Origin of the sequence: Pseudoalteromonas sp. S1650 (assembly GCF_005887195.1) — a bacterium.
In the GTDB taxonomy this organism is placed as follows: domain Bacteria; phylum Pseudomonadota; class Gammaproteobacteria; order Enterobacterales; family Alteromonadaceae; genus Pseudoalteromonas; species Pseudoalteromonas simplex.
The window spans coordinates 1-57671 of the sequence record NZ_PNDF01000042.1 but is presented as its reverse complement, the minus strand read 5'-3'; the positions used below and the strand labels follow the sequence as shown (position 1 = coordinate 57671).

Sequence of the window (57671 nt, the reverse complement as noted above, 5' to 3'; positions counted from 1 at the left end):
TTGAGATGTCTTCGACAACCAATTTTTCATAGTAATTATGAATGTCGTCATGCAATTTCATACAAAGTTAGCCTTATTTAAAAGTCACTTTTAGTGTATACCAAGCTTTAAAATAAATCGACAGCTGCCCTATAAAGCTGGCTATGAACTTCAACCAAACGGCTTACATTTCGTTGGTAGCCACCGCCCATGGCTGCAAACACTGGGATTTTTGCTTCCTTGGCTTGGTTTAATACAAAATGGTCACGCTGATACACGCCTTCTAAGCTCACTTGAAAGTGTCCTAATTCGTCATCTGTTGCGATGTCTGCGCCGGCGTTATACAAAATGATATCTGGCTGGTGGAGTCTAATTGTTAAGGCTAAAGCTTGTTTGACTGTCTCTAGGTATTCAGCATCTGTAGTGCCATGCTCTAACGCAAAATCGTAGTTTGATTGCTGTTTAATACGCGGGAAGTTTTGCTGACAATGAATTGAGCAGCTAATGATTTGAGGATGTGCTTGTGTAACTTCGGCTGTGCCATCCCCTTGGTGGACGTCACAGTCAAAAATTAATACGGTGTCGGCTTGCTCGGTATTAATTAAGTGTGCTGCGGCTATCGCTAAGTCATTAAAAATACAAAAACCACTACCATAGCTCGTAAAAGCATGATGATAACCACCACTTAGGTTAAAAGCAGCACCCTGTTGCAAAGCAAACTCAGCGCCTTGAATACTTGCGCCAACAGAGTAAAGTGTTCGCTCAACCAACTCAGTGGACCAAGGAAAGCCCATTTTTTTAATTGCTTTGCTATCAAGGCTACCAGTTAAAAAAGCGTCGATATACTCGGGGTTATGGCACAGAGCAAGCTGCGCTCTAGTGGCTTGTTGTGGGGTAATAAAATGCTGCTCATCAATAAAGTTGCTAACAAGCTGTTTTAACATGCGGTATTTATCAATGGGAAAGCGGTGACGCTCGGGTAAAGTTAACGCTGAATAATTTGGATGATAGTAAAACATTATCTCAGCTGTTGCTTTTCGACTTGCTGAATTTTGTCTTCAGTGGCTGAAATAGCCTTTCGACAACGGCCAAGTCTTGCATGTAAAGCTAATATTTCTTTATTAATTTCGGCTGCTTGCTGTGCATTTGCAGCGTCGAGCTTAAGTTTTCGCTCTTCGATCATCAAAACTAAGCGGCGTTCAAACTCATGGGTTTGTTTTAGTTCGTCATACAGTTCATGGGATGACTGCATGATTTTTTTAACTGCTTGCTTATAAACTTGTGGCTTAGCTTTCGGCTTAAAGCTGTATTTATTTTCTTTAGCCCATACCGGGGTTGATTTGATTACATTGAATACCGCTTCGACTTGAATGGCAATACGCTCAAGCGCATATTGATAAGCATGGCGATGCTCAGCTGGCGGCAGGCTGTTAAGCTCATCTTCGATTTCGGTTACATAGTCAGCCAGCATCATACTTTTCGTACTAAACACGGCTTTATCAAACAAACTTGGCTGGGCTTGCATATAGCGATTTTTAGCAAATAAATTACCCTTATCAAATTGTGTGGCTAATTGTTTGAGTCTTTCAATTTGTGAACGTAGTTTATCAAAAGCAGTCGATTGCATTTATAAATAAGCCTCATAGATTAACTTTAATGCTAACACTATAACCACAGTGTTAAACACTGGGCGGATCATTTTACTACCAAACTTTATTGCAGAATGTGCTCCTAACCATGCTCCAAGCATCAAGAAAAAACCCATTGTGATACCAAGTAGAAAGTTTACATGGCCAAGTGCAACGAAAGTGATCAATGAAATAAAGTTTGAAACAAAATTCATTGAGCGGGCAAGACCACAGTTAAGCAATAAGCTCATTTTATATAAAAGGCTATTTGATGCGGTCCAAAATGTGCCAGTGCCGGGGCCTGCTAAACCATCAAAAAACCCAAGTCCAAGCCCTTGCAGCCACTGTTTAACTTTAGTTTTACTATCAAGCTCTGGTAACTCGTTATGCTCAGTTGTACTTAAACTGCCAAATAAGCTGTAACAAGCGACTAAAATAATCACCACCGGTAGTAATTTATTTAAAAATTCAATACTTAAGTAATCTACCACTAAAGTACCTACGAGCGCCCCAATGGCTGTTGCTAAAATGGACGCAGCCCAAAACCGTGGGTTGAACAACTTTTTACGAAAATACGTTACGCTGGCTGTCAATGAACCAAAACTTGCTGCAAGTTTATTGGTACCTAATGTGAGGTGAGGCGGCAAACCTGCGGTTAATAGTGCAGGTACCGTTAACATGCCACCGCCGCCTGCAATTGCGTCAATAAAGCCGGCTGCTAGTGCAACTGCACATAATAGTGCCCAGGTTGTTGGGTCTAAAGCTAATTCAAACATTAATAATCAATTTGTCTTTTAAAAGGTGGCAAGGTATCGAGCATGGCTTTGCCATATCGCTTGGTCACTAGTCGGCGATCAAGGATAGTAATGCGACCCTGATCATTTTCTTTGCGCAGCAGTCTACCACAGCTTTGTACTAATTTCTTTGCCGCATCAGGTACGGTTATCGAAAGAAACGGGTTGCCACCTTTACTTTGCACAAACTCGGCCTGCGCTTCTTCTATTGGTGAGGTAGGCACCGCAAATGGAATTTTTGTAATTACTAGGTTTTCTAAGTATTTACCTGGTAAATCAAGACCCTCAGATAAACTTTGAGTGCCAAATAAATAGCTAGCACGGCCTAAATCCACATTGGCTTTATGTTTTTTAAGCAGGGCTTCACGAGACATTTCTCCTTGCACTAAGACCTCAATTCCTTTGCTACGTAATGCTTTAACAACATGATCCATCTGCCAATAAGAGGCAAATAACACTAAATTTGCTTTTTTATCATCAAGGAATTTGGGCAATTGCTCAGCTAAGTGATCACTAAACGCTTTATCGGTTGGCTCAATATGACTTGCAGGAATATGCAGCGTCGCTTGTTTAGGGTAATCAAATGGAGAAGGGACTTTTATGTATTTTACACCTTCTTCTTTGGCAAGACCGCATTCATAAGCAAAGTGATCAAATGAACCCAATGCAGTTAAGGTGGCTGAACAAAGCACGGCACCTGCACATTGATTCCATAATTTATCTTTAAGGTAATAGCCAACCTCAATAGGGCAATCACTAAGTAAATGGTCGTGATGGTTCTTATATTCTAAGCGTTTGATCCAGCGCGCATGGGGAATACCTTCGCCTTTTGTGGCGTAACTAAACCACAGCTTGTTTAATAACTCTAGACGATTAATGTACTGACCACTTTCAGCCAAGATTGGATCGGCCACATAAGGTTTTACATCGCCATCACTTACGTCTTGCACTAAGGTATCGTGCATCTTGTTGAGTGCTCTTAGGGCATCAAGGGTGGCATCGCTAATATCTTTTGCTTTGGCATGTAAAGATGCTGGGATTTCACCATGTTCAAAACGATAGGTGTCATCACTGTTATAATTAAAGTCTGCGTTATCAAGAATATCACGCACTACTTTTAAGTTTTTACCGGCATCATTGATACTGTCACTGAGCTTAAAATTTTGCCCAATCGCTTTTTGACCTACGAGCACATTGGCCATTTTGCCGGCAAATTTAACCAGCTTGTCGAGCCAGTCTATGGTGCCTTTAATGGTTGCTGCGGCAGAAGAGAAGTCGCGGGTGATGTGCGCTAAATGGTGTGCTTCATCGATAACATAAATCGTATCGTCAGGTTCAGGTAGAATCTTACCGCCACCCAAATCAAGATCAGCCAGTAATAGAGAATGGTTGATCACTAGCACATCCATTTGCATCAGACGCTGACGTGCCATATGAAAAGGGCAGAGCTGATGAGCGCGCATTTGTCGTTGGCATGAATGCTTATCACAAGCAATTAAATTCCACACTTTATCAGGAATTGTATCAGCCCAGCTATCGCGGTCGCCTTGCCATTGCTTTTTTGAATAAGCATTATAAAGTTGCTTTAAGCATTTGGTTTCCATATCTGAAAGGGGCGATGATAGGGTCGGCATAAACTCCATTTGCGTTTGACTGTCGCCATTGACGGCGGCACTCAGTTTTTGTGCACAGATATAACGCTGTCGACCTTTCACTAAATCAAACTTGATGTCGAGGCCAGAGTGCTCTTTGAAAAAAGGCAGCTCCTTACTAATTAACTGTTCTTGTAGAGCAACGGTTGCCGTCGAAATCACTAATTTCTTTTTCTTGGCCATCGCTAAAGGCAATGCCCCTAAACAATACGCTAGCGACTTACCGGTCCCGGTGCCTGCCTCAATAACGCAAATTCGTTGGCTCTTGTGATATTCGCCAGCTAGAGTTTTTGCTATTTCGGCAACTAAATAGTTTTGACTGCTTCGAGGGCGATAATCGGTGAGGTTATCAGCAACATGCTTATGAATTTGCCGAATTGTTTTTTTTAAAGAGTCAGAAAGCATGCCCAGAAAACCTAAAGTATGTATATAATTACAGTAATGAATTTTAGAGATTTAACTGGGCAACTACAAGCGACTTGTTACTTTAATTAGTTAATCAACTTAGCTTTGCTTAACTGATCTGCCTAAATTATATTAAAAAGGTTTAATTACATGCAGTTAGCCTCCGGCTTTATTCTCTCCACGCAATGCTACGATAGTGCTAAGGGTATTTCGATTGTGGTGTGGATTTTATCTAAGCAAGGGCCAGTTAAATTAATAAGCACGCCACAAAAAGCAGTGTTCTTTATTGATGAATCACAAATAGACGCTGCGAATAGAGTATTTTCAGAGCATGGTATTTTTTGTGAAATGAAACCTGTGGCACTGAAGAGCTTTATGCAGGAACAAGTTGTTTCTTGTTATTTTTCTTCTTTAAAGCACTATTACAATGCTGCGAAACGACTCAAAGCACAGCATATAAAAGTATATGAAGATGATATTCGTCCTATAGATAGATTTTTAATGGAACGTTTCATTAAAGGGGCAGTTTGGGCTCAAGGAAGACAAATAAAAAGCCACCCATATCCTGTTTTAACGGATACTAAGTTCAAAAAAAATAGCGATTTTACACCGCAGTTTTCAAGTTTGTCACTCGATATAGAATGTAATGGTGAAGGAGTGCTATTTTCAATAGGTCTAGTTGGGGCAAATATAGATACCGTATTGATGATAGGCCAGCCACAAGATACCAGTGAACTTGAATTTAATCTTCATTGGTGTGTAGATGAAATTGATTTACTCAATCAGCTTTGTATACATATTGAAACTGTCGACCCTGATGTGATTATTGGCTGGAATGTGATTGAGTTTGACTTCAGCGTGTTACATGCCCGTGCTGAAGCACTCGGTGTCGAATTGCCGCTTGGCCGCAATAAAGAAAAAATGCATCTGAGGCAAGGTAATTTTACCCGTATTACAATACCAGGACGCGTAGTTGTTGATGGTATTGATACCTTAAAAAACGCTACTTATCATTACGATAGTTTTAGTCTTGCCAATGTAGCGAGTATTGAGCTTGGCGAAGAGAAGCTAATAAATACAGATAATCGTCTTGAAGAAATTATTCGCCAGTTTAATGAAGACAAACTGTCTCTTGCTAACTACAACAGGCAAGATTGTATTTTAGTGATGAGGATCTTTGAGAAACTTAAGTTACTTGATTTTGCAGTTGTAAGAAGCCAGCTTACAGGGCTTGAATTAGAACGAATGGGCGGCTCAGTTGCAGCCTTCACTAACCTTTATCTGCCGTTACTGCATAGAAGTGGCTATGTAGCCCCTAATTTAGGCGATCATGGCTTAAGTTTTGATAGCCCTGGTGGTTATGTCATGTCATCGCAGCCTGGCCTATATAAGAATATCTTGGTGCTTGATTACAAAAGTCTCTATCCGTCAATAATGCGAACATTTTGCATAGACCCTCTCGGTCTTATTGAAGGTTTAAAAAGTCCAGATAATGCAATCGAAGGATTTAATCAGGCGCACTTTTCACGCACTGCTCATCATTTACCTGAGCTTATTCGTGAGCTGTCAGTGACCAGACAAATAGCAAAAGACAAAAAACAACCTATGCTCTCTCAAGCAATCAAAATCATCATGAATAGTTTATATGGTGTACTTGGCTCGAAAGGTTGTCGCTTTTATGACCCGCGATTGTCGAGTTCAATTACTTTGCGCGGCCATGAAATTATGCAAACAACCAAGCAATGGATTGAAGAGTGGGGTTATGAAGTCATTTATGGTGATACAGATTCGACTTTTGTTAAGCTTGATGATGATCTAAATTCACTAAACTGTAATGAAATTGGTACGGTACTGGCAAGAAAAATTAACAAACGCTGGCAGCGTGTATTACAGCAAGATTATAGAATAGACAGTTTCTTAGAGATCGAGTACGAAACCCATTATAGCCCATTTTTTATGCCCACAATTAGAGGAAAAACAACAGGGTCTAAAAAGCGCTATGTAGGAAAAGTCGAAAAAGATGGCACCTCAAAATTAGTCTTCAAAGGTATGGAAACCGTTAGGAGTGATTGGACAGAGCTTGCCCACAAGTTTCAAATAGAATTATTTGAGATTTTATTCTCCGAAAATTACAGTCAAGAATTAATAATACAAGCCTTTGATAGGTACGTTAAAAAACTCTATGCGGGAGAGTTTGACTCATTACTCGTGTATCGCAAACGATTAGGCCGGCACCTAGCTGATTATCAAAAAAACATCCCTCCTCATGCAAAAGCAGCTAAGCAGTATTTAGCTGAAAACCCACATTTTGCATTTCAGCGTGGTCAAATAATTGAATATGTTTATACAACTCAGGGTGTCGAGTACTACATGGGTAAACATAATTATGACTATTTAGTTTATGTCAATAAGCAGTTGTTACCAATTGTGAGGGTAATTGTTAATGATTTAGTTTGTAACAATCCCTTTCAGCCCAATGGTCAGATAATTCTCATTTGATATTCTTTTTGTATATTCTTCCTTAACCTCATGTTTATGTTGTAGTTGTTTTAGTTTAGCAAATTCTTTTTTGTTAATTTTTGGGTTTTTGTTGTGTTTTTTGTTGTGTTTTTATTAATAAAACTCTGGAAATTTATTTTGATTTGTTTATTATTTGTTGGCCGCAGCGCAGTTGCGGTAACAAATAATAAACAAGCTTATGCTAAAAAAAGCCACATTATGTGGCCCAGGGAGAATCAAATGTTAAATAATAAAGTTTCTAAGGCTGTTCGCTTAGCGATTGCTTTTAGTGCTGCATCGACAGCTGCATTTTCTGCATCATCTGTTGCTGCTGATGAAAATGAGGTTGAAAAGGTTGAGCGAATTGAAGTTACTGGCTCACGTATCAAAAGAACAGACCTTGAGGGCGCTAGCCCAGTTGAAGTGATTACAACAGCTCAATTTGAAGAGCAGGGGCGTATCTCAGTTGCGGATGCTCTACGCAGTGTAACTTCTAACAGCTTCGGCTCATTTGTTCCAAGCTCAGGCTCTTCAGCTCAGTCGCAATCAACAGTTAGTCTATTAGGTGCTGGTAGTGATCGTACTCTTGTACTTGTTGATGGTAAACGTGTTGCCGGTTCACCTTCTCTAGGTGGTTCAGCAGCTAACTTGAGCTCGATTCCAATGGCTGCAGTTGAACGCATCGAAATTCTAAAAGATGGTGCTTCTGCTATTTATGGTTCAGACGCAATTGCGGGTGTTATCAACATCATTCTTAAAAAAGACTTTGAAGGTGCATCTTTTGATGTTCAATTCGGTCGTCCATCAAATGAAGGTGCCGATACTAAACAAATGTCAGTTTCGTTTGGTGTAAGCTCTGAAAAGGGTAACATTACATTTGTCTATGACCATCAAGAGCAAGGCGCAATATTCGATAAAGATCGTGAGTATACAGCTGCTTCTTGGGAAGATACTAATGGTGATGGTCTAGTTTCAATTTATGATGAAACAGTTGGTGTAAGTTATTATGGCGCAACTATTTTAGGCCCTGACGGCTTTGTTGCTTCAGCGAAATGTGATGAGTTAGCAAGTTCTGTACCTGGTTTTGTTGGGGTATTAGACCAAGGCTCACTTCTTGGTGGTGTTGGTGGCGGTGAGGTGTGTGGCTATGCATACGCTAATGTGTCAGCTAACATGGCCTCGACTAACAAAGACTCAATTATGGTTAGCTCAAACTATAATATAACGGACGATATTGAGTTATATGCGCGTGCTATGCTTAGCCGAAATGACTCATTTGGTCGTTACGCTCCGCCTGCAGCTAAATGGAATAATATGGCTGCTGGAAATGAGCACAATCCATATGATGAAGAAGTAACTGGCTACTTCCGCTGGTACGGTATCGGTAATCGCGATGGTCTTGTTACAGATTACCAGCAAGACTATATGATTGGTTTAAAAGGTATCGCAGGTGACTCAATAGATTGGGAATTCGCATATCATAAAGCTAAATTAGACTACCGTTCAGTAGGTCGTTACTACTTGAGCTATTCAGGTTTAGCTTACAATGAGAAATATGGCATTGATTTAGGTTCTGAAGAAGGTATTAATAATCTTCGTTCAACAACTTATACAGAAAACCAAAACGAAATGGATCATTACTTCTTTGGTGTTGGTTTTGCTTTAGGTGAATTAGCAGGCGGTGAGATCCAGCACTACTTTGGTGGTGAGTATTTCGATCAACAGTTTGATTCGCAGTATGATGCACAATCTGAAGCTGGTCTTATAGGTGGTTCAGCAGGTAACTCAGCAATGGGTGAGCGTGACACAACAGCTTTCTTCTATGAAATTTCAATGCCGTTCACTGATAATTTAATCGTTAGCGCAGCTTTGCGTCGCGATGACTACAGCGATTTTGGTTCAGTAACTAATCCAAGCGTTAAGTTAGAGTATCGCCCAACAGATGACATCTTATTACGTGCTTCATATTCAGAAGGTTTCCGCGCTCCATCTCTTGATGAATTGCTAGCCGCAACTTCGTTTAGTGCAACAAGTGCTACAGATTATGTAGCTTGTGAAGCTCAAGGAATTTCTGCCTCAGAATGTAAATCTCGTCAGTTTGATAACTTAATTCAAAGTAATGACGAGTTAGGTCCTGAAGAATCAGAATATATCAATGCGGGTATTGTTTATTCAGGTATTGAGAACTTTGCAGTAAAACTAGATTACTTCTCTTTAGAGGTTGAAAACGTAATCTCATCTATTACTGTACAGTCTTTAATTAATGCTGAAGTTGGGGGTCAACTTGATGACCTGATGGCTAAATACCCAGGTGTTAAGTTAGAGCGTGACGAAAATGGTGCTGTTTTAGGTGACGTGATTACACGTTCTGAAAATGGCGCATATATGTCTAGAAAAGGTTTAGACTTAAATTTAGAGTATAAACTTGAAACAGGTTTTGGTGACTTTACCTTCGGAAATACAACAACTTACTTGCTTGAATCTGCTGGGGATGTTTACTTTTCAGGACCTTCTCAAGACTTCATAGGTATGCCAGGTACACCTGATTGGCGCTCGCAGTTTAACATTAATTATTCGATGGATAACTTATCTGTTGCATGGACAACTGACCTGATTTCATCGGTATATGAAGATCAGTATCTTGACCTAGGTGACGGTAACCCTGAAAACTTCCGTTACAAAGGTGAGAATCACGATCCAACATATGTAACACATAATATCAATATTAAGTATTACACAGAATCATTTGGCACATTTACTTTAGGCGCACGTAATTTGTTCGACAAAGGTGTTGTTAAAGATGATGACGGGTTTTGGAATGACGATACTTTATATTATGCAGGTCATATTGGTCGTGAAGTATTTGCTGGTTATAGCATAAGCTTCTAATACTAATCACTTTAAATTTTAAGCCCCGTTAGGGGCTTTTTAAGTACCCTAAGGCCTTTATTAGTAAGTTTATAAAATGACCATATATAAAAAATTACAGCTAAAGTTGGGTGAATAATGAGTAGTCATTGGTCCGAGTATTGGAGCGGAGGTCACTTAACGTCTTTCGGGAGTGGGTTTAAAAAGAATTATGAAGGTGAGTTAAAGGAGTTTTGGGAGGCTACAGCTAAAAAATTTGGAGAAAATTCAACTGTTCTTGATGTCGGTACTGGAAATGGCGCTTTGATAGAACTGATTCAAAATAATAATCAGTTTAATTGTTATGGAATAGACAAAGCTGAGATGCACAAAGGTGTCACCCAAAGCATTAATGGTACCTTTTTAGCTAAGACTTCGGTCGAGTGCTTACCATTCAATGATAATGCATTTTCCAATGTAATAGCGCAATTTTCATTAGAGTATAGTCAAGTTAGTCAAAGTATTGATGAAATCTATCGTGTACTTTCAAGTGGTGGATCTTTCACATTTGTTTGTCATCATCCAGAGTCTATAATTGTTAAACCAAACAAAAAAATTTTAAAGGCCGCAAACTTCATTAAAAGTGATATTGAAAATCACTTGATAAGGCTCGTCAAATCGGTTCGTTCTTCTAATCTTTTACTATCAAAGCAAATTGTTGAAGAGATTGAAGCTAAGGTAATCACTCATTTTAAGTATGAGCAAGAAGCGTTGAAAGGTACAAACCTTCCAGCTTTTATAGAATTCTTACTTCAAAATATACACGGGAATTTAGACTTTGAAGAAGCGTATCGTTTATTTATGGAAGAACTTGATTTGTTAATTAAAAGACTTTCTGAGTTAGTTGCAGCTGCTAAAAACACAAAAAATATTTTAGAACAATTAAAAGCTTTAAGTATCGAAGTGGAGGATGGTCAGCTTCTTGGTTATGAAAGTTGCAACATTCTCGCTACTTATATTCATGGAAGTAAATGTAATTCATGATAATCCTTAAAGACAAAATAAACAGCGTGTTTAGAAAACCAATGTTACTTTTCTAGTTCAGTGTATTCTTTTTTTGTATAATTATTTTGTTCTAAGAAATGAAATTAATTATTTGTAATGGTTGTGTTTTTTGCATCTTTTTTTTCAGTTTAATTGCTTTTTGAGTGGTTATTGTGTTGCTTTTTGCAATTATCGAAAACATTAAAGTTACAAGTTTTTTGGATTGTTTTTTAAATGTGAATTTTATAAAATTTCTTTATAAACAAAGGTTAAAAAAAAGTTGACCAAAAGTTCTGCCTGCTATTAGTATTTGTTACCTCTAAAGGGTTATTTGTGGCCCATTAGAGTTAAAAATAAATTAATAAAGTCATAACATGAATATGACCAGGGAGAATCAAATGTTAAATAATCAAGTTTCGAAAGCAGTTCGCTTAGCGATTGCTTTTGGTGCAGCTTCAGCCGCTTCATTTTCAGCAAGCACGATTGCTGCTGAAGAAGGCGCTGAAAAAGTAGAACGTATTCAAGTAACTGGCTCACGTATTAAAAGAACCGATTTAGAAAGTGCGAGCCCTGTTTTAGTAATTGGCCGTGAAGATCTTGCAGCAACCGGTGAATTAAGCATTGGTGATATTCTTCAACAAATTCCTGCAGCTGGTGCTGCGTTAAACACAGCGTTCAATAACGGTGGTAATGGTGCTACCAATATGGACCTTAGAAATTTAGGTGCGCAACGTTTATTAGTATTAGTTAACGGCAAGCGCTGGGTTTCTTCTTTAGGCTCAACTGTTGACTTAAACTCAATCCCTGCTGCCTCAATAGAGCGTGTTGAGGTAGTTAAAGATGGTGCTTCAGCTATTTACGGCTCAGATGCAATTGCTGGTGTTGTAAATATCATCACGCGCCGTGATTTCGATGGTGTTGAGCTATCTCTTTATGGCGGTGAAAATATGAAGTACAACGATGGTCGTCAGTACTCTGCTGATTTGACTGTTGGTACTACTTCTGAACGTGGTGGTTTAATGCTAAATCTAAGCCACGTAACTCAACAAGAAATCTGGGCAGGTGACCGTGACATTTCTTCTATGGGTAACAGCTCTACTACAGAAAAAGGCCGCCTTCGCCTGAACTCTAACTCTATTAGCTCTGATCTTCGTAATCAATTAATTGCACAAGGCTACACTGAGAACAATGCTGGTGAATCAAATGCAGGTTTTGATCTAGTACCTAATGGTGCCGGTTCATCTGTTGGTCTTGATTCATTCCGTGATCGTGACGGTGATGTATACAACTACGCTCCAGAAAACTATTTAGTTACACCGCAAGAGCGTAATAGTTTCTACGTTCAAGCTTTCTATGACATCAGCGACGATGTTCGCTTTGTTTCAGATTTCATGATGACTAATCGTGAATCATCTCAATTACTTGCGGCAATGCCTTTGACTATAGGTGCATCTTTTGGTGCAGCTGCCAGCCGTGTTGATATTCATGAAAACAACATTTATAACCCATTCGGTGAAACACTTTATGGTGATGCTGCGCGCTCTGGTGTAGAAGGTTATGTCCCGTTTGCTGGTCAACGTCGTTTTGTTGAAGCTGGTAACCGTATTTATCGTCAAAATGATACTACATACCGTGCAATGGTCGGTCTTGAAGGTGGTATCGGTGACACTTCTTGGGTTTGGGATGCATCTTACATCTATGGTAAGAATAGCCAAGATGTATATACTACAGGTCTATTAAACCTGACTCGTATCAACCAAGCTTTAGGCGATAACTGTAATGCTGCGACTTCTTGTGTGCCTCTAAATCTATTTGGCGGAGCAGGTTCACTAACTCAAGAAATGATCGATTATGTTACTTTTGATAGTGTTTCTCGTGAAGGTCTTGAACTGAAAGATTACACATTAAACTTTGCAGGCGATGCTTTTGAGCTTCCAGCAGGTGTTGTTGGTATGGCTGTTGGTTTTGAGCGCCGTGAAGAATCTGGCTATGACACTCCAGATCCATTAACACAAAGCGGTGAAACTTCAGGTAACCAACGTGATGCAACTTCTGGTGGCTTCCGTCTTGATGAAGCATATGTGGAGCTTTCAATTCCTGTAATCGATGGCTTATCAATTTCTCCTGCAATTCGTTTCTCAGACCATAGTGCATACGGTAGCAACTCAACAGCTAAAGTTGGTGTTGAATATCGTCCTATCGATGATCTATTGTTACGCGGTACATGGGCTGAAGGTTATCGTGCTCCATCTATCTCTGATTTATACGCTGGTAACTCGGATTCATATCCTACACTTACTGACCCGTGTAACTCAGTAGATGGGTCTACTCCTGATTTACCTGGCTGTGCTGGTGTACCAAATGGTTACGCCCAAGCTAATACTCAAATCCGTATTACGAATGTTTCTTCACCGGATCTAAAACCGGAAGAATCAGAGTCTAAAACATTCGGTTTTGTTTATAACCCAAGCGCAATTGAAGGTTTAGAATTTACTGTTGATTATTATGACATCGAAGTAACTAACTCTATCGGTCGATATGGTGCTTCACGTATTCTTAATGAATGTGCTACAGGTGATAATGAAGCATCTTGTGACTACATCGACCGTGATGCTAATGGTAACGTAACTGACTTACGTAACTTCCTGCAAAACTCTGGTACTTACAATGTTGAAGGTATCGATTTCTATACTGCGTATAAATTCGAAACTGAATATGGTAGTTTCCGTACTTCATTAGACGTTTCTTACGTAATGACAAATGAGTTTGATGGTGAAGACCAAGTTGGTATCCAATATGGTGATGCTGGTTACCCAGAGTATAAAGGTACTTTCGCACTTGATTGGGCACTAGGTGACTTTGATGCTCATTGGCAAACTCGCTATGTAGATCGTATGCAAAACTACTATGACGTTTTAGGCTACACACCTTTCTACCCAGGTATGGCGGCAGAAATCGGTTCATACACAGTACACGATGTTTCAGTAGGTTACTCGATGGATGCGTATAATACTAAGTTTACTTTAGGTATTGAAAACTTATTTGCAAAAGAGCCATCTCCTGAGTACCTAAATAATGACTTAGCTATCTCAACTAACAACTTCTCTGTAACAGAGTATGATGTTAACATGGATCGCTTTGTTTATTTACGTGCAACATTCAAGTTCTAATTTAGTAACTTAAACGATTTAAAAGCCGCTCTTAGAGTGGCTTTTTTTTACTTTTTAAATACCAGTATGATGAATTTTTAAATGGTTGTTTCATTTGCTCACCACATAAATCTTATGAGATTTTTTCCTTCCTATCCATGTGGTTGCTTTCTTAACTGTTGCTCTCTTGATTTTAGGAGTATGTAAGTTTTTATAACTCGAAAGTCACTTGAAATAATCATACTGACAAAAGCTCATTTATCAGTAGATTTAAAAAACCACATTGCTGTTACCCCCCTTTTCTTTTTGTTTACAATTTACGGTTTTTTGCAACCACTTTTAAGTTTGTAATTGCCTTTTCTGGGTTTAAACAATTTGGTAATTATTTTTTAATTTTTTTAATGCGATAAAGTCTTTTTTGTTAATTCTTCACATGAATAGTAAATCTAAAAATTTTATTTTATATCTATAAAAAAACCATTTTCACCTGCTTTTTATGCTTTTAATTTTATTTGTTAATGAGTGGTTTTAAATTATGTAAACTTATTATCTCTAATTGTGGGATGTTGTTTGTTTAAAAAATTTACATTGAAAATAATGAGTTAAAAAGCTGTTGACCAAAAACTCTCCATACTATTAGTATTTAATTCCCTTAAGGGGTACTAGTACCTTTTATGGGTTTAAATAAATTAATAGAGTCATAACATGGATATGACCAGGGAGATTCAAATGTTAAATAATAAAGTTTCAAAAGCAGTGCGTTTAGCAATTGCTTTTGGCGCAGCATCAACGTCAGCATTTTCAGTTTCTGCAGTGGCTGCAGATGAAGGTGCAGAAAAAGTAGAGCGTATCGAAGTAACGGGGTCACGTATTCGCTCTACTGACCTTGAAACAGCACAACCAATCCAAACAATAAGTCGTGAAGATATTGCTAATCAAGGTTTCACATCTGTTATTGATTTGATTGAAAATATGTCTGCAGCTGGTTCACCGCCAATCAGTCGTTCTGAGCCATTAGTGTCTGGTGAGAATGTGGGTGGTAACTACGTCAACCTTCGTAACTTAGGCGCCAGCCGTACTTTAGTTTTAATCAATGGTAAGCGTTTGGGTATTACTACCTCTGGTTATCAAGATATCTCGGCTATTCCAATGGGAATGGTTGAACGTATTGATGTGTTAAAAGATGGCGCGTCTGCAATGTACGGTTCAGATGCAATGGCTGGTGTTGTTAATATTATCACTCGTAAAAACTATGAAGGTCTTGAGTTCACAGTATACGGCGGTGGCTATGACGATGGTGATGGTGAGAAGAAAAACATTAGCATGGTCACTGGCTTTTCGGGAGAAAAGGGTTCAATTACTTTAGGTGCTGAGTGGCGTGATGAAAGTGATGTATGGGCGAGAGACCGTTCTTTCTCAGAAGTGTCATATCCAGGTTATGATATTCCAAATAACCGTACTTTAGTGGGTCAATATGGTCGTTTTTATTATAATGATCAATGGTGGGTTGCTAAGCGCCCAGGCAATGCTTCATCTTTTGACGATTTTGAACCGCAAACTTATGAAAATGGTTCAAGTAATTCAATTGACCAAATGCATTTAGAAACGCCTTTAAGTGCACGCTCTCTTTATATCAGCTCTAACTACGATATTACTGATAGTGTTAGTTTTACAAGTGATATCGGATATAGTGAACGTGAAGCGTTACGTCAGGTAGCAGGTTATCCATATCAATCAGCGTCAGATGGCTTTGTGTTAAGTGGTGATAGCTATTTTAACCCAGTTGGCGAAGATGTTTCATTTACTCGTCGTGGTTGGGAAGTTCCACGTACAACTGAAAGTAATCAAGATACTTTACGTTTTACTGCCGCACTAGAAGGCTCTTTCGAGTTAGCTAATCGTTATTTTGACTGGGATGTTGGTGGTGTTTACAGCAAGAGCACAACTGTTCAAGTAGACAACGGTAACTTCTATAAGCCTGCTATTGAAGCCGCTACTGGCCCTTCATTTTTAAACGCATCGGGAGAAGTTCAGTGTGGTACTGAAGATGATCCAATTTCATCAGCTGAGTGTGTAGCGTGGAATCCTTTAGCAGGCTTCGGTGCAGGGCCTGTTGAAAACTCGCTAGCAGATCCTGATGTACAAGACTTCTTGTATCCTACACTGCATTATCGTGGTGAAACTCAAACAACAATGTACTTTGTTAACATAAGTGGTTTACTTGCAGAGTTACCTGCAGGTTCATTAACTTTCGCTGTTGGTACTGAGTATCGTAAAGAGTCGGGTGAGTATAATCCTGATGCACTAGCGCAACTCGGTCAAAGTACTACTCTTGCATCTGGTGCAACGGGTGGCGGTTACGATGTTACTGAAGGTTACGCAGAATTAAATGTTCCTATTTTATCTGATGTTGTTGGTGCTAAGTCTCTAAATGTTAGCCTTGCGACTCGTTACTCAGATTACAGTACTTTTGGTGATACAACGAACAGTAAAGTAGGCATTGAGTGGCGTCCAACTGATGATTTATTGGTTCGCGGTACTTGGGCTGAAGGCTTCCGAGCTCCAACAATTAGTAACTTGTATGGTGGTGGTTCTCAAACTTTTACAACAGGCTTTATCGATCCATGTGATTCAGTTTATGGTACAGCAGCTGGCTCTGCGCGCTGTTTACAAGATGTACCAGCTGATTACCGTCAGTTACAACAAGGCTTTGTGCCGACGACTGGCCCTGCAGCTCAAACACCAGTGCCATTCAATAGTGGTTCAAATCCACTGTTACAACCAGAAGAGTCTGTCAGTAAAACCGTTGGTTTTGTTTACAACCCAAGTTATGTTGAAAACCTTGATATCATCCTTGATTGGTGGAGTATTAAAATCACTGACACGGTAGTTTCTGACTCACCAAATGAGATCTTAAAAGATTGTTATATTGGCGGTGATGAATCACGATGTGCAATGTTTTCACGTGATCCGAACAACTCAATTGTTAACGATTTAACATATGGTACGCGCAATGCTGGTTTCACTGAAACATCAGGTATTGATCTATCATTAGCATATGCATTTGAAACTGGTTTTGGTGACTTCCGTGCAACTCTAGATAGCACATACTTACTAAAATATGATTCAAAATCGACAAATGATCCAACAACTAAAGTTGAATCAGATGTAGGTCATGGAGATACATTTAGAACACGTGCTAACTTTGGCTTGAATTGGACGTATGGAGATTTCAGTGCAAACTGGGCGATGCGTTATTTCTCTTCAATGCGTGAGGACTGTTATTTTGAAGACCGTTGTAGTGATCCAAACTTCCAACGTGATTGGACTAATGGTGTAGTTGTGCCTAAAAATAAAGTAGGCTCTACTACATTTAACGACCTACAGTTCACTTATAATACGCCATGGGAATCTAAGCTTTCTATTGGTGCTAACAATGTATTTGATAAACGTGGTCCTATTATGTACTCAGGCCCAAGTTCTACTTATTCATATTACGGTGGCTTTGATATTGGTCGTCAATTGTACTTCCGATACTCACAAAGCTTTTAATGTGTAAATAAAAATAAAAACCCACTGACTAAAGTGGGTTTTTTTTAGTTTAATTAACTGCTCTTGATTATTTCTTACTTCATACCCATTGGCTTTTGCAATAGTTTAGAGGTGGAAAATATGCGCATGCTATTTTTAAATAATTAACGCAATCTTTATTCGAATGGCGACTGTACGTCTGTATCGAATCATCTATTTGTTAATTTTTATAGTAGCTAGTTTTAAACAAAAATTGAGTATTTAAATTTCACTGCTAGAATGTAGCTAGTTATTTACTTTTGCTTGGTTTAGTTCTGAAACGACGATTTCTCTTTTACCTTTATGCTATTACGCTTTTATTCTCTTGTATTGCTTCTGCGACGCAACTCAAAGCGGGTATCGTAAGTTATAATTTTTTTCCTTATCACACCCAAGACGCAAATGGTCAATATACTGGTGTAATTGTTGGTTACAGTAACGAAATAGCGCGTTTAGCTGGTGCCGATTTAGAGTACCGAGTTTACGACAGTCTTGACGAGCTTCTGGACGGGCTTAAAGCTGGTGAAATAGACTTTGCGGTTGGATTGAATAAAACCACGCAGCGTAAAAAACATTATTTATTTTCAACACCCTTTATGGAAGGTCCTCGTGGAATAGTTGTAAATCAATCTATTGCGAATAGTGCCTTAAAGAACTTTGCTAGTTTACGATGGGTGTGTATCACTGGGAGTTCGCATTGCGAATATCTAGCAGAAAATGGGGCGCTTTATATAAATCGCTTTATAAAACCAGATGATGCGTTTAAAAAAGTGGCCGATGGCTCATTTGATGCTTTTTTAGGTGATTATTCAGTTTTGTCTCATCAGTTAAAAAATCGTGGTAAAGACGGTCTTAAAGTTGTAAGTCCTATCTGGCTTTCTAGTGAAACATTTCATGTCATGTTCAATCAACAGAAAACGGCTTTACGAAATCAAGTTAATTCTTTTTTAGCATCTATCTCTCCAACCACGAAACAATTATGGGAAAGTTCGGCAAGTGAAGAATATTTGGCCGCAAAAGCCTATAGTCAATTCAAACGTGAATTCAATAAAGTAAGTGTGAAAGGCAACAATAATTATTTACTTACTTTCTCGTTTATTGATGGTTTGTTTCCTATTAATGACACAAATCAAATTGGCGAAGCTACAGGCTATTTAAATGATACCCTTGAGTTACTATCTGAACGAAGTGGGTTCCAGTTTAAATATATCCCAGCTGCAAATTCCAAAGAATTAGAAAGATTATTTTTAGCGAATAAGATCGATCTCATTCCGACGATGACACCAACAAGAATTAATGAAGGTGTTTTGATTGCTTTACCGCCGCACGTAAGCGTAGAAATGGTTTTAATTTCTAAACGTTCGAGTAAAACTCAGCGTATTGGTTATATAGATCTGTTTGCAGATCCAAAAAAGAAGCTGCCAAGTGCTGAGAATTTAGAAACGGTGTCATTTAGCTCAATTGTGACACTTTTTTATGCTTTGAGGAACGACACGATTGATAGTGTTATCTTACCGCAAAGCATTGCGGCATATCAATTGAATCAGTTTTACATAGGCGAATTTTATATCAACCCTAAATACCGATATAATCAGCCGATCTATTTCCTTGTGAATAAAAACTTTACTGAATTAGTCAGTTTACTTGAAAGCCTTTTCAAAACACTAACGAGCAATGACTTCAATCATATTGTCAATCGTCATGGTATTTTTAATATCGAGCGTGGATATGACAAAACCACCGTTAATACAACTGCAATTTTAACCTTAATTCTTATCTGTATTTCGATTATTTATTTTGTTAGCTGGCGGATTACCATAAACCGTGAGATTTCAAAACGAAAAGAGGCTGAGCAAGTTGCGTTAAGTAAATTGAACTTCACTCAAAAACTCATCGATGATTTACCTACAATGGTAGTGATACAAGATTCTGAGCAAAAAAGGATAATGTGGAATAAAGCCTATAAGGATAATTTTGCTCATTTATGGGACGAAAAAAAACAGTATTTACGTGACGAGTTAGCACAAGTTAGCCAGTTATTGACGCAAAATAAGCAAAGCTTGCACTCTGGAAAAGTTTTTAATCGTCAAATGAACTTTACCAATAAAGTAGGAAAGAAGCTTGAGCTTCTCTACACTAAAAAGCCATATCTTGGAGTTGATGGTCAGTTGGCAGGGATTATGACCGTCATCACTGATTTGACTGAACATCATAACCTTCAAAGGGAAAACCAAGCGGTTCAACAATTATTACAAACGATTACTGATACTATCCCTGGCGGGGTATTTCAGTATGAATATTATGATAATGGTGAAGGGTGTTATACCTATATTAGCAAAGGGGCGCAAAGTTTATTGGGAGTAACATCAAGACAACTCAATAGCCGCGGTATGACCGGATGTATTTCCCCTTGTATTGTTGATGAAGACCGGGTGCAAATAGCTAAAGCCTTTAAGCAAGCAAGTAAGCGCAAAGGCATGATTGATATTGAGTTTAGAATTAATAATCTTGGCCAAAAAGTTTGGTGTCGTTATATTGCCAATGCACAAACAAAAGGCAATGATATACAACAAGGGGTTAGGTGGAATGGTATCTTATTAGATATTAGCTTACTCAAACATCATCAAGTTGAATTAAATAAGGCCAACCAACAGGCGCTTCAAGCTGATTTAGTTAAAAGTCGTTTTATTGCGACGATGAGTCATGAATTAAGGACGCCTTTATCTGGGGTAAATGGTTTTATTGAGCTTTTAAAATCATCACAAGTAGACAGTGAGCAATCTACTTTAATCGAACACATTGAGGTTTCAGTAACTAAACTACAAGGTTTAGTTGATGATATTCTATATTTTGCAGACACTAGTACGGGTAACATCGAAGTAGTGGTTGAGAATGTTGATTTGGAAACTCATTTGTGTCGCATTCTACGAGCACATGAACATCAGGCTAAACAGAAGGGACTTCATTTCAATTTAAATTGGCTGGCTGCTGCTTACACATCGACATCGGTTGATATTAATCATTTAATGCATGTTTTATCACACCTACTAAGTAATGCAGTTAAATTCACAAGTCAGGGCTCAATAACTTGCGAGGTAAAGTTTGAGAAACAGTTGTTAAATATCACAATTACAGATACCGGTAAGGGGATGACAACTGAAGAGCTTGCTCAAATCTATAAACCATTTGAGCAAGCCGATAACTCTTTTCAACGCCAATTTGGCGGAACAGGCTTAGGCTTAGCGCTAGTAAAACAGCTGGTTGACGCGATGCAAGGCAGTATCACTTTGTCTAGCACATACGGCAAGGGGACGCATGTTTATTTATCTATCCCATTGCAACATACTAAAAAGCCTCAATTAAGCACATCATCTGGGTATTGGATTGTTTGTAGTAAAAGTGAAGAGCTGGTCCGGCTGCTTGGAACCATGGCAGTCAAACATACCATACTTGATTGGCCCTTGGAGTTATCTGAACTTAGTCAGACTGAAAATTTAATTATTGATGAGCAATACATGGTTGAGTTACTAGGAGAGCAGTGGCGTGCTAAAAAAGCAGGCATTGCTGCTAAGTATACTATTGTGCCATCAAGCCGAAATACTCAACAAGTAAATGATTGTAATTGTCATTTACTACCTATCGAACCACTTTATCCCGATTCATTACGAGAGCTACTTAATAATATTCATACCACCTTAGATATAATTAGCCCAGATAAAGCGCATTTATATGGCCAGATTTTAATTGCTGAAGATAATAAAACTAATCAATTATTACTTGAAAAACAATGTCAAAAATTAGGTATAAAAGCTGTAATGGTCGAGGATGGATTAGCTGCTTTAAGGGCGCTTGAAGAAGGGGACTTTGATCTACTCTTAACAGATTGCCATATGCCTCACTTAGATGGTTTTAAGTTAGCCGAACAGATCAGGACGATAGAAAAATTCCAGAACTTGCCAATTATCGGTTTTACTGCAGATGACTCTAAGACCTGCTTAAATAAAGCTCTCAGCTCAGGCATGAACAGTGTTTTGTTTAAGCCGTATAAACTTAATGAATTGTATAATCGGCTTGCAGAATTTATTGATCTTAATAAAGACGATGAAAACATTATTACAGATAGTAAGAATGTAAGTTTGCAAGGGATCAAAGATATAGAGCATTGGCTTAATGTTTTTGGTAACGAAAGTGATGCAAAAATGTTGGCAGAGGTATTTATAAATAGTTTGCAGGATGATTTGAGTACGTTAGAAGGTCACCTCAATAGTGATGAGTTGGATAAAGTGTCTGCTGCTATTCATAAACTGAAAGGAGCGCTTGTCATGCTTCAATATCCACCTATCTCAAAACTAATTGTAGATACGGAAAAGACGTTTATTGATAATCATGATACTGCCATTGTTATTGATTTAATTACTGAGTTAAAAGACGTCATTGTTCAGATCAGAGCATGGGTATAATAAAAAGTTAGGATAAAGAATTAGAGTCGAATAGATTATTTTATGAATAGGGCATATACTAACTCATGTTTATACATTTTACTTAACTTTAATATTAAAGAGAGCTCTCAATGAAAGAAATCCGATCTTTTGTAAAATCTGCGTCATTATCTGAATTAGAAAAAGCAAAACAGCTAATCGACACAGCTATCGAGAAATATACTCAACAGCAAGAAGCTAAAAAAGAGGTACTCGATTTACTAAAAGAAAAAGGACTTACATTAGAAGATCTACAGGATGTAGTAACAACAGACAAACGCACTAAGGTAAAACCGAAGTACCGCATCGAATTTAATGGCGAAATTGTAGAATGGACAGGCCGTGGTAAACGACCTAAAGCATTCCAAGGTGTCGATTTAACAAAACACCTTGCTTAATTTTTTGCTTTAAAGAATACCAGGGGAAGCGTATGCTTCCCTTTTTTATGTCGATTATAGTCCGATAACATGAAGTACGTACTCAGACCCTACCAACAAGAGGCCGTAGAGCGCACGGTTGCTCACTTTCGACAAACAGATGACGCAGCACTAATTGTGTTACCAACAGGGGCTGGAAAAAGCCTGGTTATTGCTGAACTTGCGCGTATTGCCAAACAAAAAATTATGGTGCTTGCGCATGTTAAAGAATTGGTAGAACAAAACGCCGAGAAGTATATTAGCTTTGGCTTTAAGGCAAGTATTTTTTCTGCGGGGTTAAAACAAAAGTCATTAACGGAGCAAGTGACCTTTGCGAGCGTGCAATCATTGGCACGTAATACCGATAAGCTTACAGATGCTTACTCTTTGTTGATCATTGATGAATGTCATCGTGTCAGTGGTGATGAACAAAGTCAGTACGGGCAGGTGATAACGAGTCTAAAAAAACAAAACCCCAATCTTAAAGTACTTGGTTTAACTGCAACACCATTTCGTATGGGAATGGGCTGGGTTTATCATCATCACTATCATGGTTTTGTTAGAGGTGATAAAGACGCACCATTTAAAAAGTGTATTTTTGAGTTACCGCTGCGCTATATGATCAAAAACGGCTATTTAACGCCGCCTCATGAAGTCGATGCAGCTATTAGCCATTATGACTTTTCATCACTGCCGAGTGATTCATTTGGTCGTTACGGCATTGAGAATATGAATGCGTTATTAAAAGACAGCACCCGCGCGACAAAAGCCATTATCAAGCAAGTAATAGAGTACAGTGAACAGCGTCATGGTGTGATGATCTTCGCTGCAACCGTGATGCATGCCAAAGAAATTACTGGCTACTTACCTGAGGGTAGTACGGCACTTATCACCGGTGATACTGATAATAACGAGCGTGATCGAATTATTAATCAATTTAAAGCCAAAAAAATAAAGTATTTGGTTAATGTATCCGTACTCACGACGGGCTTTGATGCCCCTCACGTTGATTATATTGCGATTTTACGGCCCACCGAATCTGTCAGTTTATATCAACAAATAGTGGGTCGAGGCCTTCGTTTAAGCGAAGGAAAAAAAGACTGCTTAGTTATTGATTATGCTGGTAATGGCTTTGATTTGTTCTACCCAGAGGTAGGGAGTAAAAAAGCGCAAAGTGATAATGAGCCAGTTCAAGTGCTATGCCCTGGCTGTGGATTTGCGAATATTTTTTGGGGTAAAACTGATGGCGAAGGCAAAGTGATTGAGCATTTTGGTAGGCGCTGCCAAGGCTTGCTGGACGATGGTGAAGAGCAAATACAGTGTGATTATCGTTTTCGTTTTAAAGAATGTGAGCAGTGTGGTGAGCAAAATGACATTGCAGCAAGGCAGTGTCAGTCTTGTGGTGCCATTATGGCAGACCCTGATGATAAACTGCGGGAAGCGCTTAATTTAAAAGATGCTTTGGTATTAAGGTGTAGTGGTTTGTCGGCACAGTTGCTCGCAAAAGGTTTACTTAAAATTAGCTACTATGATGAAGATGGAGCTAGTTGTGATGAGGTTTTTAACTTAGCAAATGACACCGGGCGATTTATTTTTAATAAGCAGTTTGGAAAACGAGCAGCACCCGGTTTTACCCCAATAGATTGGCAAAGCGCGGAGCAGGTTGTTAATTTACAACAACAACTACTTGCACCCGATTTTGTGATTGCGCGTAAAAATAAAAAATACGGTTGGAAAGTGGCAGAAAAGCTTTTTGATTATCAGGGCAGTTTTCGTAAGGCGAATCAACTAAGTTGATCCCCTTACGAGATGTAGGAGTGGCTTATTCTTCTTCGGCCATTAAACCCCAGCCATCGCCATATCCATTATGGCCATTAGCGATGCTTTCTAAGTATTGTTCTGTTTGGCTAAGTAAGGTGTGTTCTGGCACCATCTTCACACGGGTAATTACTTCCCACACCCCTGTATCTGGGCACTTGGTTAGTTCTGTTGAAGGGGCAAGCTCATCACTTGTTATCGCTTTAGCAAATTTCTCTGCTTCAGGCTTTTGTTCAAAAAGAATATAGAAATCGATAGTTTGCATACTGGTTAAATCAACACCAGCGTCAGCAATTTCAGCTAATAATTGACCGTTTTCGTCATCAGGGAAGTGCATTTAGTCGCTCGTTCATTATAAATCTAGGTATTGTCCGCTATTGTAGCGAAAATAATTGTTTAACGCGTACTAATTTTAACATTTCAATTATGTCAGTGGCTATGGCACTGTGCTAGTATCTTTTTGTACTCATTTTAGATTATGACTCTTCCAAAAAAGTAAGGATATTTTTTGTATACTCGGCATTTCTTTTTTGTCTTTGTTTTTTTCTGCTTTTCATACAGCCAGCACGCGATTAGTGCCTCAACTGTTATTAAAGATTACAAAATTCAGGGGATCAGTGGTGAGCTCGAAAAAAACGTTGAGCTTTACATTAAGCAACTAATTGATGAAAAAACCTCAAAGGCATTAAAGCGTCATGCTAAAAGCCAAGTAGAAATGAGTTTAAAAGCGCTTGGTTATTATAAGCCGACTATCAAAATTAGTTTTGATAACGCACAACAGCTATTAATTGTCGATGTTGAGCGTGGTCCTGTTACTCGAATCGCAGATATCAATGTAACCATTACAGGTGCCGGTAAAGATGACGCCGAATTTATGTCTGCCGTCAACAGCATCAAAATCAAACAAGGTGACTTTTTAAATCACGGCAAATATGAGGCCGCGAGAAAGCGCATCGAAAGCCAACTATTAGACTTAGGTTATTTTGATGCAAAATGGCATGAGCATAAATTGGCGGTATCGCTAAAAAATAATAGCGCAAAGATTATTTTTAATGTCGATACTGGGCCTCGTTATCAGTTTGGTGATATCACTATTGGTACTGAGACCCCGGCTGAAAAATACATTCGCTCGCTGGCTGAATTTAAACAAGGTCAGCCATATAAAGCGACTGACATTTCTGATTACAACTTAGCACTGTCGAGCACCCCTTATTTTGCCAGTGTCCGTGTGTATGCAGACATTGCAAAACGTAAAAACAATCAAGTGCCTGTTAATGTTGATGTATTACATAAACCAGCCAATAGCTATGAAGTGGGTGGCGGTTTTAATACAGATTTTGGCCCAAAAGTTCGCTTTAAATGGACTAAGCCATGGATAACGGAAGACGGTCATTATCTTGAAAGCAACTTAAATGTGTCAGAGAGGCAGCAAGATATTTCGCTAGGTTATACCGTCCCAGTAGACGACCCTAATGATGATCTTTGGCGTTTTTCGTTAGGCTATAAACTCGAAGATGGTGTAACAAATGACCTTTACAGTAAAATTTTAACTGGCCAATTACAGCGCCAGTGGCTAACCGAAGATGATTGGGTGCGAACCGCATTTATCCGCCGTGATTATGAAACCTACCGAATTGGAGAAGAAGAACAAAGTGCAAAAATGTTGATGCCGGGTATCAGCTACGCGAAAAAAGACACTGAGGGCGGAACGACTCCTTACGAGGGGTACCAATGGCTGCTGTCAGCTGAATTTGGGTTAGAGGACATGATGTCTTCAACTAATATCCTACGTTTACAACTGCAAAACGCATGGTTGAATACCTTCGCCGATCGTCATTTACTGTACTTAAGAGCTAATTTAGGTGCCATGCTGGTTGAAGATATTAATGACGTACCGTTATCGCTTCGTTTCTATGCGGGGGGGGATCAAAGTGTCCGTGGTTTTGCTTATGAATCTATTTCACCTGAAGATGAACAAGGTCGTTTAATTGGTGGTAAATACTTAATAAGCGGTACAATTGAGTATAACTATCAATTTGCCGAGCATTGGCGAGCAGCTTTATTTGTCGATAGTGGTACCGCAACAAATGATTTTAGCGACCGCTTCGAAGTCGGTGCTGGCTTTGGTTTTCGGTATTTAACACCGGTTGGTCCTGTACGTATCGACCATGCTTGGGGTTTAACAAAAGAAAGTAAAAGTACCCGATTAAGTATTACCATAGGACCTGAAATCTAATGAAGATGTTAAAAAAGATAACCAAGGTTCTATTAATTACGCTGGCAAGTTTGCTAGTTATTGTGTTTTGTTTGTTATTCACCGCGCCTGGTAATCACTTTATTGCATTCACGGCGAATAAGTTAGTTGATGGCTTATCAATCAGGTTGCCATCTGGTCGTTTTTTATATAACGATGCGTTTAGTGTTCACTTTGAAAATCAAAGCATCAAGTTTGATGCAAAGCAGCTAAAAATTGATTTATTTTGGTGGCGTTGTGATGGGGTTTGTCTTGATAATTTAAGCGCCCAATCGATTGATTTAAATATTAAAAATCAGGCTGCATCAACTGAGCAGAGCACTGAAACAGAACCTAATGTTGAGCAAGTCACACAAATTAGTTTACCTATGAAGGTCGTTGTTAAGCGTGTTGCAATTAATCGCTTTAATCTAGCGCACCCAAGTGCCGATGTAACAGTCAACAAACTAAACTTAAGTGCTCGCGGCGAAGCAACGGATTTAACAGTGGATACACTGACTATTGCTGATGTTGCTGTAATGCTGCACGAAACAAAAGAGCAGCCTAAATCAGCCCCATTAACTGAGTTGCCAGCATTGCCCGCAATTGATATTAGGGTCCCGATTGATGTTGAGCTAAAGCAATTTCAAATAAGTAAAGTTGCCATTACCCCTTATGGCGCAGAACAGGCTCAGCTTATTGAAAATATTGAATTGGTTGCCTCAGCCAAAGAGAGCGATATTAATCTTAAAAAGCTTGCTGCAAGCTATCAGCAATGGCAATTGCATACTAATTTAACGGCTGAGCTTTCTGGTGAAAACACTATTGAGGGGGCCGTGTCTGTAAAAAGCACTGAACATCAAGCTAATCTGTCGCTTTCAGGCCCGCTTGCGGATTTAAAGTTAAGTTTAGTAACGCAAGGAACATACCCTGCACAGTTAAAAGGGGCTGTGAATCTAAAACAAACAAATTACCCATTTGATTTAACAGGCCAGATAGCAAAGTGGCAAATTGCCACAGACACACAGCAGCTGCAATTATCGGAATTTGATTTAAAAGCCAAAGGCCATGCCGATGCTTATGCTGTCGATTTGAGTTTAGTCACGCAACTAGACGCATTACCTGCGATGACTGTGAAATCAAAATTACAGGGTAGTTTAACAAATGCAAAACTTGAGCAATTAAGCCTCAATGCTAATGACAGTAAAGCAGATATTAACGCATCTGTTGATTGGTCGAATGGGGTAAAAAGCGAATTTAAAGGGGCTTTAAGCCACTTAAAAGCCCAATATTTAACGGATGCTCTTAGTAGTGATTTATCTGGTGAATTCAATGGTTCATTTAACTTACAGGCAGGTGAGTGGCAGCTTGCGTTAGATAACACGCAATTAAATGGCTCTGTGAATCAAATTCCAGTGACTTTGTTGTCGGATTTTGAGCTTGATAGTAGCTTGCATGCAAGTTTTAAAAAACTTGAAATAAAAAGCGGTAAAAATGAAATTGCGTTATCGGGACAGGTGGATAAAGTATGGCGTGTCGACGGTAAATTGCGTTTAGATGCAAGTGATCAAGATGTTTTGCCTATGCAAGGCAAGGGCTTTGCTGATCTGAGTTTGCGTGGAGAGCGTCTTGAGCCTACTGTTGATTTAAGTTTAGTCCTGAATACCTTGAGTTATCAAGATATTCAGGTTGACGGTTTAACATTAAAAGGGCAATTTGATTACGCCGCAAACTGGCAAACGGATGTATCACTGGTGCTTGATTCCGCATCGATCGCAGAGCACAAAATTAATCAAATTGAGTTAGATGCCAGTGGCGATAAAACAGATCACCATTTAACTTTTTTACTCGATGCAGATCAAGGCAAGGCATCATTCGATGTTGACGGTAAATTTAATAAAGAAACTTGGCAAGGTGCATTAAGTCAAATTCTTGTTACTGATAATCAGGTGCGTTTTGGCACTAATAAGCCAGTTAATATTCAAGTGAATACCAAAACCTTTGACTTTAATGTAGGCGCGCATTGCTGGCAAAGCGATAACTCAAAACTATGCTTTGAGACCTTGCAGCAAACTAAACAATTAGGTCAGTTAAATGCACAGCTTGCTGCGTTATCTATTGCTGAATTTAAACACTTCTTACCCGATAACTTGAAAGTAACTGGCGATGCAAACGGGGAGTTTGTTGCTAATTGGAATAATGGCGCATTAAAAACCATCCGTGCCAATATCAAAACTCAGCAGCTAGAAGCATCTTTAATTGATGGGGCAAATGTTTATAAATTACCAGTCGAGGTTTTAGAGGTCTCGGCAATGAGTGACGCGCAAGTTGGTAAACTTAATGCTACCCTTGACTCCTCTGTGTTAGGTAAAGTGACGTCCGAGCTCAACATTGATGATATTCAAAATCAGCAGAACTTAGCGGGCGACTTGGTTATTGAGAAAATTGAGTTAACAAACTTACGGCCTTTTATTGCGTCACTTGAGCAATTAACAGGCGACATTAAAGGCCGATTAGCTATTGCAGGCACCTTGAAAGAACCATTACTCAATGGTGACTTTGATGTCGAAAAAATCAATCTTGAAGGGGCAACCTTGCCTGTATCGCTGCAAAACTCTTATGTGAACATTGCATTTAATAATCAAAGTGCAACGCTCAAGGGGGAGCTCAAAGATGCTGAAGGAGGCGCGCTCGATTTGTCAGGTGGGATTGATTGGCAGCAAGAACTACCAGACGTTGATGTGAAGTTAAATGGTAAAGAGTTTTTTGTTCGTGCTCAGCAAGATGTTACCTTTAAAGTGTCTCCAGATTTAACTATGTCGTTGAAAGATAATGCGTTTAATCTTGATGGCCAAGTCGTCGTGCCATGGGGGCGTATCGCCATTGAAGAGCTGCCGGAAGGTGCTGTGCAAGTCAGCGATGATGAAGTCATTGTTGATATTGAGCAGCAACAGTCAGAAAAAGTCCCTTTTGATTATGCTATTAACTTAAAGGTGTTGGTTGAAAATGATGTGCGCGTTGACTCGTTTGGCTTACAGTCGAAAGTTGAAGGCGACATCAACATCAGCATGGACCAAGTTACACCGATGATAGCAACGGGTGAATTGAACCTTGTTCAAGGCACCTACCGCGCATTTGGCCAAGATTTGATAATCCGAACTGGACAAGTTGGTTTTAGCGGCTCAATTGAGAAGCCTTACCTAAATATTAAGGCAATTCGTAACCCTGATAACACCTCGAATGGTGTGATTGCAGGTATTACCTTAACAGGTAATGTTGAACAACCTTCGTTAAAAGTATTCTCAGAGCCTGCGATGGATCAAGCACAAGCATTGGCTTATTTATTAAATGGGCAACCTCTTGATGAAGGAGATAGCTCGACCGATGCGATGCTCACTCAATTATTGCTTGCCCAAGGTGTTAACCGTAGTGAAGGAATGGTTTCTAAGATTGGCGAAAGCTTTGGTTTGTCAGATGTCAGTTTAAGTTCAAGTGGTAGTGGCGATGACACTAAAGTTGAAATATCTGGCTATGTTACTCCAGGTATTCAAGTTAAATACAGTGTCGGTATTTTTGATTCATTAAGTGAAGTGGCGGTTCGCTATCAACTGCTGTCGCAACTGTATATTGAGGTGACCAGTGGTTTGAATCAAAATGTTGATATTCTTTATAAGTTTGATTGGGATTAATACCTACGCTTGTGATCAAACATCGCTTTTACTTGCTTATTTAGGTTTAAGTTAATAGGCTGAATTCTCAATTACTTAAAAGATAATAACAATGAAATTAAGTCTATTAACCTTATGCCTTGGTGCCTTCTTAGCTGCACCAATTGATGTTGATGCAAAAGAAACTAGTCAAAAACGTTCTGCTGGCGAAATCATTATGACCGCAAGTAGCAGTGAGTGGCGAGAAGTCAGTGCCGAAAACGTCATTAAATTAACCTTACCTACGGGTGCGGCTTATATCGAACTAAACGATGAATTAGCGCCCATTCACGCAAATAACATGCGACAGCTTGCCAAAGAAGGGTTTTATCAAGGCCTAAGTGTGTATCGATTTGTTGAAGGGTTTGTCGCGCAGGGCGGGGATGCTAGCGAAAGTAAACCCGTTAAAAATGCCAAAAAAGGGTTACCTGCTGAGTTTTATCTACGCACAAAGACGCCTTTAGCGATTACAGAGCTTAAAGGGCCTGATGGCTATGCCACTAAAACGGGCTTTTTAAATGGCTTTGCTGTGGCACAAAACCAAAGCCAAACAGAAACATGGCAAGTACATTGCCCAGGGGTCTTTGCCATGGCCCGCGATAATGATATCAATTCGGGTGGTACCGAATTTTATGTAACCATTGGCAATAGCCAGCGCTATTTAGACCGTAATATCACCGTGTTTGGTCGTGTTTTAGAAGGCATGGAACACTTTAATTTATTGCAGCGTACAGCCACTGAAGGTCAGGCATTTAACCCCATCACCGATATGCAAGTATTAGCAGATATTAAAGACACTGATAACAGTGAATTTCGGGTGATGAAAACAGACTCAAATGCATTTAAAGCCCTTATCGAAGCACGTAAAAACCGAGTAGAAGCGTGGTTTGTTGAAAGCCCCAATTTTATCGATGTATGTGCAATGCCAATTCCAACCGAACGGATTAAATAAAGCCATGACCACCTGATAGATTATTTGATACAATATCAGTCTATTGGTTAAGAAATATAAGGGTATCGGGTGGTTAACCTAGGTCCGCTGTTTGGCGAATTAAAAACGTGTTTACGCAAAGATCAATTCATCTTCAAAAAACGCCTTCATGGCATCAAAAAAATCAACGATGAAACTAAGCAAGCGAGCATAGCGCAAAAAATAGCTGAAGATATTAGCCGTTCGCAGCAATTGCGCGAGCAACGTTTGACTGCCTTACCTAAAGTGACCTACCCAGAGCAACTTCCTGTTAGCCAAAAGAAAGATGATATTAAACAGGCGATTGCCAATAACCAAGTGGTGATCATTGCCGGTGAAACAGGTTCTGGTAAAACGACGCAGATCCCAAAAATGTGTTTAGAGCTTGGCCGCGGTGTTGATGGATACATTGGCCACACGCAGCCTCGTCGACTCGCGGCTCGAAGTGTCGCGAATCGTATTGCAGAAGAAATGCAATGCGAGCTAGGTCAACAAGTGGGCTTTAAAATTCGCTTTAGTGACCAAGTTTCTGACAATAGCTACATTAAATTGATGACAGACGGTATTCTGTTGGCTGAAATTCAACAAGACAGATACCTAAACCAGTACGATACCATCATCATCGATGAAGCCCACGAACGTAGTCTGAATATCGATTTCATCTTAGGCTATTTAAAAAATTTACTGCCAAAACGTCCTGACTTAAAAGTTATTATTACCTCAGCAACAATTGACCCTGAGCGCTTTTCTAAACATTTTGACGATGCACCCATCATTGAAGTATCAGGTCGTACTTTCCCAGTAGAGGTTCGTTACAGACCAACCACTGAAATCAATAAAGACGAGATGGAAGCGGATGGTGACCAATTACAGGGTATTTTTGATGCCGTTGATGAGCTGTGTGATGAAGGTCCCGGCGATATTCTAATTTTCATGAACGGTGAACGAGAAATTCGTGATACCGCCGATGCGTTATCAAAGCGAAACCTCAAAGGCACCGATGTTTTACCGCTATATTCGCGTTTATCAAACGCTGAACAGAACCGAATTTTTGCGCCGCATAGCCGCCGTCATATTATTTTAGCCACCAACGTGGCTGAAACATCACTAACGGTGCCGGGTATTCGCTATGTTATCGACCCAGGTACCGCGCGTATCAGCCGTTATAGCTATCGTACCAAGGTACAACGATTACCGATTGAGCCAATTTCACAAGCTAGTGCCAATCAGCGAAAAGGCCGCTGTGGTCGTATTGAAGCGGGTATCTGTATTCGTTTATATAGCGAAGAAGACTTTAATTCGCGTCCAGAGTTTACTGATCCTGAAATTTTACGCACCAACTTAGCCTCTGTTATTTTGCAAATGCTTGGTTTAGGGCTTGGCGACATGCAACAGTTCCCGTTCGTGCAAGCGCCAGATAGCCGAAATATCAACGATGGTTTAACGCTACTTGAAGAACTCGAAGCCATTAAGCCAGCTAAACGTCATAAAAAGACTGAGCTTACTAAATCAGGCAGAAGTTTAAGCCGTTTACCGGTTGATCCACGTTTAGCGAAAATGGTGCTGACTGCCGATGGCTTAGGTGCACTGCGTGAAGTGATCATTATTGTTGCGGCATTGTCGATTCAAGATCCAAGAGAGCGACCACAAGAAAAACGCGGTGCAGCGGATGAAAAGCACGGCCGTTTTGACGATCCAGATTCAGATTTTATCGCCTTTTTAAATTTATGGAATTACCTTGAAGAGCAGCAATCTGAATTGAGCAATAGCCAATTTAGAAAGTTATGCCAAAAAGACTTTTTAGCCTATATGCGGATCCGCGAATGGCAAGATATTGTTTATCAGCTATCAACGGTGTGTAATGAAATGGGCATGAAGGCCACTACCAATGTTGCTGATAGCGAACGAATCCATCAATCTTTATTAAGCGGTATGCTAAGTCATATTGGTTTTAAAGATGAAAAACAAATTTATAAAGGCGCACGCAATAGCCAGTTTCATATTTTTCCAGGCTCAGGATTATTTAAAAAGAGCCCAAAATGGATTATGTCGGCTGAGCTTGTTGAAACCAGCAAACTTTATGCGCGGATCAACGCACGCATAGACCTAAAATGGGTTGAAGGCTTTGCACAGCATTTAGTAAAGCGCAGCTACAGCGAACCGCATTGGGAGAAAAAGCCGGGTGCAGTTATCGCGTTTGAACAGCAAACCCTGTATGGCCTATTAATTGTTAATAAGCGCCGCTGTGTTTATAGCAATATTGATCCAAAAGTAAGTCGCGAGTTGTTTATTCGCTCGGCGTTGGTAGAGCAAGAGCTGGGTCAAAATGAAGGGTTTTTACACTATAACCAAGAGTTAATTGAAGATATTCAGGTTCTTGAAAATAAATCTCGCCGCCGTGATATCTTGGTTGATGAACAAACCTTATTTGAATTCTACGACAAGAAAATTCCGCAAGATGTAAATAATCGTGCTGCGTTTAATAAGTGGTGGAAGGGACAAAAACAAAAAGATAAGCGCTTTTTGCATATGTCTCGAGAAGAATTAATGCAGCATGGTGCCGATCATGTCACCGAGTTCGATTACCCAGATACATGGCAGCAAGAGAACTTGTTATTACCACTGGCTTATCATTTTGATCCAGGCCAAGCCGTTGATGGTGTTGCGGTACAAATTCCGGTAGCACTGTTAAACCAAGTACAAGAAACTGGCTTTGATTGGCATATTCCTGCATTTAGACATGAATTAATTTGTGCGCTTATCAAGTCGCTACCAAAAACGATCCGTCGCAACTTTGTGCCTGCGCCAAACTACGCCGATGCGGTACTTGCTGCAATCGAGCCGATGCAAGGCAACTTAATTGATGCAATTAGCACGCGCTTATTACGTATGACAGGTGTGCGTGTTGAGCCAGATGCATGGGATTTATCAACCCTTGCTCCGCATTTACGCTTACAGTTTGAAGTACGCGATGAACACGATAAGTTACTCGCTCGCGGTTTAAATTTATCTAAACTAAAAGCTCAGTTACAAGGTAAGGTAACGGATACTTTATCGAAAGTAGCCGACAAGGGCATAGAGAAAGCTGATTTGACCGAGTGGAGTTTTGGTGAGTTACCAAGTTCTTACGTGAAAAAGCAAGGTCAATACGAAATCAAAGCGTTTCCAGCGCTGGTGGATAAAAAAGACTCAGCAGCGGTTGAGTTATTTGATAATGAACACAAAGCTCAGCAGGCGCACCAACAAGGTTTACGTCGCTTAGTGTTATTAAATGTGCCATCACCGATTAAGTATTTACAGCAAAATTTACCGAATAAATCTAAATTAGGTTTGTACTTTAATCCGTTTGGTAAGGTCAATGACTTAATTGATGACTGTATCGCTGCAGCCGTCGATAGCCTACTAACTAAATATGGCAACATCCGCACTGCAGATGCGTTTGAAAAAGCGAAAGAGCAAATTCGTGGTGAGCTTGGTGACACGGTGGTTGAGATTGCCACCCAAGTAGAGCAAGTGCTAAGTATTGCACATGGCTTAAATAAACGGATGAAAGGACGCGTTGATCTAACCATGATAACAGCGCACGGTGATATTAAATCACAGTTACAAAGCTTAGTGTTCAAAGGCTTTGTTAGCCAGCATGGGGCAGCAAAGATGACGGATTTAATTCGTTACTTAAAAGCCATTGAACGCCGCTTAGAAAAGCTACCTGTTGACCCTAACCGCGATAGGTTGTGTGTACTTGAGCTTGAAAAAGTAGCCGAGCAATATCAAAAACTAGCGAACAAAATCCCTAAGGGAATGCCAATTCCTGAAGAGATCAGTGCGATATTTTGGATGCAACAGGAGTTACGTGTTTCTTTATTTGCACAAACACTAGGGACACCTTATCCTGTATCTGCTAAACGTGTTTTAAACGCAATTAAAGAATCTGAGTTATAATACTAAGGAATGAGCAGTGGAGGTGTAACCTCCTTGCTTGACGCTAAAACACAGATGCTAAAAGGAGGTTATGTGGGCATTGAAAAGGAAAGACCAATCTCAGTTCCTGAACGGGCGGTAAATCGACCGCGACCAACTATTTTGGTCGTCGATGATGAATATTTTAATTTTGAAATGCTCAAAGCAAGCCTTGGAAATGAGTTTTCGTTAAGTTATGCAAACTCAGGCGCATCGTGTTTAACGTCTGCCATTGCAGAGTTGCCAGATGCCATACTATTAGATGTTTGTATGCCAGGCTTAGATGGCTATGATACGTGCCGATTACTAAAAAACACCCCAGAAACAGCGCAAATTCCTGTTGTCATGGTGTCTGGTCTTGAAACCGAGCTTGAACAAAAAGCGGGGTTTGATGCTGGATGTGACGCCTATGTAGTGAAGCCTTTTTCTGTTAAAACATTAATAGAGAAAATAAAAACACTGGTATAGGAGGCCATATGTTTCATGAGGAGAAACGCGATTTTCGCCGCATGCAAATTCATACCCCTGCAAAACTGATCCCATTAGATGCAGTTAATGGCGAAGAAATTCAGGTTACGTGTACTGATTTAAGTGCAACAGGGCTTGCAATACACCTTGATGAAGTTTTAGAAATTGGTAGTCTTTATCGGGTGCTAATTGCTTCGACTAGCACGGCGATTACTTCATTTGATGCAACAGCCCGTGTAATTCGGGCAACCAAGGAGCAAGATGGCTCCTTGAGTGCTGGGTTAGAAATTGTAAGTTTTAATTAGTAAACCTTACAGATCAGGCCTTTCAGATAAAAGCCTTCTGGGTAGCTGCCAGCAATCGGGTGGTCGGCAGCTTGGTTTAGTCGTTCCATGATCAACAAGTCTTTACCTGCATCAAGGGCTGCATCCGCAACCACTTTTTGAAATAAATTTTGTTCCATTAATCCAGAGCACGAGAATGTAAGTAAAGTGCCACCTGGTTTTAAGATTTGCATCGCAATCATATTAATATCTTTATAACCACGGCAGGCACCGGTTAACTGCGCTTTGTTGTCAGCAAATTTTGGTGGATCCATAACGATAGTATCAAATTGCACACCTTCATCACGGTATTGGCGCAACAACTTAAAAACATCTTGTTTTACGAAATCAACTTTCGATAAATCAAGGTTGTTATGTTCAACGTTACGCTTTGCTGTATCGAGCGCTGGCTGTGACACATCAACGTTAGTCACGTGCTTACAACCACCACGCAAAGCATACAGTGAGAAAGTACCTGTGTAGCTAAAGCAGTTTAACACCGTTTTGTCTTTAACAAAGCGCTCAAGGGCTGCACGGCTATCACGTTGGTCTAAGTAAAAACCTGTTTTGTGGCCTTCTAGAATGTCTACTTCGAGTTTTAAGCCATTTTCTTCAATGATGACTGGCTCAGTTGGTTCCTTGCCCCAAAGTATTCCCTTGATTGGCTCAAGGCCTTCTTTAGTGCGTACATCAACGTCTGAACGTTCATAAATATAGCAGCCTGGAAAAATAGTCATTAATGCAGCAACAATTTCACCTTTATGGCGCTCTGCACCGGCACTAAGTAGTTGGCACACCAATACATTATCAAATTTATCGATAGTGATGCCTGGCAAGTAGTCAGACTCAGCAGCGCTTAAACGAAAACCCGTTAAACCGCCTTCGCTGATCACCTGTTCACGCGCAGCATAGGCACGGCGTAAACGTTTTTCAAAAAATGCTTGGTCAATAACTTCGTTTTGATCGAAGCTCCATACGCGAGCGCGAATTTGCGATTGCGGGCTGTAAGCTGCAATCGCTAAAAACTTACCGTCATTGTCATAGATAGTGACAGTGTCACCTAGTCCTGGCTTACCTTTTACTTTTTTAATGGCTTTAGAGAACACCCAAGGGTGTTTTCTTTTTAATGATTTTTCTCGTCCAGCTTGCAGGTAAATAGCAGATGACATAGGGATTCTCGCGTCAAACAAAAGGGGGCATAGTTTAATGAAGCACTGGCAAACATACAATGAATGTTTTGAACAAATCCAGTAAGCACGCTAAAGTAAGCATAATTTCAATCAGTAAATGGTGATAGCCAGTATATGCAGCCAAAAATAGACTTTGCAGCGTTAGAAACTCAATGTCGAGACTTTATTTTGTCTTTACTCCATGCCGATGTCGCACACGATATTAGTCATATCGAACGAGTAGTGAGGGTTGCAAAACAATTGTGTATTGCCGAGCAGGCAGAAATGGCCGTGGTGTTACCCGCAGCTTGGTTACATGATTGTGTTGCGGTTGCAAAGAACCACCCAGATCGGGCAAAAGCATCGACCATGGCCGCAGACAAAGCGCTAAGTTTTTTAGCCTCAATTAATTATCCTGAGCAGTATTTTAGTGCTATTCATCATGCTATTGCCGCACATAGCTTTAGTGCCAATATCAAAGTACAAAGTGTCGAAGCGCAAATTGTGCAAGATGCAGACCGAATGGATGCATTAGGTGCAATCGGGGTGAGCCGCTGCATGAAAGTAGGGGGCTCAATTGGTCGCTATCTGTATCATAAAGACGATCCATTTTGTTTAAACCGCGAACCTGACGATACAAAATACACCCTCGATCACTTTTTTATTAAGCTGTTACACATTGGTGAGAGTATGAACACGCCATCAGCAAAAGATGAAGCCAAACGACGTACAGATTACATGCTCGATTTTTTAGAGCAGTTAAAAACAGAAATAGGTGAGTAACATGGCTATTCCAGCTTTGTGTGGTGTTGATCATTGCCACTTAAATGTTGATGACTTAGCGGCTGCTGTAAAATGGTATCAACAAGTACTTGGTTTTAATGTGATACCGGAACTTGCATTTTGGGATGAGGGAAAAGGCCCTTTAACCTTAGAAGATCAAGCAAAAACAATTCGTTTGGCACTGTTTGAAGCTGACGGTAGAAGCAAAGGTATTGCTTTTGGCGCAAATGCAACACAGTTTTTAGCATGGCTTGAGCATCTAGCTCAGCTTGAGATTAAAACTGTTGTTGCCGATCATGGTGTTACTTACTCAATGTACTTTAAAGATTGTGCTGGTAACAGCCATGAAATAACCTCTCATGATTATGAAGCTATAAAATCAGCTCTTACCTAAAGGTTTTAATAAATGCACTTTTCATAGTGTATTTTAACCTTCATGCCACTTCGCCTTATAAAACTCAAGCAATACATTTTTCACTATCCTTCATACGGCTTTTTCACTCATTTTTACGTTGTTATTAACTTTCAATTGGTTTCATTTTTATTCGATATTTTTCATTTTATGTTTTTTTATTTGCGATTCTTTCGTTTTTGAACCTTAATTACTCGGTGGTTTTTATTTTTTGGTTCTTTATTGCTACTAAAGGATAAGTCCACAGAATCTAGAAATTAAGTTTTATCACTTACAGGAGCTAGCATGAGAAAAATGACAATAAAATTGGCAGTAGTCGGTATGTTGAGTAGTTGGAGTGCCCAAGCTAATACGGTTGAAGACAGGGCCGCGTCGATTTGGTTTAACTTTAATGATGTAGGTCGCGGTAACACGATCATGCAGGATGTGTATGTGCCTAGCAATGGACTTACTAAGTACACCTACTATTCAGTGCTTAACTGGAATGCGGGCATGGAAGGTGGGGGCTATGCTGGCATACAAGATCACCCTGATGGGCGCAATTACATATTTTCCATATGGGATCCGCGCAGCTCTTCAAAGCCAATTGTAGCCCGCTATCTTGGTCATGGTACGGAATCTGAAAATTTTGGCGGTGAGGGTACAGGGCTAAAAACATGGAACTTTGATTTAGGGTGGCAAGCTAACCAATGGTATACCTTAGTGGCAAAGGCATGGCCGGTAGGTTCACATACTCATTTCGGCTATTGGGTGCATGATCAGGCTGCTGGAGAATGGTCGCACTTGGTGACCATGGATTACCCCGTAGCTGATGTACGTTTTGAAACGACAACAGGGTCATTTGTTGAAGATTGGTGGTATAGCGGCGAAAACGCGAGAACTGTGAGGCTCAAAAATGGCCATAAAAAGCTCGAAAATGGTAGCTGGATTGGCTTTGATTCTGCAAATTTTAGTGTTGTCCAACACCAACCAAAACGTAATTACGACAATAACTATGATGCAAGCGCAAACCCAAGTTATTTTACTATGACAACTGGCGGGACAACCTCACCTACGTTAAGTATTAGCAATCAAACCTGTACGGATGCATATGGTAACTTGACAGCGTTTTGCGGGAGAAATTCACTTTTTCCGTTAACAAGAAACAATGTAGCGGATACCCCCAATCAACCTAATATTGAGTTCACCATCACTGATGCCACTACGCGAAGCGTAAGTTGGCAAGTGCCGCAAACGAGCACCCCTCAATTTAGCTATTCTGTGATGATAAACAACGTACTCGTTGCATCAGCAAGCCAACCAGAAAAGCGCCAAGTAGATATTATTGCGAGTGAAAATGACAACGTTATCATTACCCTCGAAGATATTTTCGGTCGAACAGTTTCGCACTCAGCGACTGTCACGATTGATAATACGTCAGCACAACACTACCTGATCGACAGCGCCACATTGACGGTAAGTTCTAACTCGCAATCAGAGCCTTATCATGAATTGGCAAACGCATTTGATGGAGACAAAACCACGCTGTGGCACACCAGTTGGTCAACTCCACAAGTGCCTAGTTACCCTCACGATGTCATCATTGATCTTGGTAAACACTATGAATTGTCAGAGCTTCATTATACGCCACGCGCTGTGGGCGAAAATGGATCAATTACAGACTATGAAGTGTATGTAAGTCATGATGGTGTAACCTATGATGAATTAGTTGCTGCGGGTACTTGGGATGCCAGCAAACAAGGCAAAGTGGTTGCACTTAATAATACGCAAACGCGCTTTATAAAATTGGTTGGCTTGTCAGAAGTAAACGCGAATGTATGGGCTAGTGCGGCAGAGATTGAGCTATATCACACTGGAAAACTTGATAGTTCGAGCTTTGTTGTGAGTAGCGACTCGCAGGCAGAGCTTGGCGAAGAAATTATCTACGCCTTTGATAATAATCCGGCGACCATTTGGCACACGAATTGGTCTGGCGGCATAGTGCCTGAGTACCCTCACTCGGTTGATATAGACTTAGGTAACCCGCAAAGCTTTTCAAAAATTACCTATCTACCAAGAACCATTGGCGTAAACGGCACTATTGCAGACTATGAGGTGTATGTGAGTGACGATGGTATCAACTTTGGCTCACCCATCGCTGTTGGTACATGGGCTGCGAATACACAAATCAAGCAAACACAGTTTGAACCTGTTACTGCGCGGTATATTCGTTTAGTCGCACAAAGTGAAATTAATGGTCGCATTTGGGCAAGTGCAGCAGAGATTGCTGTTTATAAGTAATTGAAACCATATAAGAGATAAGGGCTCAAAATAGCCCTTATCCAACATTTTAATTTATGTTAACTCCTTGCAGAGTAAAGCTATATTCATACTCTGAGGCTGTCAGCGTGTATTCTGGCAGTGCTGTTGTATGCCAACTGTTAACGCCGCCAACACCCATTTGCCCATAATCAATATTCAGTGAAACGAGTGGACGAGGCTGAAGTTCACCGGAATGTGTTTGGCTTCGTCGCATGCCGGGGTCTAGATCACTGATCCTGTAGTGTAAAGCACTCATACCAAAATGAGGTGCACCAGTAATTTTTAATCCTACACCTTGTTGATTGGTCAAGTGAAGCCAGCGTACTTGCGTTTTATAGCCACTTTCTTGCGGTCTGATGTAAGGGTGATATTGCTGTGACACTTTAGAGTGATATAAACCAACATGTGCTGCGGTATGTCGATCACGATAATTTTCCTGTGGTCCCCGGCCAAAGTAGGTAATATTGTTAAGCTCGGCAAATAATTCCAAGTTCATACCGACGCGAGGGATCATAGGCATATCTTGCATAGATGAACTGAACTTGTAATCGACCTTTACTTTGCCATCAGCTGTGATGATATAAATAATATTTAATTTTCCAGAAACATCTGGCACATCAAACTCAGTGGTAATAACAACTTGGTTTTCAGCTTCTACTAAAGTGAATTTTGTACGCTGTTGACGGTCTGAGGCGTATTTCCAAACCCTTAACTTATCTTGCCAATTTCCGCCGAAGTCATTATCAGTAGGAGCGCGCCAAAAGTTGGCTCTGGCAGGTGTTTTAATTAATTCAACCTCGTTAAAGCGATAGCCTGTTAACTCTGCTCGCGCGTGATTAAATCTTACTACAAAGTTATTACCAATAATCTCGCTATCGGTAACGGTTCGATAAACATTAAGTTTTCTTAAATCAGTTTGTTGTTCTTTCGCACGTGCTGTTTGTACTAAAAATTGCTCTTTTGCGATTTCAAAACTTTTTCCTATTAGTGGCTCATCAAGCCGCGTCACTACACTTACATTCAAAAATACTTCATCATTGATTTCTTTTGGAATTGAATAGTTAAGCGTGAAGTTAGCGGATTGCTGTGGTGGTATTTCAAGTTTATTGATTCGGCCTTCTTTAAACACCTTACCATTGCTCATCAATTGCCAATTTAAACGGTAATGGTTGAGGTTTTTGAAAAAGTTTTCATTAAATACAGTTAACTCTTTGTCATTGAAAGAAAACAAAACAGATTGATGAACTTTTTTAATTTCATATAGAGCAGGTTCCGGTGTGCGATCAGGTAAAACAATACCATTTAAAAGAAAATTACCATCTGAAGGAGTGCCTGGAACACCAAAATCCCCACCGTAAGCATAGATAGTTTTGCCTTCAGAGGTGGTGGTTTGTATACCTTGATCAACCCAGTCCCAGATAAAGCCACCTTGTAACTTGTCGTACTTACGTATTTGATGCCAAAAGTCAGCAAAGTTACCCACACTATTGCCCATAGCATGCGCATACTCACTCATGATCATACTGCGCTTAGGGTTTGACTCGGCGTATTCTTTTAGATATTGCGGAGTAGGGTATTGGGGGACATAGAGATCGGTATTCCATTCAAAAACAGCGCGTTCGTACTGGATAGGACGAGATGGGTCACGAGATCTTACCCAGTCATAACCATGATAAAAATTGTAGCCATTACCAGCTTCATTGCCAAGCGACCAAATGATTACTGAAGGATGGTTTTTTGAACGTTCGACCATGGCCGAAATTCGTGCAAGATGGGCTTTTTTCCAGTCGGGGTTATTTCCTAATGTGTGGCCCTTTGCCAAATTATAATACATGCCATGTGATTCAATATTGGCTTCATCAACCACATAAATGCCGTATTTATCGCATAATTCGTACCAGTAAGGATCGTTAGGATAGTGAGCGAGTCTCACGGCATTAATATTGAATTGCTTGAATAGTTTTATATCCAATTCCATGCTTTCTCGGGAAACGGCATGCCCTGTAATAGGGTCATGCTCATGCCGGTTGACCCCTTTGATCAAAATAGCTTGGCCGTTAATAAGCAGTTGGCCATTTTTAATTTCTGAGGTTCTAAAGCCAATCTTTTTCTTAACGTATTGACTTAACAGCTTCTTATTATCAAAAAGTGATATGCTTAATTCGTAAAGAGTGGGCGATTCAGCAGACCAGGCTTTTATATTTTTAAATTGTTTGTTGAATTGAACTGTTTGGCTGAGCTCTTTTTTGGCTAAAGTTTGCTGGGTTTCGAAAATGATTTCATGGTTAGGATTTTTGAGCTGAATTTTCAGTGTTTGCTCTTTATTTGATGGGCTTAAATCAACAGCAAGGTTTAGATTTCCATCTTTGTAGTTATTAACTAAGCCGGCATTTACAAACACATCTTCAATATAATCTTTAGGTGTATAGTACAGGTATACATCACGCTGAATGCCGGAGATCCGCCAAAAATCTTGAGCCTCTAAATAACTACCATCGCTCCAGCGAAACACCTGAACTGCCAGTGTATTTGACCCTGACTTTACATAATCAGAAATATCAAATTCTGCAGCGGTTTTACTTCCTTGGCTATAGCCTATCTTATGTCCATTTACCCAAAGGTAGAACGCTGATTTAACGGCGCCAAAATGTAGAATTACTCGCTTATCAGTCCACAGTTCATCTAAATTAAATGTTCTACGGTAATGGCCAATTGGGTTGTCGTGTTGTTGAATAAAAGGCGGGTTTTTCGCAAAAGCGTAGGGGTGGTTAACGTATATAGCACGATCATAACCTTGCAACTCCCAATTTCCTGGCACTTTGATTGTTGACCAATCACTATCATTAAAAGTAGGGCTCTCAAAGTCTTTCAATCTTGATGCGGGGTTCTTAGATAAATGAAAACGCCAGATACCATTTAAATTCAAATAGTTTTGCGCTTGATCTGGCGCTTGTAAATTTGCAACGGTGTAGGGAAAAAAGCTTGCCCTAGCGGGTAATTTATTTATTCCGACAACTTTTGGATTTTCCCAATCATTGCTAAGTGCTGCAAAGGCAAAGTTAGACCAAAGACAGACGATTAACATTCGTTTGATTAAACTAACACGGTTATTTATTAAGTTAATCATAAATTGATTCACCTTAATTTGTTTCATAATATTTCAAATTAGATTATCAGTCTTTCAAAATATTTCAAATTCACTTTGTTGTTTTATTTGTAAAAATTAAAAAGAATCATGTTGAAGTTGAAAGTCCAACTCTTGTCAGTCAAAAATGGCTGCTTCAGCTGATAATAGATTCAATTTTGTTACTTTATGCTTATCCTGCTTCTAGTGAGGTACCTTACTTACGTAGTTCCTTTTTCGAAGACTTTCGATTTAAGTCCAAATATTTTCCCTTTAGTTCCATATTGATTGAGTGTTGATTTTTAACTAGTTTTTTATCTAGCGATAAAAATGCGACTATTAAATTAAAAGAAAATGAAAGTTTTATTGTGTTTTCTATTGATTTTTTTCTTTCGAAAGGTGTAAATTAATTGTTATACATCTACAGATGTTCTTTCATGGAATAACTAATTCGGAGAAGTGCAATGGTAAATTACAATAAGAAGTACCTAAGCTTGCTCATAGGTTCGATACTTTCGACCTCCTCAGCAGTCGCATTAGCGGCAAATGAGCAAGACCCACAACTAAAAGAGACTGACGATGATGCTGTTGAGGTAATTGAAGTTCGCGGTATTCGTAACAGTTTGAAAGAATCTTTATTTATTAAGCAAAACTCAATACAGGTTGTTGATGCAATTGTTGCTGAAGATATCGGTAAGTTCCCTGACCAAAACGTAGCCGAAGCATTACAACGCATTTCGGGTATTACGATTACGCGTAATGCCGGAGAAGGGCAAAATGTCACAGTGCGTGGTTTAGGTGGGGACTATAACATTACAACCATAAATGGCCGACGTATGGCTTCAGAGCATAGTAGCCGTGACTTTAATTACGACTTGATTGCAGCTGAGCTGTTAGGTGGCGTTGAAGTATATAAGTCTCCCGTTGCACACACTCAAGAAGGGGGAATTGGATCTGTTATTAATATCAAAACACGTAGACCGATGGATTTTGATGGTTTCACGGCATCAGGTTCTATAAAAGGTATTTACGAAGATCGAACCGAAGATGTAACACCTCAAGCTTCATTTCTATTAAGCGACACGTTTTTCGACGACACATTTGGTGCCCTTTTCACTGCAGTTTATTCTGAGCGAACTTTAAGGATCGACAGTTATGAAGGTGAAGGCTTTTGGAATGAAACAACGGAGTCAGATATTACGGTTCGCCAAGATGTGAATGGTGATGGGGCATTTGATCCGTTAGTTGATAACGAGTGGGGCTCAATCATACCGGGCTATATGCGTTATGGTAACCAAGAAGATACTCGTGAGCGTATTGGCGGAAGTTTAGCATTACAATGGATCCCGAACTCTGACTTTGAAATGAATTTTGATAGCATTTATTCATCATATAAAACGGATGCAACAGAGTCGCAAATTTCGTTTGTTACATATGATGAAAGTTGGACCGAAGGCATACCTGGCGTTAAAGATGTTGGTTTTAATGATGAGGGTTTAGTTAATAAAATGACTTTATTTGGTACTGGAGCGATGGCTGAAATACTTAATGTATCGTCGCCTCGAGTTACCGAAACGTATCAAGTTGGTGTGAATGCAAAATGGTTTGTTGCTGATAACTTTAGTGTTGCATTCGATGTTGCGCACTCGAGTTCAGAAAATAAAAATGATGGTCACAATAGATACATTGTAGCACGTGGTTTTGTTGATGAAATTATGCTAGATAAATCAGGTAATAACCTTTTACCTGATGTATCAATTTCTCCTAACTTAACTGCGAACTCTCCTTTTGGCGCCCACTACAGTTATAACAGTGGAACAGGTGTTAAAGATGTCGTAAATGAACTTCGTATTGATGCACAGTGGATGCCAAATGTTGATTGGATCAAATCAATCGATTTTGGTTTAAATATTGGTGATCAAACGAAGACCACAAATGTTAATTCGTCAGAAAATGCCAGTGCATTTAGTAATGCTGGAGCGCAACTTGATTCTGAACGTTATGATCACTTCAGCGTAGATTACTCATCAGTTGAAAATATTAACGGCTTTGACCTATTTAGACTCCCTGAAAGTGTGTTAATTGATGGTGACTTTGAGAACTTCTTTAAAGGTGAACCCGGTCAGCACCCTAATCCGTGGCCTCGTTTTGACTACGATGAGTTATTCGCATTTTATGAATCTATTAGTCCGGAAGCTGCTAATCAGTTAATTAAAGCGCTTCCGCGCCCTAAAGACTCATATGAAGTAAATGAGCAAACCAATGCAATTTACGCATCCGTGAATATAGAAGACAAAGTTTTTGGCTTTCCTTATGCTTTAAATTTAGGTGTTCGGGCTATTGAAACAACTGTAGGTAGCCAAGGTTATTCACTTAATTTAGACAAAGTTGTATTTGTTCCTGATAAACAAGGTAATCCAAGCTACGAAGGTAAAGTTGAAGATTATCAGGATATTGTGGAATTTGAGGATACGTATACGGATGTATTACCAAGTTTAAATCTAAAACTAAATTTGACAGATACTTTATTACTTAGAACAACAGCTTCAAAAGCAATTACTCGCCCAAGTATCCAATCACTCAAGGCTTGGAGTTACATCAACTTCAATAAAATGGAATATCACGCCTCAAATCCTGGACTCGAACCGCTTCGTGCTAATCAAGCAGATTTAGCTCTTGAGTGGTATTTTTCTGAGAATGGTGCACTCACTGCTGTTTATTTTTATAAAGATATCGAGTCATTTGTCATAAATGGTGAAAATGGATCAATTGATATCAATGGAGAAACCTTCAAAGTACAGTCATCTATCAATGGTGACGGTGGAGGTACCATTGAAGGTTATGAGATTGCCTATCAGCATGCCTTTACGGAATTACTACCAGCGCCATTTAATAATTTAGGGGTGCAACTTAACTACACCTATGTTGACTCAGGGTATGATCAGGTTCCTCAAGATCATCCTGAATACGACTTTAGAAGCCTTGGCCTTCCTTATCAAGGAATGTCCGAGCATTCTTATAACGCAGTCGTGTACTACGAGACGGATGACTTTCAATTACGCTTTGCCTATAACTGGCGCGATGAATATGTTGCAAATGCAGATGCATGGGGCGGCCCGCAGTGGGTTGCAGACTATGGCCAGTTAGACTTCAGTGCTAGTTACGATATTACTGAATCAATCAATTTAAATGTTTCAGGTAATAACTTAACCAATGAACGTGGCTGGCATTATATCTCTCGCTCTGATCAGGTTCATAAACTTGATAGCGCTGGGCGCCTATTTACCTTTGGGGTTAATGTCAGGTTTTAATAGCAGTAGATAAATTCACGGCAATAGTTGTATTGCCTAATTTAAAAAGAATAAATATAAGTGAGTAAATTTATGAGCTTCACAAATAAATTATCTGTGCTCAGTATTGCGGTAATAACAGCAACACTGTTCGGTTGCGGGACCGAAGAGCCTGAAGGCTCAGTTGGATCTACAGGAAAGCAAGTTGTTGCAACCCCGGGATCGATTGATCGAGCCCCTTCAGTATGGTTGCGCTTTAATGATAACGCGGCTGGGGACATCATCATGCAAGATGTGTATATTCCGGCAAAAGGTTTAACACCATATACATACTATTCGGTTCTAAATTGGAACGCAGGTATGGAAGGGGGCGGTTATGCTGGCATACAAGATCATCCCGATGGCCGTAATTTTATATTTTCTTTGTGGGATCCTTCAAATGGTGAACTTATCACTGCACCATATCAAGGTGCAGGTACTAAAGTAGAGAACTTTGGTGGCGAAGGTACAGGGTTAAAATCATGGAATTTTGAACTTGGATGGCAGCCTGATCATTGGTATACGCTGGTGGCTAAAGTTTGGCAAAAAGATGGCCATACGCAATTTGGCTATTGGTCAATGGATAAAGAAACGGGTATTTGGACACATATAGTCACCATGGATTACCCAGTTGAAAATGTCTACTTTAATAGCAATACAGGCTCGTTTGTAGAGGATTGGCTGGGGACGGGCGATCAAACCCGCACTGCATTATTTACCGCTGGTCATAAACGTCAGTTGGATGGTTCTTGGGCTGGGTTTACTAAAGCAGATTTTAATGTCATTCAAGAGGAAGCAACTGCAGCATACAATGAAAGCTATGATGCGACATCAACAAGTGAATATTATCGGATGAGCTCTGGCGGCAGTATTTCTCCTGATGAAATTGAAGCAGCAGATGTTTTATCTCGTCCTTATTCTTCTTTCTCACCGCAAAATAGCCCTTTGGCAGCAACGATTGACTCTATTGATACTCAAAGTATTAGTTGGTCAATTCCGGCAACATCTACGCCTATGTACAAATACACGGTTATCGTCAATGGTGAGGTAGTTAGTAGCGGGCAAGATTTATCAGCGCGTGAAGCAAGTTTCAGCGCGATTGCGACAGATGCTGTCGTTGAGTTACAACTTGAAAACATTCTTGGCAAAGTTACTAGTTATACAGGCACTGTAGCGTCTGGACTTACAAATAATGATGATACAGTACTTTTTGATACTGAATCAGAGCCTTTAATTAGTGGTGAAGCTATGACAATTGACGCAATGAGTAAAGGAGAAACGCGTCTGTATGAGGTCATGGCTATAGATTCTGCAAATAAACTAACCGTAGAACTAAGTGGTAATGCTGGTGATGCAGATATTTATGTCACTGCAAAAGAAGCTGCTAACCCTGATAATGCAGAATGTATCGGCTATGGTGGCACGAGCAATGAAACTTGCATCGTTGCTGTAAATGTACGTAAAGAGACGCCTTATACAATCCTTGTTGTTGCACGCTCTGATGTTGAGGGTTTGAGTTTAACTGCTACACATGATGGCGAAGAAAATGGCATGCTAAATAGTGCTAATTTTGTAGTCACGGGCAACACACCTGCACAACCGGGTAATGACTTAAAATATGCCTTTGATGGCGATGATTCAACCATGTGGCACACCTCTTGGGGTGATGATATGCAAGAGTATCCTCATGAAGTTGTTATCGATTTAGGCGAAACAGTTGATGTAAATCGCTTTGAATACACGCCACGCCAAGACGGCGGACGCAACGGAACGATTGTTAGCTTTGAAATTTATGTTTCAGAGTCGTCAGTTGATTATGGTGAAAAAGTTCATTCAGGTACCTGGGCTGATAACACTAACTTGAAGCTAGAAGTCTTTGGCCCTGTGACTGGCCGATTTGTTAAATTTATCGCTTTAGAAGAGCGTGGTGGTGGTGCATGGGCTTCAGCTGCTGAACTGCGAGTCGGCATTGATGATGGCAACGTATATGAACCTATTGATGGCTCAGGTACAGGTGATGAAGATGAACCTGTTGAAGAGCCTGCTACTGAAGCGGTCGAAGTAAATAGTACGCTTTTAGATAATACGACATTTAGCTACTCATCAACATCTCCTGCACAACCAGGCAATGAGTTGGCGCTTGCTTTTGATGGCCAAAATGACACGCATTGGCATACCAATTGGGATGATACATCTGTTGTTTATCCACATGAGGTGGTCATTGACTTAGGTGAGAATTATGCTGTAAACCGCTTTGATTATGCGCCACGAGATGGTGGTGGTAATGGCACAGTGGTGCAGTATGAGTTATATGTAAGCGAAGATGAGCAGGCTTTTGCTGACGAACCTGTATCAAGTGGCAGCTTTGCTGACAATGGCGATATTAAAACGGTGACGTTTAATGATGTAACAGGGCGTTTTGTTAAGTTTGTTGCACTCGCAGAACGCGGTGGTAACCCTTGGGCGGCAGCAAGAGAATTAAATGTGGGAGTTAATTTAACTCAAGCAATTGATATGAGCACAGTTTCTGCAACATCAAGTTCTGCTGCTGAGGCTGGAAATGAACTTGAGCTTGCATTCGATGGTGATATTGACACGCACTGGCATACATCATGGAGTGACAGTTCAGTTACCTACCCACACGACGTTGTTATTGATTTAGGGCAGTCTTATGAGGTTGCTCAATTTGACTACACGCCTCGCCCAGGTGGCGGTAATGGTACTGTAGTTAAATATGAAGTGTACGTAAGTGAAACAGCAACTGAATTTGGTGAGCCTGTTGCACAAGGTGAATGGGCTTCAAATGGTGATGTAAAATCAGCCATTCTTCCAGCGACAAATGGGCGTTACGTTAAATTTGTTGCTCTTGAGGAGCAAGGTGGTGGTGCTTGGGCATCTGCGGCAGAGTTCTCTGTTCGTATAAATCCATAAACTGTTTTAAGGAGCACTATTCGTTATTACGGATAGTGCTTTTTTGTGGGAAAGAAAATGAACAATCACAGAATAAAAACGGCTGTTTTATCGCTTTTTTTGACCTCCTTGGTCGCATGTGGAAATCAGCAGTTACAGTTACAGTTAGAAGATAAGAAGATAGAAACAACGCTCAGTATTCCAGTGGCAGGAAACAGTTGGATTGATAATAATGTTGAGCTGTCAGATAAGCTGATAGACAAGAGTGGTGTGACCCATTGGTTTGCTGAACAAGGCAGTTTAAGCACTTATTTTTACACATCTAAAACAGGTGAGTTAGCCGTTTCTTTGCAAACCTTTGTGAAAGACAAACCTGCAACAATTGAAGTTTCGATAGCTGGGCAAAGCAAAATTGTAACAGTAAAAAATAATCAACCAATGAGCGTACCTGTTGGTACATTTAACCTTGATGAATTAGGTTATCAAAAGTTAACCATCACGGGATTAGAGCAAGCAGAAACGCTTTTACCAGCCATAAGTGAGATTAAAATCGGCGGCGAAGTGGCTTTAGGTAAAGTTAGTTATGTTAAAGATGACTTTTACTGGGGACGTCGAGGCCCTTCGGTTCACCTGCAATACTCGTTGCCTTCTCAAACGATGAATTACCCGTGGTTTTATAGCGAAATAGAAGTGCCAAAAGGAGCCGATGCAATAGGCTCGTATTACATGGCGAATGGTTTTGATGGGGGCTATTTTGGTATACAAGTAAACTCTGATAGTGAGCGCAGAGTGTTATTCTCTATTTGGAGTCCATTTTCAACAGATGATCCTTCATTAATTCCACCTGAGTACCGAATACAGACCTTAAAGCATGGTAAAAATGTGCATGTAGGTAAATTTGGCAATGAAGGCTCTGGCGGACAAAGCTATATGCGATACGATTGGAAAGCTGACACGCGATATGGTTTTCTAACTCACATTAGGCCAGTTGAAGGAACTGAAAGTACTGATTTCACAGCATACTTTTATGATCCTATGGTTGAAAAATGGCAGTTAATTGCAAGTTTCAGGCGCCCAAAGACGAGTATATATCATCAAGGCACCTATTCATTTTTAGAGAACTTCATACCTGGGGCAGGGCAATTTGAACGTCGTGCAATTTATACAAACCAATGGGCTAAACCTGAGCGAGGGGAATGGCAAGAAGTGACCCAAGCTAAATTTACTTACGATGCCACAGCCAAAAAAAATGCGCGTTTTGACTATCAAGGCGGTACGACAGAGAAAGGGTTTTACCTAAAAAATACAGGCTTTTTTTCCGCTCCCACTCCTTATGGCAGCGAGTTTGAAAGAACCCCTACAGACATTCCTAAAATAGATCTTAAGTCTTTACCTAAGTAATAAAAGAGCCTCCAGATAGGAGGCTCTATTTATCGAGTGAATGTATTTTTTATTTCTATAATTGCATCCAGCTGACCTATAAATAAGTCGACTAACTGCGGATCAAAGTGCTTACCAGATTCAGATTTGAGAAGTTCGACAGCTTGGTCAACAGACCATGCTTTTTTATATGGCCTTGTTGAGGTTAGTGCGTCGAACACGTCGGCAATACTCACTATCCGGCCTTCAATACTAATCTCTTCACCTTTTAGTCCATAAGGGTAGCCGCTTCCATCCCATTTTTCATGGTGCTCAAGTGCCAGCTTGTGTGCTAGCTGTAATAAAGGCGAACTAGAGTTTTCTAAAATTTTCGCCCCTATTGTTGCATGTTGCTTCATATGCTCGAATTCATTTTCATCCAAGCGCCCAGGCTTCAGAAGCACGGCGTCAGGAATACCGATTTTACCAACATCATGCATCGGTGCTGCTTGTCTTAGTTGCTCGGCTTGAAATTCAGTCATTCCGTAGGCAAGTGCAAGTACTTTACTGTAACGGCTCATACGCGCAATGTGCTCACCAGTATCTGTGTCTTTGTATTCTGCTGCACGTCCTAAACGGTTTATCAAATCAATATGAGCGAGCTGTAATTGCTGTGCTTGCACTAATGATAAATGAGTTTTAACTCGTGCTCGGACAATTGCAGGGCTGATGGGTTTTGTAATGTAGTCTACCGCACCTAGCGCAAAGCCTTCAGATTCGTCTTGTTCATGTGATAAAGCCGTCACAAAAATAATCGGAATATGAGCGGTTTCTGGTGTAGATTTCAGTATTTCACAGACTTCAAAGCCATTCATATCTGGCATCATCACATCTAATAGAATTAATCTTGGCGGCTCATTCTTAATAAGTTGCAATGCAAGTTCACCTGATTTCGCAAATGATAAGCGGTAGTCATTGCCTAATACTTCACGCATTACTTTAAGGTTAGCGGGTTCATCATCTACGATAAGAATTCTTTCGCGCTCAATAAGTTCGCTCATGATTTCTCCTCACTTGCAGTTATTTCACGTTGCAATTTTTCAATCGCTTCCTGTGCAGCATTAAAATCAAAATTGTCAAAATGTTCACAAATTTCATTTATTTGCGATTTAAAAGCAGGCTGGGTGTTCGACGCCACTTGAGCCAAAAAGTCATCGTCAATTTCGGCATGTTTTGCGTGCTCTAGCAGTGTGTCTAAGGCTTTATTTAGCTCACTCGTAGGCATCATAGTAACTGATGTTTGTTCCTCTTGAGTTTTTGTTTCGGCTATTTTTGAGCGTAAAAAATGCCATTCATCTTCACATGCATGGATGAGTGAAATAAAACGAGTCCCTCTTAGTTCATTCTCTGCTTGAGAAAGTAAATGTAGCAGTTTTCCTAGCGCTAAATTCCCGGCAACGCCTTTTAAAGTGTGCAAAATTGTTTTCACCTCAGAACTATCAGTATTAAGCTCTTTTAAACGAATCATATTGGCATAATGATCAGATAAAAACGCTGCTATTTCTGAGTTTAGTTTTTCGCTACTTCCCCACATTTTCAGGCCTTTTGCATAGTTGATATGCTGCTTAGATTTATCTGGCTGTTGTTGAGATATTGTATTAACTTCTAACCCTAAAACCTTTGCTATTTCATGGTTAACTTGCTGAATATCAACGGGCTTATTAGCGAAGCCATTCATACCGGCTTGTTTTGCGGTTAATTTGTCTTGCTGTAAAACACTGGCAGTTAGGGCAATGATAGGGGTTTTTTTGAGTTGTTGTTGCTGCTCTTTTTCTCGAATCACTTTACACGCTGTAATCCCGTCGCACTCTGGCATGTGTATATCCATTAAAATTACATCAAAGCTATTTTTTTCGAAGGCGCTGATAGCCTCTAAGCCATTCTTCGCTTTTGTAACAACATGACCAGCTTGAGAAAGTAAAATATTCAGTAACTCGAGGTTTTGTTCTATATCGTCAACAACTAGAACTCTCAGAGGCGGCAGGTTTAAGATATTATTACTTAATTTATCAACTTTATTAATATTACCTTCTTTTAGAGGTAAAGAGAAAAAGAAACAACTTCCTTTGTTCTCAGTGCTCACAGCACTAATGCTGCCACCCATTAACTCTACCAGTTGCTTACTAATCGTTGTTCCTAACCCTGTGCCACCAAAACGGCGAGTCATAGTTCCATCAGCTTGCTCAAATGGCTGGAAAATTGCTTTTAGTCTATGTTTTGCGATACCAATGCCTGTATCTTGCACTTCAAAAAACAACTGGTTGTTTTGCGTTTTACTGATACTAATTGTCACAGAGCCTGTTTCAGTAAATTTAATCGCATTACCAATTAGGTTGTTTAATACTTGGCGAATACGCGAATCATCTCCAATGTATATTGGCGCAACATTTTCGGCTATTTTTAAATCGAGAAGTAAGTTTTTTCGTTTCGCTTCAAGCCAAAAGGTTGAAACGATATTATCTAGTAGAGCCTGCAAATTAAAGTGTTCAAGCGTGATATCTAATTTACCTTTTTCTAGCTTTGCGGAGTCGAGTACATCATTTAATAAATGCAATAATGACCTGGCCGAACTATTCACAGTAATTATATGCTTTTGTTGTTCTTTGCTAAGCGGGCTATCCATCAAAATATCACTAAAGCCAATTATAGCGTTCATTGGTGTGCGGATTTCATGACTCATATTCGCCATAAATGCTTGTTTGGCTTGTGCAGCGGCTTCAGCTTCTTGCTTGGCTGTCTTTAATGACTCCTCATATTCATGACGTGAGGTTATGTCGACTAGCACGCCATCTATCCATTTGTCGTTGGAATCTGGGTTATGGTTAACTGTGCCTTGATCTAGTACCCAAACTGTTTGGCCATTACGGTGTTTAATTCTATATTCAACAGCGTATTGGCTAGAATTTGAGATGGCGTCGTCTAGGGCATCTGCTATGTGCTGCTCATCCTTGGAATTTATGATATCTGCAAATGCTACTTCGTTTGATGTGAACTCTTGTGCTGTGTAACCGGTTAATTCAAAGACTCGTGGGCTAATAAACAGCATCGTCCAGTTTTTATCAAGTAAACAACGAAATACAGCACCAGGTGTATTATTCATTAAGGTACGATATTGTAGTTCTTTTTCTTCTAGACTCTGTTGCAGGGCGCGTTGCTGAGTTAAATCAGTAATAAACCCTACGAATAGAGTCTCTTCACCTGGTTGTTTCACTTCTCCAAGGCCAAGACGAATAGGAAATAAATGGCCATCTTTATGTTTTGCGCAAACATCTCTGTTGATGCCAATTACTTTTTTAAGCTCATGATTGCCACTATTTAATAAGTAATCATCATGATGTGCAGCAATTTCGTCATTCATTAGAATTTTAACGTTTTGTCCGAGAACTTCCTGTTGCTGCCAGCCAAAAATAGCTTCTGCAGATTTATTAAAGCTTAAAATTTTTCCTTTAATGTTAATAGTCACAATGCCATCAATAGCTGTACTTAAAATAGCATCTAAACGAGATTCTTCGGCAGATTTCTCCACCAACAGCATACGATAGCGAACCATTCCATTGATAATGCCAACGAGTGCAGTTAATAAAACGGTGGCAAACGCGACGCAAATAGCAATAAGTTCAATATGTGATGTATCAACTTTATCGGATAAGAGGGGCGAAGTCGCAACAAAGCGAGTCGCAGCCATTCCCATGTAATGCATACCGGCAACGGCAAAACCGAGAATAATGCTGCAAATTATTCTACTTTGAAAGTTAGATAAACGCTTAAAATGGTCACTCAAATGAAAGCGAGTGTATAAGCCTATGAATGACAGGCCAACAGCGACAACAATAGATGCAGCGAACCACCAAGGGTCATAACGTAACAATGGACTCATTTGCATCGCAGCCATGCCTGTATAATGCATGGTGCCAATACCTGCACCTAATAATACAGAACTGACTAGAAGCTTTAACGTTTTTGGGATCTGGGTATTACCCTTGCGCCGAAGAAAAGAAAATGCTGTTAAACACGCGAAAAATGCCGGTACAAACGAAAAGAATGTTAAAGTCGGATCGTAGTTAATTGTTGTGCATAGTGAAAATGCCAGCATGCCAATGAAGTGCATACTCCAAATACCACCAGATAAAACCAGTGCGCCAGTACCATTGGCGAGTTGACGGTAAGAATTAAAGTTAGTTTTATTTGCAAGATCAATAAGGTGTAAAGAAAAATAAGCGGCAAAGACGGCCGTGGTAATCGACAAAAGGACTAGAGTCGGGTCGTAGGTACCGTTTATTAATAAATCTGAACTTTGATCAGTAAGAAAAAATTCTGCTAGCATAGAATAAGTTAAAGGCTGCATGTGCTTTCAGTCTAATACAATTTAAAATTTATTAAGAGTAAAAGATGTGAAATTAATGAATTTAATTATTTTATATTAGCTATAAATGCTTAGTTTTAAATTCATATTTTTTATCCATCACTTTTTATCACTAGATACTGTTAACGCGTCATGCGTTTGACGAATACAACAACGAATAAAGCGAGTGAAAAGCTCCCACAAAATGCTTCAACTGCTGCAATAAATCGAGAGAAACCAATAGGCGTTATGTCACCGTAACCTAGAGTCGTAAAGGTAACAACACTAAAATAAATGCTATTTAGAAATGCAAATAAATTGTCTTCAATAGAGTTAGAAAAATCTAATCTTATTAGTGTATCTTGATAATTCACCCCAAATAAAAAATAACAGAGTGCACAACAAATAATAAGCGACAAACTAAAACGAATGACATTCTCAGGCTTTTCGCCATAGCCGCATAACATATCGATAAAGCTTGAAGTTATTTGTTTACTTGAACCTTTAGGGTATTGCGCATGACGCATGCGCAATTCTTTATAAGTAAAGTTACCGGCAAGCTCAAATAGTCCTTGATTTTCAGAAGCTTTTCTTAAATTACGGTATATTTCTTCAGATTGTTCGAATAAGTCTCGTGCTTCTGAGTTGTGCTTATTCTTGCGGGCTTTAATGGCCGCCGTTTCTTGCAGTAATTGGTCGCCTAGCTCGATATTATCAATTCTGCTGTCGTTGAGTTTGATACCTAATAAGTTGGTATTTCTTAAGTCACAGTAATGCAAACTAGCACTGTGAAGGTTAGCTTTCATTAGTGAGGCATTAGCAATCTTATTATTAAATAAATGAGCGCCCGTTAAATTTGCTCGATAGAAGTTGCAGTAAGAAAGGTTATAGCCCTCTTCATCATCCTGTTTGATTAAGTTAAGCCCAGAAAGATTTGCTCGCTTTAATTGTAACCCTTCTAGTAAGCCTCCTTTTTTGGCATAGCGCTCTAATTTTTGGGTTAGATCTAGCCCTGATTTATCAAATTTACTATCATGCCAAAAGCAAAATCCAGAGCCCATATCTGTTTCTTGGCACTTGTTACCTGTTGGTGAGGTATAACTACAACATGGTTTGTCAGGCATAAGGATGAAAACTTATTTGTGAGTCATCTTTATAGATTAGCAGCTATTTAGCAGGGTAAAATGGAATCTCTCATTTTTTTATTAATTGAATTGGCTTACTTTTGTTGGATTACACCCTAAAGCGCAGTAAACGCAGAACAACCGTGGCAATTAAAGTTGCTGAGCAGAAACTCACTGTGTATGCGCCTTTTTATGTTCCACAAACTGAAATAGATGCCTGGCTAAACACTAAGCAAGATTGGGTCGCTGAACAAATAGCAAAGCAATCTATGCAAGCTGAGCGTCGCCAATTGCCATTAGTAAACGCCACTATTAAGTTGTTTGGGCAAAACGTCCCGATAGTATTCGGCAAAGGCCCGAAAAACACCTGGCAACAAGATTCACAGTCTCAGCTTACCTTATTAATATCATCACGTGTCAAACATCAAGAGGCTAACTACCTCGCTTTGCTTGAGCAGTTTATGCATGAAAAGCTTGAGAGCTATATCGAAATGCGAGTGCATGATTACTGCTTGCAAATGTCTGAGACGTTGCCTACAAAGCTTAAAATTCAACATTATAAACGTCGCTGGGGCAGTTGTAACAAACGCCGTGAGCTGACTTTTAATTTACATTTAGCAAGTGCGCCAACCTGGGTGATTGATTATGTGGTTGTCCATGAGCTTGCGCATCTTTTACATATGAATCATAGCGCTAAGTTTTGGCAACGTGTGAGCCAGTTTTATCCAGACTATAAAAAAGCAGAGCAATGGTTAAAAGCGAATGGGAGCAGTTTAAGTTGGTAGATTAAGTTAGCGAGAGTAAAGCTAGAAAGAGTA

32 protein-coding genes (1 of these 32 running past the window's edge) are annotated in these 57671 nt (G+C 39.8%); 21 read left to right on the top strand and 11 right to left on the bottom strand.

Translation table 11 applies throughout. The annotated features are described in order from the left end of the window. The 5 genes in view from CWB80_RS13490 to dinG are tightly spaced (at most 46 nt apart) and all read right to left on the bottom strand, a layout consistent with a single transcriptional unit that may run on beyond the window. Positions 1 to 61: the beginning of a late competence development ComFB family protein gene (locus CWB80_RS13490; RefSeq protein WP_138602087.1), read on the bottom strand. 212 nt of this gene lie to the left of the window's left edge; the window shows 61 of its 273 coding nt (coding positions 1-61); its start codon is at positions 59 to 61; the stop codon falls past the left edge of the window. A 46-nt stretch (positions 62 to 107) separates the two neighbouring features. Next, positions 108 to 1001 (bottom strand): histone deacetylase family protein, encoded by an 894-nt coding sequence (locus CWB80_RS13485; protein ID WP_171041535.1) that lies wholly within the window; start codon positions 999 to 1001, stop codon positions 108 to 110. Further along, positions 998 to 1606 (bottom strand): primosomal replication protein, encoded by a 609-nt coding sequence (locus CWB80_RS13480; RefSeq protein WP_138602091.1) that lies wholly within the window; start codon positions 1604 to 1606, stop codon positions 998 to 1000. Before CWB80_RS13480 ends, CWB80_RS13485 begins: the two co-directional genes overlap by 4 nt. After that, positions 1607 to 2383, bottom strand: coding sequence for a TSUP family transporter (locus CWB80_RS13475; protein WP_054553678.1), 777 nt, complete (start codon positions 2381 to 2383; stop codon positions 1607 to 1609). Further along, positions 2383 to 4458, bottom strand: coding sequence for an ATP-dependent DNA helicase DinG (gene dinG / locus CWB80_RS13470; RefSeq protein ID WP_138602093.1), 2076 nt, complete (start codon positions 4456 to 4458; stop codon positions 2383 to 2385). Before dinG ends, CWB80_RS13475 begins: the two co-directional genes overlap by 1 nt. Positions 4459 to 4608: 150 nt before the next feature. Between dinG and CWB80_RS13465 the strand changes: the two genes are divergently transcribed. The 8 genes from CWB80_RS13465 (at position 4609) to radD (ending at position 24258) form a co-directional block, all read left to right on the top strand. Continuing rightward, on the top strand, positions 4609 to 6957 hold the full coding sequence (locus CWB80_RS13465) for a DNA polymerase II (RefSeq protein ID WP_138602095.1): 2349 nt from the start codon (positions 4609 to 4611) through the stop codon (positions 6955 to 6957). A 240-nt stretch (positions 6958 to 7197) separates the two neighbouring features. Next, positions 7198 to 9846: a TonB-dependent receptor domain-containing protein gene (locus CWB80_RS13460; protein ID WP_161804355.1), complete on the top strand. Its 2649-nt coding sequence runs from the start codon at positions 7198 to 7200 to the stop codon at positions 9844 to 9846. Between the two features lie 117 nt (positions 9847 to 9963). Then, entirely contained in the window at positions 9964 to 10848 is an 885-nt protein-coding gene (locus CWB80_RS13455) for a class I SAM-dependent methyltransferase (RefSeq protein WP_054553674.1), read from the top strand. 398 nt (positions 10849 to 11246) lie between these two features. Then, positions 11247 to 14018, top strand: a complete 2772-nt coding sequence (locus CWB80_RS13450; RefSeq protein WP_054553673.1) for a TonB-dependent receptor plug domain-containing protein — start codon at positions 11247 to 11249, stop codon at positions 14016 to 14018. A gap of 708 nt (positions 14019 to 14726) precedes the next feature. Then, positions 14727 to 17549, top strand: a complete 2823-nt coding sequence (locus tag CWB80_RS13445) for a TonB-dependent receptor domain-containing protein (protein ID WP_138602099.1) — start codon at positions 14727 to 14729, stop codon at positions 17547 to 17549. 278 nt (positions 17550 to 17827) lie between these two features. Continuing rightward, positions 17828 to 22027 carry an ATP-binding protein gene (locus CWB80_RS13440; RefSeq protein WP_138602101.1) on the top strand — a complete coding sequence of 1400 codons (4200 nt, stop codon included), beginning with the start codon at positions 17828 to 17830 and terminating at the stop codon, positions 22025 to 22027. 110 nt (positions 22028 to 22137) lie between these two features. Beyond that, entirely contained in the window at positions 22138 to 22443 is a 306-nt protein-coding gene (locus CWB80_RS13435; protein ID WP_054553670.1) for an H-NS histone family protein, read from the top strand. Positions 22444 to 22512: 69 nt separating this feature from the next. Then, positions 22513 to 24258: a DNA repair helicase RadD gene (gene radD / locus CWB80_RS13430; protein WP_138602103.1), complete on the top strand. Its 1746-nt coding sequence runs from the start codon at positions 22513 to 22515 to the stop codon at positions 24256 to 24258. A gap of 25 nt (positions 24259 to 24283) precedes the next feature. Here the strand turns inward: radD and CWB80_RS13425 are convergent, their stop codons facing one another. Next, positions 24284 to 24616 carry a ribonuclease E inhibitor RraB gene (locus tag CWB80_RS13425; RefSeq protein ID WP_054553668.1) on the bottom strand — a complete coding sequence of 111 codons (333 nt, stop codon included), beginning with the start codon at positions 24614 to 24616 and terminating at the stop codon, positions 24284 to 24286. Positions 24617 to 24787: 171 nt separating this feature from the next. Here CWB80_RS13425 and CWB80_RS13420 point away from each other — a divergent pair, with 171 nt between their 5' ends. The 6 genes from CWB80_RS13420 to CWB80_RS13395 all read left to right on the top strand — a co-directional run bounded on the left by CWB80_RS13420 (position 24788) and on the right by CWB80_RS13395 (position 35922). After that, positions 24788 to 26515, top strand: a complete 1728-nt coding sequence (locus CWB80_RS13420; protein WP_138602105.1) for an autotransporter assembly complex protein TamA — start codon at positions 24788 to 24790, stop codon at positions 26513 to 26515. Next, the gene (tamB, locus tag CWB80_RS13415) at positions 26515 to 30201 is read left to right on the top strand and encodes an autotransporter assembly complex protein TamB (RefSeq protein WP_138602107.1); all 3687 of its coding nucleotides are present in this window, start codon (positions 26515 to 26517) and stop codon (positions 30199 to 30201) included. Before CWB80_RS13420 ends, tamB begins: the two co-directional genes overlap by 1 nt. A gap of 91 nt (positions 30202 to 30292) precedes the next feature. Beyond that, complete coding sequence (locus CWB80_RS13410; RefSeq protein WP_138602109.1) at positions 30293 to 31171, top strand: peptidylprolyl isomerase; 879 nt, start codon at positions 30293 to 30295, stop codon at positions 31169 to 31171. Between the two features lie 69 nt (positions 31172 to 31240). Beyond that, positions 31241 to 35131 carry an ATP-dependent RNA helicase HrpA gene (gene hrpA / locus CWB80_RS13405; RefSeq protein WP_138602111.1) on the top strand — a complete coding sequence of 1297 codons (3891 nt, stop codon included), beginning with the start codon at positions 31241 to 31243 and terminating at the stop codon, positions 35129 to 35131. Between the two features lie 78 nt (positions 35132 to 35209). Continuing rightward, the gene (locus CWB80_RS13400) at positions 35210 to 35617 is read left to right on the top strand and encodes a response regulator (RefSeq protein WP_283235111.1); all 408 of its coding nucleotides are present in this window, start codon (positions 35210 to 35212) and stop codon (positions 35615 to 35617) included. Between the two features lie 8 nt (positions 35618 to 35625). Beyond that, positions 35626 to 35922: a PilZ domain-containing protein gene (locus tag CWB80_RS13395; RefSeq protein ID WP_054553663.1), complete on the top strand. Its 297-nt coding sequence runs from the start codon at positions 35626 to 35628 to the stop codon at positions 35920 to 35922. Here CWB80_RS13395 and CWB80_RS13390 read toward each other — a convergent pair. Continuing rightward, entirely contained in the window at positions 35919 to 37109 is a 1191-nt protein-coding gene (locus CWB80_RS13390; RefSeq protein WP_138602112.1) for a class I SAM-dependent methyltransferase, read from the bottom strand. The two genes, CWB80_RS13395 and CWB80_RS13390, sit on opposite strands and share 4 nt — an antisense overlap. A gap of 135 nt (positions 37110 to 37244) precedes the next feature. On the opposite strand from CWB80_RS13390, the gene CWB80_RS13385 reads away from it, so the two are divergent. The 3 genes from CWB80_RS13385 (at position 37245) to CWB80_RS13375 (ending at position 40584) form a co-directional block, all read left to right on the top strand. Next, positions 37245 to 37892 carry an HD domain-containing protein gene (locus CWB80_RS13385; protein ID WP_054553661.1) on the top strand — a complete coding sequence of 216 codons (648 nt, stop codon included), beginning with the start codon at positions 37245 to 37247 and terminating at the stop codon, positions 37890 to 37892. 1 nt (position 37893) lies between these two features. Further along, entirely contained in the window at positions 37894 to 38286 is a 393-nt protein-coding gene (locus CWB80_RS13380) for a VOC family protein (protein WP_054553660.1), read from the top strand. A gap of 303 nt (positions 38287 to 38589) precedes the next feature. Further along, complete coding sequence (locus tag CWB80_RS13375; protein ID WP_138602114.1) at positions 38590 to 40584, top strand: DUF3472 domain-containing protein; 1995 nt, start codon at positions 38590 to 38592, stop codon at positions 40582 to 40584. A gap of 49 nt (positions 40585 to 40633) precedes the next feature. Here the strand turns inward: CWB80_RS13375 and lacZ are convergent, their stop codons facing one another. Beyond that, positions 40634 to 43732: a beta-galactosidase, LacZ type gene (lacZ, locus tag CWB80_RS13370; RefSeq protein ID WP_171041533.1), complete on the bottom strand. Its 3099-nt coding sequence runs from the start codon at positions 43730 to 43732 to the stop codon at positions 40634 to 40636. A gap of 461 nt (positions 43733 to 44193) precedes the next feature. Between lacZ and CWB80_RS13365 the strand changes: the two genes are divergently transcribed. The 3 genes from CWB80_RS13365 (at position 44194) to CWB80_RS13355 (ending at position 51369) form a co-directional block, all read left to right on the top strand. Beyond that, positions 44194 to 47040 carry a TonB-dependent receptor gene (locus CWB80_RS13365; protein WP_138602118.1) on the top strand — a complete coding sequence of 949 codons (2847 nt, stop codon included), beginning with the start codon at positions 44194 to 44196 and terminating at the stop codon, positions 47038 to 47040. 72 nt (positions 47041 to 47112) lie between these two features. Next, on the top strand, positions 47113 to 49989 hold the full coding sequence (locus tag CWB80_RS13360; protein ID WP_138602120.1) for a discoidin domain-containing protein: 2877 nt from the start codon (positions 47113 to 47115) through the stop codon (positions 49987 to 49989). Between the two features lie 57 nt (positions 49990 to 50046). Further along, on the top strand, positions 50047 to 51369 hold the full coding sequence (locus CWB80_RS13355) for a DUF3472 domain-containing protein (RefSeq protein ID WP_138602122.1): 1323 nt from the start codon (positions 50047 to 50049) through the stop codon (positions 51367 to 51369). Between the two features lie 29 nt (positions 51370 to 51398). On the opposite strand, the gene CWB80_RS13350 is transcribed toward CWB80_RS13355, so the two are convergent. The 3 genes from CWB80_RS13350 to CWB80_RS13340 all read right to left on the bottom strand — a co-directional run bounded on the left by CWB80_RS13350 (position 51399) and on the right by CWB80_RS13340 (position 56853). Next, positions 51399 to 52388: a response regulator gene (locus CWB80_RS13350; protein WP_054553654.1), complete on the bottom strand. Its 990-nt coding sequence runs from the start codon at positions 52386 to 52388 to the stop codon at positions 51399 to 51401. After that, positions 52385 to 55711 carry an MHYT domain-containing protein gene (locus tag CWB80_RS13345; RefSeq protein WP_138602136.1) on the bottom strand — a complete coding sequence of 1109 codons (3327 nt, stop codon included), beginning with the start codon at positions 55709 to 55711 and terminating at the stop codon, positions 52385 to 52387. The genes CWB80_RS13350 and CWB80_RS13345 overlap by 4 nt, the downstream gene beginning before the upstream one ends. 161 nt (positions 55712 to 55872) lie before the next feature. Then, on the bottom strand, positions 55873 to 56853 hold the full coding sequence (locus CWB80_RS13340; protein ID WP_054553653.1) for an ion channel: 981 nt from the start codon (positions 56851 to 56853) through the stop codon (positions 55873 to 55875). A gap of 104 nt (positions 56854 to 56957) precedes the next feature. Between CWB80_RS13340 and CWB80_RS13335 the strand changes: the two genes are divergently transcribed. After that, on the top strand, positions 56958 to 57638 hold the full coding sequence (locus CWB80_RS13335; protein WP_138602124.1) for a M48 family metallopeptidase: 681 nt from the start codon (positions 56958 to 56960) through the stop codon (positions 57636 to 57638). The last annotated feature ends 33 nt before the right edge of the window (positions 57639 to 57671 follow it).

Bases quoted from the DNA above. Each gene is read 5' to 3' on its own strand.
- CWB80_RS13480 (WP_138602091.1), bottom strand. From the start codon at position 1,606: ATGCAATCGACTGCTTTTGATAAACTACGTTCACAAATTGAAAGACTC.
- CWB80_RS13475 (WP_054553678.1), bottom strand. From the start codon at position 2,383: ATGTTTGAATTAGCTTTAGACCCAACAACCTGGGCACTATTATGTGCA.
- dinG (WP_138602093.1), bottom strand. From the start codon at position 4,458: ATGCTTTCTGACTCTTTAAAAAAAACAATTCGGCAAATTCATAAGCAT.
- CWB80_RS13465 (WP_138602095.1), top strand. From the start codon at position 4,609: ATGCAGTTAGCCTCCGGCTTTATTCTCTCCACGCAATGCTACGATAGT.
- CWB80_RS13460 (WP_161804355.1), top strand. From the start codon at position 7,198: ATGTTAAATAATAAAGTTTCTAAGGCTGTTCGCTTAGCGATTGCTTTT.
- CWB80_RS13455 (WP_054553674.1), top strand. From the start codon at position 9,964: ATGAGTAGTCATTGGTCCGAGTATTGGAGCGGAGGTCACTTAACGTCT.
- CWB80_RS13450 (WP_054553673.1), top strand. From the start codon at position 11,247: ATGTTAAATAATCAAGTTTCGAAAGCAGTTCGCTTAGCGATTGCTTTT.
- CWB80_RS13445 (WP_138602099.1), top strand. From the start codon at position 14,727: ATGTTAAATAATAAAGTTTCAAAAGCAGTGCGTTTAGCAATTGCTTTT.
- CWB80_RS13435 (WP_054553670.1), top strand. From the start codon at position 22,138: ATGAAAGAAATCCGATCTTTTGTAAAATCTGCGTCATTATCTGAATTA.
- radD (WP_138602103.1), top strand. From the start codon at position 22,513: ATGAAGTACGTACTCAGACCCTACCAACAAGAGGCCGTAGAGCGCACG.
- CWB80_RS13425 (WP_054553668.1), bottom strand. From the start codon at position 24,616: ATGCACTTCCCTGATGACGAAAACGGTCAATTATTAGCTGAAATTGCT.
- tamB (WP_138602107.1), top strand. From the start codon at position 26,515: ATGAAGATGTTAAAAAAGATAACCAAGGTTCTATTAATTACGCTGGCA.
- CWB80_RS13410 (WP_138602109.1), top strand. From the start codon at position 30,293: ATGAAATTAAGTCTATTAACCTTATGCCTTGGTGCCTTCTTAGCTGCA.
- CWB80_RS13395 (WP_054553663.1), top strand. From the start codon at position 35,626: ATGTTTCATGAGGAGAAACGCGATTTTCGCCGCATGCAAATTCATACC.
- CWB80_RS13390 (WP_138602112.1), bottom strand. From the start codon at position 37,109: ATGTCATCTGCTATTTACCTGCAAGCTGGACGAGAAAAATCATTAAAA.
- CWB80_RS13385 (WP_054553661.1), top strand. From the start codon at position 37,245: ATGCAGCCAAAAATAGACTTTGCAGCGTTAGAAACTCAATGTCGAGAC.
- CWB80_RS13380 (WP_054553660.1), top strand. From the start codon at position 37,894: ATGGCTATTCCAGCTTTGTGTGGTGTTGATCATTGCCACTTAAATGTT.
- CWB80_RS13375 (WP_138602114.1), top strand. From the start codon at position 38,590: ATGAGAAAAATGACAATAAAATTGGCAGTAGTCGGTATGTTGAGTAGT.
- lacZ (WP_171041533.1), bottom strand. From the start codon at position 43,732: ATGATTAACTTAATAAATAACCGTGTTAGTTTAATCAAACGAATGTTA.
- CWB80_RS13365 (WP_138602118.1), top strand. From the start codon at position 44,194: ATGGTAAATTACAATAAGAAGTACCTAAGCTTGCTCATAGGTTCGATA.
- CWB80_RS13360 (WP_138602120.1), top strand. From the start codon at position 47,113: ATGAGCTTCACAAATAAATTATCTGTGCTCAGTATTGCGGTAATAACA.
- CWB80_RS13355 (WP_138602122.1), top strand. From the start codon at position 50,047: ATGAACAATCACAGAATAAAAACGGCTGTTTTATCGCTTTTTTTGACC.
- CWB80_RS13350 (WP_054553654.1), bottom strand. From the start codon at position 52,388: ATGAGCGAACTTATTGAGCGCGAAAGAATTCTTATCGTAGATGATGAA.
- CWB80_RS13345 (WP_138602136.1), bottom strand. From the start codon at position 55,711: ATGCTAGCAGAATTTTTTCTTACTGATCAAAGTTCAGATTTATTAATA.
- CWB80_RS13340 (WP_054553653.1), bottom strand. From the start codon at position 56,853: ATGCCTGACAAACCATGTTGTAGTTATACCTCACCAACAGGTAACAAG.